Origin of the sequence: Streptomyces sp. NBC_00490 (genome assembly GCF_036013645.1) — a bacterium.
Lineage (GTDB): Bacteria > Actinomycetota > Actinomycetes > Streptomycetales > Streptomycetaceae > Streptomyces > Streptomyces canus_F.
In genome coordinates, this window is the sequence record NZ_CP107869.1 from 115,344 (window position 1) to 173,014 (window position 57,671).

The following is a 57,671-nucleotide window of genomic DNA, read 5'->3' on the forward strand; positions in this document are numbered from 1 at the left end:
CACCACACGGAAGGGGTGAGATGCCGATGCCGCTTGATCCAGCTCGCCTGGAGCGGATCTCCGCTCTCGTCACGGAGTGCGGGCCGCTACTCGGCACGCCTGCAGGGATGGACGCCGTGCAGCAGTTGCTGAGCGACCGCCAGGTGAGCGTGATGGACGCGATCCTCGTCACGCGGGAGCTGCTCGGCGCAGGCCCCACCACCTTGGGTGAGGCGAAGGGCATCGTGCTGTCCAGCCTGTCACGGGGTGTGGAACGTCAGCGTCATGAGGAACTGGTGGACTCGCTGCTCGACGCGGTGGACCAGGTAGCCGACGACGGGTGACCCGCCGCCACTGGTGGGCCCAGCCGCGACAGCCCCGCCCACGAATCGGTTCTGGGGTTCCTGGCCTTCCCCGGCCAGGCGATCGTCGTCGATAACGCGACGCCGCCCCCAGACGTCCTCGAGCATGCACGGACCGTCACCTTCAGCAGCAGCGGAGCCCGCCCCGGTTTCTTCCCCGCGCGCGCCCTACTACCAGCGACTGGACCTGATCCGCACGGTGGCGCCACCTGGGGGCTGCTCCTACTTGGCTATCCGGGCCGTGCGGCCTCCTATACCGCAGTGCCCAACAGCGGAGGCGGAATGCGCTCCGTCTGCCTGCGGGGCGCGTCCGGCTGGTGGAACTGCTCGACGCCGGCGCGATCGAGATCAGCCGCATCCAACTCCCGGCCGACGACCCCACCTACCCGGCCGCCGTGGCCGCCCTGGGGCGCCGGTGGATGCCGGACAACTCACTGCGCCACGCCGCCGCCGTGCGCTACACGGAGGACACCGGCATGTCCCCGCCGTCCGTGTGGGTACAGGGACGGCCACTCGACCACCGCTGCGACCAGTACGGCGCCGTCGCTCTGTGGATCAACCTCGGCTGGCACCACTTCGACCAGCTCGTATTCCGGCTCCGTGAGGGCGCACAGAGTCTGGAGGTCGTCCGCCCCACACGGACACAACCGCTGCACACCCTCCACATCACCGTGCGCGACATCGCAGCGCTGCCCCCGATGTAGCACTCCCACCAGCCGGAATGACGACGAAACGGCGTGGCTCAGGGCACCGAGCAACGCGACGGGGCCCGGCAACCGCCACAGGCTGCCGGGTCTTCCATACATTCGTCAGTCAACGAGGTAGTGGGCTTCGATGTAAGCGACGGTGGAGTCATACGGCTCCCCCACCGGCTTCAACGCGTACCTGCGGAAAACCGCGGCAGTGGCACGGCGGACGCCTCGGTTGCGAGCGTCAGCGTTGTCCCATGCCCGGCCTAGAGTGCGGGTGACTACCTGGTCGATCTCCTCGGCCAAGTTCCGCTCCGTGATGGTGATACCGGCCGGTGCGTGGTCGTGAATGATCCGGGATAGGACGCCTACGTGGTCGTCGTCCAGGACCACGACGGCTTCGTCGGGGTGCTTCTCTGCGTCCACGATGGCGCAGGCAACCCGGAGGGCTTCAGACAGGAAGTCCAGTGCATCTTGGGAGTTCTGAATGATCCGGTCCCTCAGCTGCCTGATCCGCTCCGCCAGGGCGGTGTACTTCGCGGACCCCGGTTCCACGCCCTTCTCGAGGGCGGCCTTGATGTGGTCCAGGATCTCCGCCGCGGACGGCGGCCTCTTGTCCTCGTCGTCGTCCTTGCCGGGCTTGGGGCGGACAAGAGCCAGAAGTTCCTTGAGGATGGAGATGCCTTGGGCGTCCAGGACGAGGGCTTCTTCCTGAGAGGCAGCCACAGAGAAGGAGTGGACGTGGGCGTTGATTATCTCCAGGACCATCGGCCCTAGTTCGCCCAGCCGTTCCTTCCTCTCCTCGTCGGAGGACTTCTTGAACAGGGTCGTGTACACGGACCCGAACAGCCCGAAGCCGTCCTGGTACTTGGTGATCCGCTTGTCGGTGTTGATGAGCGGATACAGGCGGGCCAGGAGCCGGTAGTCCTTGCTGAACGCCTCGGCGGCGACCGGGTTGCCGTCCAGGAAGAGGTTGATGGTCCGCACGGACTCGTATCCGTGGAAGGTGAGGTCCAGGCCGTCCACGTCTGCGAGGAGGTCTTCGATTCGAGCGAAGGTGGTACGGAACTCGGCGACCAGTTCGGTCAGGTCGGTGACGAACCCGCCCCCTTTGCCGGCCTCCTTCGCGGTGGGGTCGACCACGGCCCGCTGGACCTCCTCGGCCAGGCCGATGTAGTCCACGACCACGCCGTCGGTCTTCACGAACCCGGTCGGGGAAACCCAGGTGCGGTTCGGGCGGGTGATCGTCTGGAACAGCGTGTGGGCCTTGAGGGGCTTATCCAGGTAGAGGACGCCCTCGTTGGGGGCGTCGAACCCGGTCATCAGCTTCGCGGTGACCACCAGAAAGCACAGCGGGTCGTCCGGGGTGAGGAACCGCCGCTTCTGCTTCTCCTCGTCGACCTCCGACAGTTGGTATGGCCGCATGGCGGCGTCTTCGTCCTTGGAGTCCTTGACGTGGATGTTCACCTCGGCGGTGATCCGCTCGTGCTTTCCGACCTCAGCAAGCACCTGGGATGCCTCATAGCCGGCCAGCAACTCGTTGATCTTGTCCGTGTACGCCACGGCCAGCTCACGGTTGTAGGCAACGACCTGGGCCTTAAGGCGGTTGCGGTAGGCGCTGGCCAGGTAGTGGTCCACGATGTCCTGGCAGACCGCGTGGATGCGGTGGGGATTGGCGAACACCGAGGTCAGGCGGCCGAACTTGCGGGACAGGGCCTCGCGGTCGGGGTCGTCGAGGTCGAATTCGTCGGCGAACTGGTCGAACTCGGCCTGCAACGCCTGGTCGTCTATCTCGAAGGTGACCGGGCGCGGATCCAGCATGACCGGGACGGTCGCCTCATCCAGCAGAGACCGGGACACCGAGTACCGATGCAACACCCGGCCGGGGTCGCTCTCCTCACCGAAGAGAGCGAAGGTGTCAGTGGCAAGGTTCCTGACGGGGGTGCCGGTCATGCCGAAGAACTTCGCGTGGGGCAATGCCGCGCGCATCTGCCCGGCGAGGGACTTCTCCTTGGCGGACTGGGTGCGGTGTGCCTCATCAACCAGCACGATGATGTTGTCCCGGGTCGACAGGCCCGTGCCGGCATCGGCGAACTTGTGGACGGTGGTGGAGATGACGCCGCGCACGTCATCAGCCAGCAGGGAGCGCAGCTGCTGGCTGGTGGCGGGCTTGTGGAAGTAGGCGTGCCCCATCGCGGAAGTGAACACGCCGGAGGTCTGCCGCACAAGATCGGTCCGGTCCGAGAGCAGGATGATCGTGGGCGACTCGGTGCGCGTGTCGGTCAGGAGCAGCGAGGCGGCGAACACCATCAGCAGCGTCTTCCCGGACCCCTGGTGATGCCAGATCAGGCCCTTCGACCCGCCTGCCAGAACCCGCTCATGGATCAGGTGCGCGGCCTCCATCTGCGGGTAGCGGGGCAGGTACTTCATGTCCGCGCCATCTCCGGAGGTGTCGAAGAGGGCGAAGTTGGCGAGCATGTCCAGGATCGTGAATGGGGTGAGCAGCAACTCGACGGAGCGCCGCACGTCGGCCTGCCCTGACAGGTTCTCGTCGTCGGCGGTGGACCTGAACGGCTGCCACAGGTTCACGGGCGCGCCCGCGGCACCGAACCTCAGCTTCAGTCCGTCGGAAGCGACAGAGAAGACATTGGGGGTGAAGAACCACGGGTACTCGGTGGTGTATACGTCGTTGATCTCGCGGGCCGCGTCCGCCCAACCGGACTTCGCGGTCGGAGACTTCACCTCAACGACAACTAGGGGCAGCCCGTTGACCCAGTACACGAGGTCGAACCGGCGGGAGGTCTTGCCGGGGACGGTGATGGTCACCTCGTCCGACACGACCAGTGTGTTGGCCGTCGGGTGCTCGAAGTCGATGACCTTCAGGGCGTGCCAGACGCCGTCGGCGTCCCGGAACTCCTTGTGCCCGCGCAGCAGGTTCAGCACCAGCTCGTTGGCCCGCACCAGGCCACCCTCGACGGCGTTGACCGTAGCGACGATCTCCGCGACCACCGCATCCACGTCGAACCCGGCGATCACCTCAGAGTTTAACCGGATGATGGCGTCCCGCAGTTGGCCGACAAGAACCGTCTGCGTCGTCTCACGCGGCAGCGACCTACCTGCTGTGAAGCCCCAGCCCATCGGGAGAGACCACTGAATCATTAGGTTCTGGAACTCGCGCTCGCGAATGCCCTTCGCCACGGATCAGACCTCCAACTCGGCGGACTCGATGTCGATGGTGCGGTCGAGTAGCCCCGACAGCAGCCCCGCCCGGACTTCGCGGAGACGGGCGGCCTCCGCGCGGGTTGCCTCCAACGCAGACTCCATCGCGTCAAGTTCGACCACCATCTCGCGTTGGCGGTCGAGCGACGGTAGGCGCACGGCCATGCCCTTCGCCCGCTTGGCGCTGATGTGCTTGATGTTGGTGCCGCCCGCAACGTCGAGGAAGGCCCTGGATTCGTAGGCCCACATGCTCCAGTGGAAGACGAACTCAGGGATGCAGACCCCTTCCAGCGCCCGGAGACGGAGCAGGGTCATCTGGGTACAGACTGGCGCTGGCAGTTCGTCGCGCCACATGGCTGGCATCCCGACCGCATTCGGGCTTGCGCTGCCCTCGGACACCACGACGTCGCCGTATTGGAGGCTGAATTTCTTGCGCTCCGATGGGTCGTAGTTCATCTCAAGCACGTCGGACAGGTCGAGCTTCCCGTAGCCGACGTTCGCGGAACGGAGGTAGGGCGTCATGTATGGGCCAGTCGCCCTGTCGGGTGTCCGGCGCACGCCGGTGGAGAAGTCGAAGGCGTGCTCGGCCCTCACGGCTTCAACCGAGTTGTCGGTGATGAGGTCGGCTCGTCGGCGACGAAGAACCGCTGCCAGCGCCCCCGCTTCGGCGTCGAGTGCAGTGATCTGGTCGTCCACCGAACCGATGACCTCGATGATCCGCCCCTGGACAGGAAGCGGCGGCACGGGAACCACCCATGCCTCGAAGTCAGCTTCCTTCCATCGAGCACGCCCCTCGGAGCCTGCGCGCATGGCACTGATCTGTCGCAAGACTTCTGGCCGCTGGAAGTTGAGGAGCAGGAGACGGGCGTCCACTTCCTCTTCGTTCACTTCATAGAGGGGGAACTCGTTCGTCGCCAGAGCACCATCAAGCTCAGCGGAGACGACATCGAATGAGCCCTTCTGAGTGTCGATCCGGTTGAATGTGAAGTCTCCCTCCCGCGCCCGATAGAGGGATTTGGCCTTGACTGTCTCAGTCGTGACGACGCCCCTGTCGTAGGCGCCTTTGCTGTACCACCTCACACCCATCGTGCGGTATTCGGTACCCGATTCCAGGTGAACGATTTCCCGCCGCTGGCGAGCGATCTTCCCCGCGGGAACATGCTGCCAGTCACTCATCAAAGCCCTCGATCCCTGTGGCGGCGAGCACCTGCAGCATGCGCTGCTCGGTCCTCTGGCGCTCTGCTCGAGCGATGTTGTAGGCGTCGATGAGGATGCCAAGTTCTTCCTGCTCGGCGGCGGCCTGCTTGATGTAACGGCCGATGTTGAGGTCGTACCCGTTCGCCACGATCTCCGTGGTGGGGACGAGGCGCGCCGCGAGTCCGCCTGCTCCGTCGGGGTCCAATGGGCTACCGGCGGCGTCGAATTTCGAGTGGTAGGCGGTCACGATGTCGGCAATGTCGGCGTCGGTGAGGATGTTGCGATTCTTGGCCTTGGTGAACCGCTTGGAGGCGTCGATGAACAGCACGCCTTCCTGCCGCTCCGGGGCCTTGGTGCCGGGTGCCCGGAACACCAGGATCGCTGTGGGGATGCTTGTGTTGTAGAAGAGGTTCGCCGGCAGGCCAATGACCGCTGCAAGCAGATCATCGTCCAGGACCTGCTGGCGGATGGCTGCTTCCTGGCCTCCACGAAAAAGGACACCGTGGGGCAGGACGACACCGGCCCGACCCTTCTTCGGTCCCATGCTGGCAATCATGTGCTGCACGAACGCCCAGTCCGCCGACGACTGAGGAGCGACACCGCCGATGGCGCGCTGGTCGTTGATCCAAGGCTTCCACTTCAGGCTGTAGGGAGGGTTGGCGAGGATCACGTCGAACTGCTGGATGGATCCGTCCGGCTTCTTGAAGCGCGGGTCCTTGAGTGTGTCGCCGACCTCAACCTTGAATTGGGTGAGGTTGTGCATGAAGAGGTTCATGCGGGCCACACCCGCGGTGTCCGGGACGGCCTCCTGCCCGTGCAGTTTGAGCGTGTAGCCACGCCCGCCGTGGGCCTTCAGCAGGTTCGCGGAGGCGATGAGCATGCCGCCTGACCCGCAGGTCGGGTCGTACACCGACTCGTGGCTCTTGGGGTCCAGGATCTCGACGATCAGCTCGACGACCTCGCGCGGGGTGAAGAACTGGCCGGCGCGGGTACCGGACCCGTCGGAGAACCGCTTCAGCAGGTACTCGTACGCCCCACCGAGCACGTCGTGGGACATGTTGCCCTCATGCATCTTCGGGGTGCGGTCCATTGCCTGCATGACCGCCGCCAGCACCTCCCTCGACAGCACCTCTTCCGAGGTCCAGGTCATAGACCCGAAGATTCGGGAGAACTTGTCGGGGTTGGCCGTCTCGATGGCCTGCAGCGAGGCACGGACCCGCTGGCCGAGGCCGGGCTGGGTCACGGTGGCCAGGATGGATGACCAGGAGGCGCGACGCTCCTGGACGGTGCCGGGATGGATATACGGGATCTCGAACGACTGGTGGTCGCGGTACTCGATCTCTCGGGCTTCCTCGTCGGAGAGGCCGTCCCCCTCGTACTCCGCCAGGAACTCCTGATGATGGTGCTCCCAGGTATCCGAGAGGTACTTCCAGAACATCAGCGGGAAGACGACCGAGGCGTATTGCGCTTCGGGCATCGCAACGCGCAGCTCGTCGGCCGCATCCCACAACCGGCTCTCGATCTCCTGCTGGGTCACTGCCATCAGTCGGTGGTGTCCTTGCTCATCAGTGGGGCGGCGACCCGAGGGCCGCCATGATCGTGTTGGCCAACCTATTTTCGCTCAGTCCCCCGCGGCAGAAGGGACTTGTGCGAACAACCTGCAGTCCGCCAACTTACGCGCAGCCACTGACAACGACGCGATGCACGACGGCAACGGCACATAGAGCCTGCTTCGCTGTTGAACCCGCAGCAGCACCACGACTCCGGCCGTGCATGGAGCATCGACTCCACCGGCTTGCTCTGCCCTCCTGCACCGCAGCGTGACAGGCGGCAGCCAGCATCCCAGCGGCGTGGTGCAGCCGACACTCGGGCAGCACATCCAACACCGCAAGCGCGGCAACGTAGCAGCGGATCCCCGGTTACCGAAACCGAGGATCCGCCGAATACTTGTAGCTCCACCGCCACTTCCTGACCGCCCGTCGAAAGGCAGCACCGCGACAGATCCCTAACGTCACCACCACACAGCACGCAATACCTGGTCCGGCCCGTCACGCCGAGGCGTAGCTCAGCCGAAACAGGTCCGGGGCGCGCTCCAGGTCCCGCTCGGTGCGCAGCTGAACCTCCAAGTCTCCCGTGCCGTGGTGGCCGAGTCCGGTCACGTCCCGGGTGAAGCCCGACACCAGGTCCACTGCTGTCGGATCCGCTTTCAGGTAGACCAGCACCTTGGTCTGCTGGGGCGGGATGAGGCAGGCGAAGTTCCGCAGCGCTGATAGGCGCGGTACTGCTTGCGCTGCACCCGGGTGACGCCGTCGCCCAGGCCGACGAGGACCTCGTCGACCGCTGCCGCCGTGTTGCCGAACCGGCTGCGCCCCGGGCGCGCTGCGGCGTATCCGCTTGGCCGGGGCAGAGTGCCCGGTGACCGAGACCACGGTCTCAAGGCCGAAGTGGTCGCTGCCGAAGTACCGGTAGCGGACCAGGTCGATCGAGCGCCGGTGCTCGCGTAAGGCGTGAGCGTCGTAGCGGGTGAAGTCGCCGGCCACGCAGATCAGCCGCGGTGCGCTCCACAGAATCTGGGCCGCGGCCGTTGCCCCGAGCCGGTCGCGGACCAGACTCCGGAAGGCGTCCTTGTGGCTCATCAGCGAGGCCATGTAGAAGAGGCCCTGGTTGATGGCACCGGCGTCCGTGCCGCGCTTGTACTCGACGATCACAGGCGCCCCGTTCTCGTCAAGGCCCAGCGAATCTATCCGCCCGCCATCGACGCAGTCGATGACGTACTCGCTTGCGAGGAACGTCACGCCCAGCATCGTCTCCATGCTCGTCTCGACGAGGTCCTGCACATCCGCCTCGACCGCAGCAAGACGCGGCGTGACCTCAGTCACACCGCTGTTCGTCGTGCGGAACACCTTCAAGCCCGACACCTTCCCCCTCGACTCGGAGATCACCAACGCCGAATGGGGACAAGATTGTTTCCGCGAGAGGCTTCGGACCTGTGAAGACGGTGTGAGAAGACGTCCGAGCCGCGGAGCGCCTCAGTTGGCAAGTTAAGCGTCCGCGGCGCCGGTTCGTGCGGAGTCGCAGGAGTGGTCAGCACTGACAGGATGGTCACGACGAGGCCCCAAGCCCCAGGGGTGGCACCATGCAGCATGACAAAGATCGACGCTACGGTGCTCTACTCAGCTGTCCGCCTTCGGGCAGGATTCTTCGACAGGTCTAACAACAAGAGTACCGGAACCGGTTCCGGCTTCATCATCACTGACAACTCAGAGAACCGATACCTCGTCACGAATCGGCATGTGCTGGATCGCAACTTCGAAAAGTTCGGTGGCTGGTCACTCGAATCCGTGACGGTGGACGGTCAGTATCAGTCTGCCGTGATGGACATTTTGGGCACGGTTCCCCAGCAGATCACCATCATTGATCCCGAGCCGAAGTTCCTGGACAGCGACATGGTCGATCTGACAGTCCTCCCGCTCGATGCGCCGATTGGCCGCGCCCAGACTCTGACCGGAGAAGGAAGATTCAACGGCCTCCCGGTATCCGCGCTGGCCACCGCTACTGACTTCGCGTTCGGTCGGGTAACTGTCGGAGGCAGGGTCATTACGCCGGGATACCCGGGCATCAGGGGCGAGGTCGCCGAGCGCCCCATCCTGGTTGGAGGGGTGATCGCATCAGACCCACGCCACCCGGCGGCTCTGGGAACCGACACCTATCCGAGCGAGGTGCTGACCCACTCATTCAGTTGGAATGGAATGTCGGGTTCTCCCGTGCTCTGCTACGTTCCAAAAGCGCTGACCTGGGGCGACCTCGGAACTGGCGACTTCGAAGAGGTCCTCCTGGTCGGTGTGAACGCGGGACACATCAAGACGAGCGGAGAGACAGCAGGCGTTCTTACGCGCTTCGTCCGAGCTGATGCCCTGGCCGAACTACTGATCGGTGCTGGAGCTCAAGGCATTCCAACGGTGAGCGCATGACGCTCCGGGCAGGGCACGCCTTCCGGCCGCGCACGCCGCCCAGTTCACCTCGGCCGGCAGGGCTACCCGCTCCGGCCGCCAACTCGCATGCTCACTCGCACTGGGTGCGCGGGTCGACCCGCAGGCGGGTGAACATGATGCAGTGGAGGTGAGCGTTCGCCTGACAATTGCCGCCACGCTTGAGACAACGGACTACAGACGGCTCGTCCGCCTCACCACGTAGTACACGGCCCCGGAACTCGTCACGAGATCATGGGCTGGCCTTGCATCGCCACGCCTTCCGTGTCCGGGGCTACCGGAGGCCAACTGCTCGAAGCACCCGCTCGTCCCCTCGGTACGAGTAGAAGTGGCCGTGGTCGAGGCTCGTCTGGAGTAGTTCCCAGTCCTCTTTATCGGCATGAAACAGCGACAGAGCGGCGCAAACCTCACACTTCTCGCACGTGAGGAAAGGGCTCAGAGGGTGGAGTCCTTGGTCGCGGTCAGCCAGGTACAGGATGTGGCCGATCCGATCGGGTCCGTCATGACGCAAGGTCTCGGTGGGAACGATGGGGTGGTCTCCCATCAGCCGCCGAAAGGTGACGGTGTCTGACTGCTCGTGGCGATCCCACACCACGTTGGTCACATGAAGCAGCTGCAGGTCGGCAAGGAACCGTGCTCGGTCGAGGAGAAAACGCAGGCCATCGCGAGCCTCATGCAATTTGGAGGCCGAGACAGCGGGGAGGTCTTCGCGCCCGTGGGCTCTGCTGTTTCGCTTGGTGCCGAGGCTTTGGCATGCAATCTCGGCCTCGTCGTCCGCGAGCAGGACCGCGAGTTCGTGGAGGGGATGCTCAGGGGGAAGGTCGGACATGCCTTCCGCCGATGAAATCTGCTGAAGGATGCGCTGCCAGTCGCCAAAGCCGGGACCACCACGCCCGGTTGCAATCTTCCCCTTGAACGCTTTGATGGCCTTGCAGGTGATGCCCGCCTCATGCGCCAGAGCGGTCGTGAGAAGCGCGCTATATCCGAGCAGGGTTTCTGCGGCTTTCAGTACGGCCTCGTATTCCATCACCTGGGCATCGTCCTGGCCGTCAGCGCTGTTCTGCGCCTCGACGTTCCGCCATCGCAGAGCGATCGGATAGGGATATCGCGTACGGATGATGAACCCCGGATCGTCGAGTTGGGCAGCAGCCACAGACCGGAGCCGGGTGAGCTGGCCAGTAGCGATGATGAGCCGCCTAGCCTCCTCCGGGCTCGCGCTCCTGTCGAAGACCGACTCGGCGAGCGTACCTGCTTCGGCGGCCATTTCACCCAGCCGCTGCCCGGCGGCAGCAAGATCAGCCAGGGCTGCGGACAACGCTTGGTCCTCATTAGGCAGCTCCAGCGCCTTGAGCCGGGAAAGCCTGAGGTGCAGTTGACCAAATGATCCAGCTGCGAGGTGCCCGACGGTGTCTGAACGAAGGAACGCGAGAATCAGACGGACGTGCTCCGCCGACAGGGGCTTAGCCGGGCGGAGCACAAAGAGGCTGCGCACAGCAACGGCCGGTAGATCGGCTTCCTGCACTAGAGCAGCCTTCGGCCGACCGGAGATCACGGAGGACAGCAAGATGTCACCAGCACGAAGATGAAGCCGCTCCGGCGCATCACTGCGCCACTCATCAACTTCCGGATCCGGTTCAGCGATCACACCATCTCGCCCGATATTCTTCAGCCAGATGAGCCGAACAGCGCCAGGGTCGGCGGGACCGCAGACACCGTCTGAGGCCCGGCGGTCAAAAGCCCATCCATTCAGGACCGTATTGAACACCGATTCGAACGGCAGGCGGTCCGACGACGATCCTTCGTGCTGCTTAGTGCTGGGCAAAGCCCCCCCCAGGATTGTGATGCCGAGATCTTACGACGCTGGGCGGATGTGCCGTCAGGCATGTTGGCCAGGTGGTTGGTTGACGGCTTGTTGGCTCACCGCTACGACGTGTTGAGGGTTATCTCCGCACTCCCTACAGTCATTAAGCCTTTTCCAACCTCCCGCGCCGGTTGGGCAGTTGGCCTGACAGGCAGGTGAAGCCCCTGGTAGATGGGTTTTCGACCAAGAGAACCGTCTCCACCAGAGGCTTTCTACCCGTCCGGCGTCGACGTGTCCAGCTCTGCCCTCCGCTTCCTCGCTGCCCGCCTGAGGGAACACCGCCGTGCTCTCGGCAGCCGATGGCGGCGCCTGAGCGCGGGCCGACAGGCCCTGCTCGCTCTCGCGCATCTTCGCAACGGCCAGCCCTATGCCCAGCTCGCAATCGGTTTCCGCATCGGCACCACCACCGCCTACCGCTACATCACGGAGGCGGTCGAGATCCTGGCGGCCCTCGCTCCCACGCTCGCCAAAGCAGTACGGGCCGCGTCGATGAAGGCGTATCTGATCCTGGACGGCACGCTTCTGCCGATCGACCGGGTCGCCGCCGACCGTCCCTTCTACTCGGGAAAACATAAGAAGCACGGCATGAACGTGCAGGTCATAGCCGACCCGAAGGGCCGCCTCCTGTGGGTTTCACCGGCCTTGGCCGGTGCCGTCCATGACGTCCGGGCCGCACGCGAGCACAGCATCATCGACGCTCTCGCCGAAGCCGACATCAACTGCTGGGCGGACAAGGGTTACCAGGGCGCAGGCGGCACAGTCCGACTCCCTTACCGCGGCCGATGGGACCGCCTCTCCGTAGGCCAGCAGGCCGTCAACCGGTCCCACGCGATAGTCCGGGCACTGGTCGAACAAGCCATCGCCACCCTCAAGTCCTGGCGGGTCCTCCGCAAACTCCGCTGCTCAACAACCCGGATCACGAGCCTCGTCCAAGCTGTCCTCACCCTTCATCTGGCCAGCTCAGACTGAGTGGGTGGTTTGTGAGTCTATGAGTGGTTCTGGTGTCGCCTGATGGTGTGGGGGAAGCCGGAATGTGCCGGTCCGGTGCCGGTGGCCTGCTGGGATCGGTGGGGTGAGTGAACGCAAGCCGTACCAGAGCGACTTGTCCGACGAGCAGTGGGCGTTGATCGAGCCAGTGCTCACGGCCTGGAAGAACCGGCACCGTTCCGTGAGCGGCCACCAAGGCCGCTATCCGATGCGGGAGATCGTGAACTCGATCCTCTATCAGTCCCGGACCGGCTGTCAGTGGGCCCTGTTGCCGAACGACCTGCCGCCGAAGAGCGCGACGTACTACTACTTCGCCGCCTGGCGGGACGACGGTACCGACCAGCAGATCCATGAACTCCTGCGCTGCCAGGTGCGGGAGAGGAACCGGCGATTAGAGGACCCGACCCTGGTGATCCTGGACACCCAGAGTGTCCGGGCGGCCGCCGGGGTCCCTGTGGTCACGACGGGGAAAGACGCCGCGAAACGGGTGCCGGGCCGCAAGCGGGCCTGGCCGTAGATGTCCTTGGCCTGGTCATCGCCGTCACCGTGCTAGCCGCGAGTGTCCACGACAACGCCGCCGGCATCGCTCTGCTCGACCAGGTCGCCGTCGCGGCGGGCGGCTCGGTCAGCAAAGCCCTGGTCGATCAGGGCTTCAAGAACCAGGTCGTCACGCACGGGGCCGGACTCGGCATCGACGTCGAGATCGTCCGGCGCAACCCCGAGGAGCGGGGATTCGTTCCGCAGCCGAAACGGTGGCGGGTGGAGCAGACGTTCGGGATCTTGATACTGCACCGGCGCCTGGTCCGCGACTACGAACACCACCCGGCCTCCTCAACCTCCCGCGTCTACTGGGCCATGACCCACGTCATGGCCCGCCGGCTCACCGACGCCAACACGCTCACCTGGCGCGATCCGCAGATGGCCGGCGCGTGAACCTCAACCCCCTCTTCCAGGCTCTTGACCTTCAGGAGGACGCCGCCCGGGCCCTGGCCGACGATCTCCGCACCCAGATCGACACCCTTCAGACCCAACTCCGTCAGGCCGAACTGCGTCTGGAACACCTCGCCATCACCCGCGAGACCATCGCCGGCCTTGCCGACCGAATCCCGGCCCAGACAGCCGGCCCAGCAGGAGGGCTGGAGCTGCCCGAACATCCGGACTACCCGCGCATCCTCGCCGTCTTCAACGACGCCACCGGCCCACTGAGGGCTCGCGACCTCTGCCAGGCCCTCGACTTCGCGCTCCTGCCGAAACACATCGAACGCACCCGCGCCAAGATGAAACGCCTGGTCACACTAGGAATCCTTACCGAGGCCGAGCCCGGCACCTTCAGCATCAAGCAGTGACCAAGTCCGGAACGGACATCAACTCACGAACCGCCCACTGAACAAGTCACCTTTCAGTCACCAATCCGCATCAGGGAAACGTCAACTCCTCTTTCAGGATAAGCATTTGGCCTACAGTCCTGGGGACGAGGGAGCCGCGAGGGGGGAGCCGGACATGGTGGCGGAGAACATCGACGATGTCATCGACGGCCTTGCCGAGATCGTGCGCGAGGCCGTCCGCACCGGAGACCGGATCGGATACTTCGCCGCGCTGTACCGACAGGTGACCGTCGAGGTCCGCAAGACCATCCATGAAGATCTGTTCGACGACGGTCCCCGCATGGATCGCTTCGACACCCACTTCGGCAACCGCTACTTCGAGGCGTACGACGCCTGGCGTCGCGACCGGAGCGGGCCGCGCTGCTGGCGCGAGACGTTCGGACTGCTGGACGACACCGACACCGTCATCGTCCAGCACCTGCTGCTCGGCGTGAACGCGCACATCAACCTCGACCTGGCCGTCGCCGCCGCACGGACCGGCCCGGGCGCGGACATCCACGGGCTGCGGCGCGACTTCCTGCTGATCAACGACATCCTCGCACGCGTGGTGTTGGCCGTGCAGGACTCGGTCGACGCCCTGTCGCCCCTGCTGTCGCTGCTGGACAAGGTCGGCGGCCGCACCGACGAGCAGATCCTTGACTTCAGCATCCGCCAGTCCCGCGAGGAGGCCTGGTACAACGCCGTCCTGCTGGCCGGTCAGAGCGAGCGGGAGCGCGAGGCCACCCTCGAACGCCTCGACGTCCGGGCCGCTGTGCTCGCCAGGCTGATCGCACGGCCGACCGGTATTGTCCGGCCGGCCCTGGAACTGATCCGGCGGACCGAGAGCGGTGACGTGTCGACCGTCATCGCGCATCTGGACAGGGCGATGGAGCGCTCCTCCACCTGATGGTCCGCTGGAGTCCAGCGCCACCAGACGGCAAGGCAAGGCACGGTGGGCCCCCAGATCGTGGCCCGGCGTCAGCGGTTCGCCGACATACGGGTCACCCGGAACCGCCGGGCCGCCTCCCGGTCACTGGCCCCAGCCTCAATCAAGTCAGCTGCCGCGAAACGGACTTGTTCACGCCGATCGCGCTGGTCGGCCGTCAGTCCTCCGCCATCGGGATACCTCACACTTCCGGCAGAGCGCAGCCGACACCAACCGCCACGACCCCACGTAACCCGCACCGTTAAAGATCTCTAGTGCCGCATCAGGCAACGTTCGCCCTGTCCACGACCTCGCGGAGTCGTTCGTCGGCGGCATGCTTGTTCCGCCAGATGATGTAGCGGCGGATCATGCTTCCCTGTTCTTTGTGGCTGGTGTGGTCGGTGCCGTCGAGTGCGAAGTAGCGCAGGGCGGTGAACTGGGCCTCGATCCGGTTGAGCCAGGAGCTGTTGGTCGGGGTGTAGGCGATCTCCACGTTGTTGGCCGCCGCCCACGTCGCGACCCGCTGGCAGCGCTTTGTCGTCAGGTGCGGTGAGTAGTTGTCGCAGATGATCGCCATGCGTATGTCCTGTGGGTGCAGGGAGCGCAGGTAGCGGCAGAACTCCAGGAACTTCGACCTGTTCTTGGTCTTCTTGATGTGCCCGTAGAGCTGGTCCTTGGCCAGGTCGTAGGCGGCGAACAGGTGGCGGACCCCGTGCGGGCGGGTGTAGGTCGCCCGGCGCCGAGGCCGGGGTTCACGGTCGGGATCCTTGTGCCGGCCGCCGCGTTCGGCCCACTGCCGTCCGGGGTGTGGCTGGAGGTTGAGCGGCCCGAACTCGTCCATGCAGAAGACGACTTCGGGCTCGCCGTCCTCGGCTATGACCTCGCCGTCGGCGATCGCGTAGAGATGCTCGACCCGGGCCTTCTTGGCCGCGTAGTCCGGGTCGCGTGAGGCCTTCCAGGTCTTCACGCGTTGAAACGAGACGCCCTCCTCGCGGAGCAGGACCCGAAGGCCCTCGTAGCTGATGTCGTCGACCACCCCCTCGGCGACCAGGAAGTCGGCCAGCTTGGCCAGGCTCCAGGTCGAGAACGGCAGGCCATGCTCGGCCGGCTTGGACTTGGCGATCTTCTTGATCTCCCGGCGCTCGGGGAGGGTGAAGGTTCTGGGCCTGCCGCCCTTGTACTTCGGATAGAGCGAGTTGAATCCGTCCGCGTTGAAGTTGTGGATCACATCCCGGACCCGGTCCTGGCTGGTGAACGTCACCTCGGCGATCTTCGCCACCGGCATGCCCTGCGCGGATAACAGCACCATCTGGGCCCGCCGCCAGGTCACCACCGAACCGGTACCCCTGCGGATGATCCGCAGCAGTCGCCTGCCCTCATCGTCATCAATCTCCCGGACCCGCACACGTTCAGCCACGTGATCATTCTGGCTGTCTGATGCCGCCCGGCGCAGCAACCCAGCGATACGTCATGACAGGGCGAACGTTGCCTGATGCGGCACTAGCTGACGACCGGCGCCGTCGTGACGCTCCCTGACTGGATCGTCGACGTCATTGCACCCTGCACCAGGCCCCACCCAGAGCGACCGCGACCGGCGTCGACGTTGGCCGGACGCGCACAACGCGCGCGTTCATCAGTCCCGGTCCAGGAACTGTCAGCGGCGCTGAACCGCCCCGGCTTTGATCGAGACTCCGGAACGGTTCACTCAGTATCGTCCCGCCCGCGGTGACGACGGCTGCAACGGCCGTGAGGTACGCGGCGACTACGTGATGATGCGCAAGACTCCTACCGGCATCCGACCGAGCAGAAACCGCAGCACGAGTGCGGTTCAGTCGACGGCGCGAGGGCCGGACGGGCACACCCTCCCCCACTGCGGCAGCATCGCGAATCCGTGCGCTCGACGACTCCATCGAGATCCACCCCATCTCTGTCCAGCAGCAAAACGCCTGAGACAGAGCGAACCAGAGCCCGATCAGCAGCAGTTGACAGTTCGCGAATGTGCGACATGACAGGACACGCAGCGACTCGAGCAAAGCTCGAGACTGTGGATCATCTCGGAGAGGACGTACCTTCCCGTGTGGTTGATTGAAGGTCACCGAGCGAGACCGGTGTTCGCAGCACCGGCCTGGAAGGCACGTTCCTGCTCAGCGTGATCAACGACGGACGGCCGCGCCGCCAACCGCTCCTTCCTGATCGATTGATCGCCCGGGAGGGGGCACGAAGGATGCTGGCCGCCGCATTGGAGGCCGAAGCCCATGCCCCATAGCCGCTGGCGGATGAACGTGAGGCGGCGAGGCGGGCACGGATCCACGCCGTCCGCCAGCTCCCGCACCGCCTGTTCCCGCACCGCGCCCATGGACCGCTTGCCCGCCGTGTGCAGCCGCCCACGCCTACGTACATGGAGAGGGATCTTGCCCGTACCCGGCGGTGGATCGCGGATGAGGAACGACGCGAGACCGAACGCCGGCACAGCATCGCGGCCCGGCCCCCGGAGCCGGACTGGCTGACAGAGCAGAGCCTGAACCGGGACGAGGTCCGCAGCCGCCGCTTCAGTGCTCCAAGACCGCTGTCGCCACTGGCACTGCCAGCAGCAGGCTGAGTCCGACCAGGAGGAGGCGGTCCAGCCACAAGATGGCGGCGAATTCGCGCAGTGTCGCGGCCAGCCAGTAGGCGGGGGAGGTCGGCGCGCCCACGACGTGCACGGGCACGCCGACGCGGCGGGCCAGCAGGGTCGTGCGGTAGACGTGGAAGCCGCTGGTGACCACCGTGGCACGGTGGCACCCAGTGGTGACGTCCACAAGCGCCGCGCTGAAGCGGAGGTTCTGCCTGGTGTTGACGGAACGGTCTTCCCGCACTATCCGGTCGGCGGGCACTCCGCGCCCGCGCAGATAGTCCGCCATCGCGCCCGCCTCGGAACGGATCTCGTCGTTGCCTTGGCCGCCCGAGACGACGAACACCACACGAGGCGTGTCTGGTGCGCGGGCGGCGTCGATTGCGAGGGCGCGTTCCAGCCTGCGTGTCAGCAGCGGGCCGGGCCGGTCGCCGTTGAGGCCGGCGCCCAGGACGACGACATGGGTGCTTTCCGGCAGTGGGGTGTTACGGCCCCGGGCGAACACGTAGCCGGCGAAGACGAGGAAGAGCAGAGTGAGATATCCCGCGGCCGCGTTCACCGCGACCACGAGGGCACCGAACGCCTCGCCACCGACCGCCTGGAAGACCGCGTCGAGGCCGAGCACCGCCAGCACCGTGCAGCCGGCGGCACCGGTCGCCAGCAGAGCTGCCTGCGGTCCGTAGCGCCGAACCAGCAGGACGCCGTCGGCCAACAGCAGCAGGCCCAACGCGAGCGCCACGAGCAGGCCGACGACGGCGAGAACGGTGGCAAGGGTCGGATGGCCTGCCGCGCTGCGAGCGGCCACGCCGAGTCCGGCAGAGGTCACCGCGAGGCAGAACAGGACAGCGGTGGAGAACCGGTGCGGTGCCAGCAGGACATTGACGCCGCCGCCCACGGCGAACACGACCGCGGCGAGGTACTCCGGGTACTCCAGCATGTGCCGCACCGCTCCGCTCGCTCTCCCCCGCCTCTCATTGCCCGCAGGTTCCCGGACCCGGTACGGACGGCTGCCATCTTCCCAGACCTGCTGTGGTGTGCCGAACGCGGGCAGGCAGTGGTGCGTTCGGCGGGACTGGCGTGTCGTGCCGGTACTTCTGCGCGAGTCGGGCCGGGGCCGTCGACGCCGCGCTCTAGCTAGGGCGACTCGCGCGCGCGGGGTGGTGGCGGCATCGTTGTTGGCAATCCAAGGGATCCCGTGCCGTCCGTAATGGACACCACTGTCCTCTCCAGGTGAGCCTGCGAGCGGGGCGCCGGGTGAGCTGCTGCTTGTAATTTTCGCTCGTGGCCCGGGGCGACATCACTCGATCGGGCGAGGAATCGACCATTCCGCTGTGCAGAGTGAAGCTCGGGGCATAGCCTCTGGGGCCACGAAGATCACCTGCCGTGGGGACGGCAAGGGATGTCTTCGACTGTCTTTCGGGGGGCTTAGTGATCAATGCGATTGTGGTCGGCGCTGCTGTGGCACTGCTCGGCTGGATCGGCCGGACGCTGGTGCACAACTGGCGCCATCTGTCCTTGTTGCGGTTGCTGTTCACGCCTCGCCGCACCATCCGTATCTCGGTGGCCGCCCTGTTATGCGTTCAGGAAGAGGATCACTACGTCCTCTTCGGTTCCCCCACCCGGCCGGGATCGTTCGGACCGCCGGGCGGAGTTGTGAAATACCACGACTCGGAGCGTCGCGCCCTCGAGAAGCTGCGGTTCGAGCCGGAAGCCCGCACACGTGCCGTGATGAAGCACGACCTGCGGGGCTTCCTTCCTGCTGCCAAGGTGCCCGGTTTCGCACGATGGCTGCACCGCGGCACGGGCCGAGAGCCTTCATCGGACTGCCTGCGCCGCGAGCTCGCGGAGGAATTCGGCGAAGTCGGTCACCCCGAGCTGACTCACCTGCCGCAGGCGGTGGGCTTCTCACCGGTCCGCAAGGTGATCGACGGACCGTGGAATGTCCCGGGCGAGCCGTATCAGCAGATCCGGTTCATCGAGGTGTACGACCTCCTGCTCGACCGGCCCGAGGCCGACGAGCTGCGGACCGCTCTGCTCACCTTGTCCCAGGACCCGGGTGACTCCCAGGTGATCGGCGCCACCCGGCAGGAAATCCTGCGAGGCCGGTCTGGACCTCACCAGATCCTGCCCCAGTCCGCCTTCCTCGTCGGGGTCCAACGCGTGCGCGAGGATATCCAGCCCGTGCGCTGAGAGGCGACACCACGTGAACGACCCCTTGGCCCTGCTGCACGCCGAAGCCACAGCCCTCAAAATCGCGCTGACCCCGGATCTGCTCGGCCGGGTCATGGCCTGCTTCAGCGAGGGCGTCTTCGCCAAGCTGCTAGACCCTAGTAGGGCTTGGTCATCTTCAATTGCGTATGCGTGTCTGATGCTGCGTGTGTGTCGTTGGAGTGGTGTGACACCTGAGGAGATGGCCTCGGTCCGGGGGGACTTGGAGGCGTTCGCGGCGGAGTTGTTCGACGGGTTCTTCCGTGCGGATCAGCGGCGGTGGGGACAGGCGTATGTGCGCGGGCTGCTGCTGGACGGGCAGCGCAAGTCGGTGGAACCGATGGCGGCCCGGCTGGGTGAGGACGGCAACCGGCAGGCGCTGGCGCACTTCATCACCTCCAGCCCGTGGGATCCCGCGCACGTGCGGGCCCGGCTGGCCTGGAGAATGCACGAGGCGATCAGCCCCGAGGCGTTGATCGTCGACGACACCGGCTTCCTCAAAGACGGGGATGCTTCGGCGTGTGTGTCGCGGCAGTACACCGGCACCGCAGGCAAGGTCACCAACTGCCAGGTGGGCGTCTCGCTGCACCTGGCCAACGACCGTGCCTCCGCCGCGATCGACTGGCGGCTGTTCCTGCCCGCGTCCTGGGACCCCGACGCGCCGGATGCCGACCCGGTCAAGGTGGCCCGCCGCGGCCGGTGCCAGATTCCCGCCCAGGTGGGGCATGTGGAGAAGTGGCAGCTGGCCCTGGACATGATCGACGAGACCCGGTCGTGGGGCATCGATGTCCCCCTGGTCGTCGCGGACGCCGGATACGGCGATGCCGCCGCCTTCAGGCTGGGCCTGGAGGAACGCAAGCAGCCCTACGCGGTGGGGATTTCCTCGCGCCATACCGCCCAGCCCGCCGACGCCCGACCCGTCCAGCCCGACTGTGCGGGCACCGGCCGGCCACCCACGATGCAGTACCCCGAGCCTGCACAGACCATGAAAGACCTGGTCATCGCCGCCGGGAGGACGGCGGCACGGCCGGTGTCGTGGCGGGAAGGATCCCGGCCGGGCAAGAGCCACAGCGGCTTCAAGCGCATGTATTCGCGGTTCGTCGCCCTGCGGATCCGTCCGGCCGGCCGCGGCATCCGCCAGGCCACTGGTGAAGGGGAATTGCCCGAGCGGTGGCTGCTGGCGGAATGGCCCGCGACCGAGCCCGAGCCGGTCCAGTTCTGGCTCTCGAACCTGCCCTCCGGCATGCCACTGGCCACACTGGTGCGGCTGGCCAAGCTCCGCTGGCGCATCGAGCACGACTACCGCGAGATGAAACAGGCCCTGGGACTGGCCCACTTCGAAGGCCGCACCTGGAGCGGATGGCACCACCACGTCACCCTCGTCTCCGCCGCCCACGCCTTCTGCACCCTGCAACGACTGGCACCAGACCCAAAAGACGCCACGCAGGCCTGAGCCTCTACCAAGTCGTCCGCGACCTGCAGACCCTCCTCGCCACCTGGACCGGCGCCTGCCCCACCTGCCACCGCGACATACCCACACCACTACGAACCTGACCAAGCCCTACTAGCGCCGGTGCCACAGTCATCGAGGAGGTCTGGAACGCGACGTACAACAAGCTCGAATTCGAGAACGCCGTCATCGTCTGTCTAGCCCTACGCCGCGTGCTTGCACTCGGGCCCTCCCTGCTCCGGCCGCATCTGGGCGCCCTCAAGTGGAAGGCAACCTGGTGTCATGTCCACCTATACCTGGCGGGCGCGCTGTACCAGCGGTCCAAGGAACTGATGGGCACGGGTTCCGGCGACGTCGTCCGCCCGATGCTCACCGAGGCCCTGCGCTGCTGGGACGTCGTCGAACCAAACGACTTATACCTCGTCGAGAAGAGCGCGGACGGCGGCCGGATCTGGCGCGGGAAGCGTGGGGTCACCCGTCTCATTCTTGCCCGCCAGGACGCGTCCCCCCTCGCCCTGCTGCGCGGCGCGAGGACCGACCTGCGCCTCGCCGAACAGCGCGGCGACAACACTGCCGAGCACTTCGCCTTTCACCTGGAGGTCCTCTACCGGCTGGCAGAGGACCGGGCGGAACTCCCCGCCCTGTGGATCGAGGCCGAACAACTCGCCGCCCGGTCCCTGCCCCATGTCTCCGGTTCCTTCACCTGGCTGTGTGCACGCGGCGAACTGTATCTGCGCAAGGCCCAATCAGTGGTAGGCCCTGAGGACGAGCCGCTCCTTCAAGGACCCGACTCACCGATACCCGACGGCGAGGGAGATGTCTCGGACATCTCTGAGGAAGACGCAGCCGTCGCCCGCCGCACGGCCGCACTGGAGGCCTACAAAGAAGCACTTCGAAACTTCCAGGAGGCACAGGACCGGGCCACCAGCCGGGAACACGGCTTCCGGCTCGTCATGCTGCGCCATAACCACGGCGTCGCCAGAGCGGGCATCGCCCGTACCCTCCAGGCGCTCAGGCGCGTCGAAGAGGCTCAGGCGCATTACATCACCGCGATCGAGGACATGCGCTGGGCCGCCTCCCACGATACTCCGGTTCAGGGATCCGCATTCGCCTCGGCACTGAGCGACTACGCCCTGTACCTGTACCGCACGAAGGACTTCGCTGCGACCCACGCGCTCGCGGAGGAAGCCCAACTTCTCTGCGCGGCCAACCCCGGCTCACTCACCGAGTCCCGGCAACGGTTCGTCGTCGAGTTGTGGCGTGCCGCCGCGCTCTCAGCTCTCTGGCCACCAAAGGAGGCACAGTCCGACGAGTTGGCGGACCCTGACGCCAGGTCTACCCCCGACCCGATGGAGGTACGGGCCCGGCTCGACCTGCTCCTGGCCGCCGGGCCGGCCGAGTCGCTGTCGATCCTGCCACTCGTTCTGGCCGCCTGGCTGCTCGTAGCCCAAGCGGACGCGGCTGACCTCGCGCGCGTGCGCGCCACCCTGACGACCCTGCACGCGCTACGGGAGACGGCCCCGGTCGGGACCCGGTCCTGGCTGTGCGCCCAACTTGGCGGGCTGTGCGGCCGTTTGTACCGGCTGTGGCGGGCAGCGGACGACACGGCCACTGGGGGTCTCCAACCACCTCGCTTCGACAACCTGGTCGCACAGGCCTACACCTACTTCGGTGACGCTGTCCGTGAGGCGACCGTCCGCCGTCGGCACTTCGAGTTCGGTCTCGGCAGGGCCGCGTTGCACCATGCCAAGGCGCTCCTTGCGGAGACAGGGGATTCCGAGACCGTCGTCATGCTGCTCCACGAGGCACGTGAAGTCTTGCTGGGGTGCCTCAAGGAAGGGGCCGCGTCGGACGACGCACTTCTTGCGCCGGCTGCCCCGGTGGAGCAGCCGCTCGTCCGCGAGCGCGTGACCAGCTACCTCGGCGAGACCTGTCTGCGCCTGCACACGCTGACCCAGGACGGGGCCCACCTCCTAGAGGCGATCAACTGGTTCGAGCAGACCATCGCGGCGAACGAGGCAGTCGGCAACGTCCGGGGCATGCTGGGCGACGCCTACCTCCGCCGGGCGCGAGCCGGAGGCATGCACGACCTGCGCAACGCACTGAGGCACAAAGCACGGGCTCGCGAGGCGGGGGACCGGTCTCGTGAAAACCACAGCGTGTCGGCCGCCGGTCATCATCGTCTGTGGCGGTCGACCCGGGATCCGCAGGAGTTTGTGACCGCGGTCGATCTGGCGCTGCAGGCCTTCGCGCTCGACCCGGACTGGCCATGGCCCCTGCTGCAACTTGCCGTCATGGCGGGTGAGTCGGCCACTGTGCTGGCACCGCCGGAACAGGCGGATGCCAGCCAGGCCCAGGCCGGGGACGCCGAGACGCGTCGGCTCCGTGCCGCCGTATGGGCCGGCGACCAGGACCTGCTGCACCAGCTGGCGGCGAGGACTGCCGTGCATCATTCGCAGCCCTTTCGCAGGGCGGTGCTCGGTGGGCGGTCGGAGACTTTCGTCCTCGATGACCCGCACCAGCTCCTGTCCACCACTTTGGTACTGAAGCCGACCTACCGCGCCGAAGCGCAGGCCGAGCAGTCCCACCTCGCCTCCTTGAGGCAGTACCTGTGCGATACCGCCGCCCCACACTGGATGCGGCTGCCGGAGGTACTCGCCCTGGTAGACCTGCCGCTCAACTTCGCCAACAACCGAGAAAGGCGCCCGGACACGGCCCTCGCCTCCCGCCGCGCCGTGGGCCGCTGCCTCGCAGGTGTCATCGCCGACGCGTACGAAGGTCGTAGACGGTCACCGCGCGAGCTCGTGGGCGACACTCTGCGATACCTGGCCCGCATTCACGTGTGGTCGAGCCGCATCGCGGACCTCGGCGGCCCCGGTGACGCGGCCCGCGCGCATGCCGCCGTGGCGGCCGAACTGGAGAAGCGCGCCAGCAAACTCGCCCTCCCTGACACCCGCGGACTGGTGGAAAGCTGGAAGGCTGCGGTCCGATGCCCACTGGCGTCGGTACCCGGCCGAGACGCCCACGCGGAGAACTGGCTGATCACCAATGCAGGCGACGTGGTGGCCCTCGATCTGGAGCCGCACGGGCGCTTCCCCCTGCTCTACGAGGTGGTGCAACTGATCGAAGACCATGCCGCACTGAGCCTGAAGGAGAGCGACTGGACGGAGCGTGAGGCCATGTGCCAGGTGTATTTGGACGAGCTCATGGCCCTCGGGCACCCGGACACCGTGGCAGCTTCCGACGTGCTCCCGGCCTATCAGGCGTTCGCACTGGTCAGAGGGGTGTTCCTGGTGGAGCACCTGACGGTTGGTCGATTCGGCCCCGCACCGACGAAGCGCGCGCCAGAATCGACCGGCTCCCGCCGCTGGGCCGACCGCCGTCTCGATCACGCCCACGCCCTCATCGAACACTGCGCCAGCACCATGGCCGACACCCGGCTGCGAGACATGGCGCTGCGCCTTCAGGCACTGCTGCCCAGGTGATCGTCAGTCGAAGCGGGCTGTGGCAGCGAACTCGGTCTGGCGACGGTAGCTGACCAATCTCCCCCAGGCGTCCCCCAGGGGGAACAATGGCCGGAGGATTGGCTGCTCAGAGGGCGCAGATTCAGCCCGCTGTAAATCTGCCAACTCAGCCTTCCCAGGCTCGAATCCTGGCGCCGCCACACTGAGGGAGACCCTCACCCAACTGCGGAAACGCAATTCGGAGAGGGTCTCTTCATGTCGGCATTGGTTCTCAGAAAGCTCCGTCTGATCGCTTACCAATTGTGCCCCGTCGAAGAGGCTGTGAGGTGGCCGGCCGCCCGCTCCCGCGGTGGCCAGCTGTGGACGACCACGAAATAGGCGAGGCTCTCCAACAGCTCCTCACCAGCCGCCGAGTCAAGCCCGGCACTCCGGGACTTCGCTGTTCGAGAATCGCGCATGAGCGTGGTGGAGTTGGCCGGACTAGAACTACTCGTTCTCGCCCTGTACGAGCTTCACCAGCAGTTCCGCGTCGCGCAGATCCGACAGCACCACCTCGGCACCGGCGTTTCGAAGTACCGCTTCGTCGCTGCGTCCAGATGCCACGGCGATGACCCGTACACCGTTGGCGTGGGCGCCTTCCACATCGGCCGGTGTGTCTCCGATCAAGACCGCGTCCTTGGCCATTGTGTCCGCGCGGCGTAGGGCGAGTTTGACGAGCTCGGCGCGGCTGTCGTTGTCCTCGCCGTATGCGCCGAGTTCCCACCGGATGTGTCGGTCGAGTCCGAAGACTTGAAGTTTGATTTCGGAGACCGGTCGGATGTTGCCGGAGACCACCGTCTGCCGGATCTCAACGGCGTCGAGGGCGTCGAGGGCGGCGGCCGCACCGGGCAGAGCGTGGCCGTGCTCGCGCAGGTGCGCGGTTTGCTTGAGGTGTTCTTCCGTCAGCGCATGAGCGAAGCGCTCGAAGTCGGTTCGGTCGGTGGTCAGCCCGTGCAGTTTTGCGGTCTCGCGGAAGATGACTGGCTCCGTGATTCCGTCGATCTTGGCCTGCTCGCGCATGACCTGCCCTGTGGTCTGCAGGAACGCGGCTGCCGACAGTTCGCGGCCCACGCCGCGGGTGTCGATCAGCGTATGGTCGATGTCCCACAAGATCAGTCGCTGCATGGCGCCTCCCGAACTACCCACCCATCACTGGGCTCTTACCGGTCACCTGAATGTGCGCGGACCCCGCGCCCGCTGAAGCACTCCGTTCTACGCTGACGGTACGAGACGCGAGTGGGGAAGGGGGCAAAACGGTGATCGCACCGAGACTGCCCGTGGGCCAGAAGGTCAAGTATTACCGCCGCAACAACGGCAACCGTACCCAGGCGGCCATCGCTGGCCTGTGCGGCATCACCGAACGCTACCTCCAGCAGATCGAAGCCGGGCAGAAGGTGCCCTCCGCCGACGTGCTGTCCCGTCTCGCCGCCGAACTCGGTGTACCGCTGGCCGCCTTGCTCTGCGAAGACGGCAGCGAGGAGTCGACCGTCCCCCACACCGCCGCGCCCGCAGTAGCTCGCGCCCTCATGGGCTACGACCGTCCCCGCAGCGCGGATCCCACGAGCCCGTCGGAGTTGCGGGAACGGGTAGAGCAGGTGTGGCGGACCTGGCAGTCGTCGAAGGACCGGTTCACGGCCGCGGCCCTCGTCCTTCCCGATCTGATCGGTGATGTCGAGCATGCCGTGCGAGTGCACCGCAGCGGAACCGATGCCCAGGCGCGGCGCGAAGTCCTGCGCGTGGCAGCGGATTTGTACGGGCTTTTACGGTCGTACTGTCGCCGCGCCGGGCGCCTCGATCTGTCGCTCATGGTCGCCGACCGGGCGATCCGGGCCGCCGAAGACGCCGATGACCCGGTGCGTATCGCCGCAGCCCAGTGGAATCTGGGCCACGTCCTGCTGTCCCACGACGAGCCGGGCGCCGTCGAGGAAGCCAAGGAGGTTGCGCTGCGCGCCGTCGAGCAACTGCGACAGGCGCCGGTGACCGATGAGGCCAAGGCCGTCGAAGGGGCCCTCGAACTGGTCGCCGTGGTCTCCGATGCCCACCGCCGTCGTTGGTGGCAGGCCCGTGACCGGCTCGAGCAGCGCGCTGTCCCGCTCGCCCGGCACGTCGGTGAGGGAAACGTTCAGTGGACGGTGTTCGGGCCGACCAACTGTGCTTTGCACGCGATGAGCATCGAGATGCTTGCCGGCGAGGCGTCCGAAGGACTGCGCCTCGCCGACCGGATCGATACAGGTGGCCTGCCCAGCCGTGAGCGGCGCTTCACCTTCGGCCTGGAACTGGCCAGGTGCCACGACCTTCGTCGCGAGAATGCAGCCGTCCTTGTCCACCTGCTGGACCTGGAGGACATCGCTCCTGAGGATCTGGCGCGCAGCCCTCTTGCGCGCCACATGATCCTGGACCTCCAGCAGCGGGTCCGCCCCACCTTCCGCCGCCAGGTCAACGAACTGGTTCAGCGACTCGCGCTCGTCTGATCACGAACTCGCGGTTCACCCGAACTCTCAGTTCGGGTAGCCGTGTTGCGTCAGTCGTAGGTTCGCTGCACAGCGCAGCGAAAGACGGGACGACAGATGATCAGCGATGCGGAACTGATGTTGACCGCGGCCGGGCTGCGGCTGGTGGCCGCTGGTGTCGCATGGGACGCCGTGAAGGTGCAACGGCATCGAGGCGTACGTGCGATCGAGCTACTCGAGGAACCCGGCGCCGTGGCCGTAGATCCGGCTCACCCCGAACCCTTGCTGTACTTCTTCGTCCCAGCAGGCAGCGCCGCCCAGTGGGACGTTCCGGACACGCAAGCATTGGGCTCGAACTCATACGTGGTCCTGCCACCGGACCATGCCGAGGCGCCGCCCGGCCCCTACTGGCTCATTCCTCTCCAGCACGGGCTTACAGCGGCCGCGGCGCTGCGTCAGGCGCTCGAGGCAGCTCAATGACTCCCGCTCACCCCGCGGTCCGCAGCAGCGCAGGTTTCATCCATGCCACGGCCAGAACAGGCGCGGCACACCGTGAACGAGTACTTAGCCGAGGTGCGGCAGAGCGGGCTCGTCTTGGTCGACCAGCACGACCGCAGCCGTCATCTCCGGGAGCTCCCGTGAACCCTTCGCCCCAACCCACCGAGCCCCCTGCACTCATCGCGATCGGCGGTCAGCCCGCGTACCGGTGGGAGGACCGGTTGAAGGGGGATGAGTTCGTCGGATGCAACGTGCGGTTGCGGGTGCGGCCGCGGCTGACGGTGGCTCGCTGGCCGGGCAACATCGACATCGCCACACGGGTCTGCGGCCACCTCATGGACAACGTCGTGCGGCACGCGAAGCTCTTCCCGGACCGCATGGTTCCCATCCGGCTTATCTGCCCGAGCCGACACAGCGAGCTGATCATCGAGGTCGACGACGCCCTCCCGGACTTCCCGAACTTTGACGAGATCGTCAGCCAAGGCACCGACGGCTACCCGCCGGTGACGGGTCTGTGGTGGATCGCCCACGCTAAGGGGCGCTTGACGTGGGATCTGCTGCGCAGCGACGACGGCGAGGTCATCGGCAAGACCGTGCAGGCCGTACTCCCGCCGTCCCCCTGACCGCGCCGAAACGCCTTCCGCACCGCCCTCTCGCCATTCATCCACACCCGTTGCTGAGGATTGTCATGTCTGACGGCGTATCCCCCGCCACCACCGCAACCCCCCGCCGGCACAGGAGGAGACGGGGCGCCCCGATGCACCGCGGCCTGCACGATCAGATCCGCGCCGCGGTCTTACCGCCACGATTGGTGGACGGCGCCCTACTCGGCTCCGCCGCACTGGCCTCGTGGACCTTGCCCATACCGGCCGGGACCATCTTCGGCGCGATGGCCTGCGGCCTGTGCGTGAACGGCCTGATCGCTTGGGGCCGTACGAGGACAGCATCACGGGCCGTCCAACACCACTTCGACAACCAGTTGGCGAGCGTGCAGGACGCCATCGCTGACGTGGAGAAGGCCACGCAGGCGGCAGTCGATGCGCTGCTGCGCGGGGAAGGGATCCCCTCCCCGGTCGTGTTCGTGCCGGCGATGGGCGATGAGCCTGCGACGTCGGAGGTGAAGCGGCTGCTGGGCGAGCTTCAGGAGCGGGTGGTGTGCTCGCTGGCCGAGGTGCATGCCAGTCGGCAGTCGGCGGTGCTGCTGGAGGTCCTGCGCCGCCTGGCACAACGTGAACATGCGCTGGTGGAGAAAGCACTGGCCGCGCTGTCGGAACTGGAGGGCGCGACCGACGACGCCGAACTCCTGCACCGCATCTACCAGCTGGACCACCTGGTGACCCGGATTCGGCGGCAGGTGGAAAGCACGGGCGTGCTGGGAGGCCAGTCGCTGCGCGCCACCCGGCGGCCGGTGTCGGTATCGGTGGTGCTGCGCGGCGCGGTCTCCGAGGTGGTGGCCTACCCCCGCGTCGACGTGGTGGCCGGCCAAGCCGGGGCTGCGATCGGGCTGGCGCAGCAGGTGGGGCCGGACCTGTCGCACCTGCTGGCCGAGCTGATCGAGAACGGATGCCGCTTCTCCGCCCCCGAGACCCGGGTGATCGTGCGGGCGCAGCCGGTTCCGGTGGGGCTGGCCATCGAGGTGGAGGACCGCGCGCTGCGTATGCAGCCACCGGTGCGCGCGCAGCTCAACCAGCTGCTGGCCGCGCCGGACACGATCGACGTCAGCGACCAGGTACGCCGCGGCCACTTCGGCCTGCTCACCGCAGCCAAGATCGCACAACGGCACGGCCTGACCGTCACCCTGTCCGAAAACGTCCTCGGGGGCACCACCGCCCTGGTCGTCATCCCCCGCCGCCTCCTCGTCCCCATCCAGGACGACGACGCCGAGGAACTGCCAGCCCCCAACGCGCCCGCCCCCGTGCCACCGGCAGCGTCAGGACCCGCGCGGGTTCCCACTCCACGCCGTTCCGACCTGGCTCCAGCTCCGGCTGCGGCCGCAGGTCCCACCGGGCTGCCGCAGCGGAGGAAGGGGGCCGGCCTGCCGCCACCGGCGGCCTCCGCGCCCATTCCCACGGGGGCGGCAACGGCGGGCCTGGCGGGTGCGTTCCGCAGCGCCTACCGCGCCGCCAGCCCCACCACCCCCGCGCCGCCGCACCAGCCCCCGGCGTCCCACTAACCCTTCCCCCACCCAGCTCTTCTCTTCTTGGAGTCCTCCGCATGCTTTCGCACAGCGATCCCGTATCCACCTCTGACGGCACCGGGGAGCACCGGGAGTCGATGGCCTGGCTGTTGCGCGAGTTCGTGAACGAGGTTGCCGGTGCCACTCATGCGGTGCTGGCCTCGCGTGACGGCGTGGCCTTACTGGACAGTGACATCGACAGAGACTGGGCCGATGAACTGGCTGCGGCCGTGTGCGGGCTGGCGTCTCTGGGCGGCAGCATCACCGGGCCACGGCACGAGAAGCACCTGCCGCGGCAGATCATCATCGAGCGTCCGGACTCGCTGATCTTCATTCAGTTCGCTGGCCGCAGCGCCGCCTTCGGCAGTCACAACGGTATCGGGCAGCAGTTCGTGGACACCGTGCTGTGCGTGGTGACCACGCCAGAGGCCGACGCCGGCACCGTGGGCTTCGAAATGGGACGCCTGGTCACCGCCTTCGAGCCCCACATGCTGACCCCGGCCCGTACTCTCCCGGCCGACACCACACGATGACACCGCCCCCGCGGCGCCCTTCGGTGGCGGCCGATCCGGACACGGCGGCCTTCGTCAGACCGTACGCACTCACCCGGGGCCGTACCCGGCCGCAATACCGGCTGCACCTGGAGTCCGTGATGCACCCCGGCACCGGACGCCCAGGGCCCAGGCTGCCCGAGGAATGCGGGCGGATCACGGCCCTGTGCCGGGCCCGACCGCGCTCCGTCGCCGAACTGGCCGGCACCCTGGGCTGCGGCCTGACCCCCGCCAAGATCCTCATCAGCGACCTCCTGGCCGCCCACGTCCTCATCCCCGCCACCGCCAGCGCGTCCGATCCCGACCAAGACCTGCTCCTGCGGCTGCGCGCCGCCCTGACGATGAAGTGGCTCGATGAATAGCCCACAGACGCGAACTGAGGATTTCGCCGGGGACGGACACGCCGAGACCGGTGCAGGCCGCACCGTGTTCAAGGTGGTGATCGCGGGTGGGTTCGGGGCCGGGAAGACCACCGCGGTCGGCGCCATCAGCGACATTCCGCCGCTGACCACCGAAGAACGCCTCACCGAAGCGAGCCTCCCGGTCGACAGCCTCGACCACGTGGCGTCCAAGACGACCACGACGGTGGCGTTCGACTTCGGCCGCGTCGGCTTCACCGAACCGCATCCTTTTGAGCTGCTGTTGTTCGGCACGCCCGGCCAACAGCGGTTCTCCCACCTCTGGTACGACGTCTGCAGCGCAGCCATCGGCGCCATCGTCCTCGTCGACACCCGCCGCTTCGAGGACAGCTTTCTGGCGGTGTCGTTCTTCGAACAGATCCGGCTGCCGTTCATCATCGCGATCAATCCGTTCGACGGCGCCGTCCGCTTCCCTCACAAGGATGTCCGCCAGGCCCTCGACATCGCCCCCGACATCCCGATGGTGCGCTGCGACGCCCGCGAGGCCACCCAGGTCGCGGCCGCCCTGGTCACCCTCGTCGACCACGCCCTCACCTGCCTCACCACCCCCACCCCCTTGGACATGTGATGACCCACCAGCATCCCCTCATGCCCTCCCCCGCTGCCATCGGCCTCACCGGTGCACGCCCGCTGTCTTCCGCCGGGGAGGCGGTCATCGCGCCGCCCGGCCTGCTGCCCCACCAACCGGCCTCGATCAGCGCCGCCACCGCGCAGCTGCTCGCCGTGGAGCAGGCGCGGCAGGAGGTCATCGCACGCCTCGGCATCGCCCCGGCGGCTGACGATCTCATGGACCGTCTCGCGCGGGAGATGGCCGAACGCACCGGGCTCGCCTATGGCTTCGTCAATATCTTCTGGTCCCAGCAGACGTTCATCGGTCTGCACCAGCCGCCCCCGGACAGCGGGCTGATCCCGGTGGGCCGCAGTATGAGCCGCCGGCACGGCTGGTGCCCGGAAGTCATCGCCCGCCAAAAGGCCCTGCCGTTACCTGACGTGTACGCCAACCCCCGCTTCGCCGGCAACCACGTCACCGACGCCCTCGGCATCCGCGCCTACTTCGGGGCGCCCCTCATCGATACGGAATCTGGAGTCGCCTGGGGGACGGTGTGTGTCATCGACCCCGAGCCCCGCCCCCTCCGCCAGGCCCAGCATCTCCTCGACATCGTCAAGGACACCGGCAACACGGTGGTGCAGGCCCTGGCTGCCAGAACGCCCGCGCACTGAGCCTGCGTCAACCCCTCCTCAGCCTCATCCTCACGCCCCACCGGCCGCCTGGGGGCCGGGGCGCACCGCACTCGGCGACCTCAATCAGGGACAGGGAGACCACATGCCCACCACCCCACCCCCCTCACTGGCCCCCTTCCTGACGGATGCCCACCTGCCGCTGTGGGAGCAGGCCGACGCGTTCGCCACCGACGAGGCCGCCGCACGCATGAAGCGTATGGAGGCGGCCCCGCACCAGGTGGAGCGCACGCTGCCCCAGATCATGGCCAAGCTCGGCTGGTTCGGCATCACCATCCCGCCCGAATACAGCGGTATGGGTGCCGGGCATGTCGCGCGGACGGTTCTGATCCACCGCTTGGCCGTGGTCTCCGCGGCCGCGGCCGCCGTCCTGCAAGCTGGCCTGATCCCCATCGGCGCCCTATCCCACTGGGGCACCCCCGAACAGAAAGCCCTGTGGCTCCCCCGAGCTGCCGAGGGCTCGGTGCTTCTGTCGATCGCGGTCACCGAGCCGCACGTCGGCGGGCACATCGGCGGCATCGAGACGGTTGCCGTCCCCGCGGGAAACGGCCAGTGGGTGATCAGCGGCGAGAAACTGCACATCGGCAACAGTCATCTCGCCGGCCTGCACGTCGTCGTCGCCCGCACCGCGCCGGCCGACACCACCGCCTCGAGGGCGCTGACCGCGTTTCTCATCGAGCACGACCGCAAAGGGGTGAGCCTGGCCCCGCACCGGGCCCGCCTGGGCTTGCACGGCTTCAGCGCCGGCCGCCTCATCTTGGACCGGGTACGCGTGCCCGCTACGGCGATGCTCGGCGAACTGGGCCAGGGCCTGCACGTCGCGCAGAGCAGCAGCATCGTCTACGGGCGCCCCAACCTCACCGCTCTCAGCCTCGGCCTGCACGAAGCCTTCGTTGCCACCACCGCGAGATGGCTGAGCGCCCGGCCCCGCTACGGCGCCCACCTCGCCGACCTCCCCGTCGTCCGCGACCGCCTCGGCGCCATGCAAGCACGGCTCCAGCAAGCCTCCTGCACCGCCTACCACGCCGTACACCTCCTGGACCAAGGCCTGCCGTGCGACAGCGTGTTGATCGGCGCGAAGCACACCGGGCATGAGCTCGCCGCCGCCAGCGGACGCGACGCTATGGAACTGCACGGGGCCCACGCACTTGACGGCGACTATGCGCTGCAACGCCTCTTCCGGGACGTCCAGCACACCTATGCCCCCGCCGGAACCGGCGAGTTCCAGCGCATCCACCTCGCCAACACCGCCCTCGGCACCCCCACCACCAACTGGTCCCAGCAGCTGACAGCCGTCCCCAGCCCAGCGGCGAGAGGCCAGCCCACCGCCGCATGAACTCCCGTGCGCGGCAACCCCGTTGCCACTCCCCTTCCGCGCGCGGGCCCAGCACCCCTGGCGTCGATCCCGTTCCCCCACGGCCGGCGCCAGGGGCCCACCCCCTTGTTCCCCGGTAGGACGGTGACCGGGGGACAAGGGCCACCACCGGCCGCTGGATGGCCCGTATCCCGTCCAGCTTTCCTTGGTCACCGGAGTGTCGGCCGCGGTGCCGGGCCGCTTAGAACTCCTAACGAAATGAGGCGGGGGGATAACCTGCTTGTGCCCGTTGATCTGGTTCAGAGACCCTGAGCTCTGACAGATGTGAGCGGGCAGGGCAGAGGGGTGCAGGGTGGAACTGATCAGCCTCTTGGATGGCGACAACAGCTTCCGGGTGCGTGTGCTGGGGCGTAGGTCGCCGGGCGTGTTGCATCTTCACGACCAGCTCGACGCAGAGGCCATTGTGACCAGCAGCTTCGTCAGCGGTCGGTTGGCCATGCCCCTGTTCCCTTCCGACCTGGAGAAGTGGTCCCGTGCTCTGGACCTACTTGCTGCCGGTCAGGACATCTGTTGGAGGGACGACGACCACAGTCCCGAGATCAAGATCCAGCCGTACAACGAGGAGCATGAGACTGTCGCTGTCCGTGTAGAAGATCTGGGCAGTTCATGCGTCTCCGTGTTCCTTCCCATGAGTCTTGAAGAGGGCTGGATCGACGAGCAGCGAAAGCTGCTCGGGCAGGTGCTGCAGGAGTGGCCGAGCGAAGTGCTGGAGTCTTCACCGGGCGCCTATGAGTGGCGGCGCTGAACTGCGGCCAGGCGCCGCCAGCAGATGAGTGCGCATCCAAGGGTGCGGAAGGCTTCGTGGATGTCGTCGCGGATCTCCCAAGTCATGCGCAGTCGGCGGAACCAGTGCAGCAGGGCAAAGCTCTGCTCGACCACCCAGCGGTGCACGCCCAGCCCGGAACCGTGTTCGACGCCGCGCCGCGCGATGACCGGGTTGATCCCGAGAGCCCGCACCTGCTTGCGGTACTTGTCGTGGTCGTAGCCGCGGTCGGCGTAGAGCGCGACCGGTCGTCGTCGGAGCCGACCGCGCCGTCCGCGTATGGGCGGGACGGCCTGCGGCAGAGGGATGAGATGGGTGACGTCGTTACGGTTTCCGCCGGTCAGCGAGACCGCCAGCGGGATGCCGTGCCCTTCGGTGATCAGATGGGTGCTTGGAGCCTGTTCGGGCACGGTCGACCGGGCTCGGTCCTGTTTTGGGCCGCCTTGAGCGCCCGGACGTGCGAGCCGTCGATCACCGCCCTCGACCAGTTCAGCGCGCCAGTGGCGTTCAGCTCGGCCAGAAGCGATTCGTGCAACCGCTGCCAGACGCCCGCGTCGTTCCAGTCACGCAGGCGCCGCGCCGCCAGCAGGTCATACCGGAGCCGAAGCCCAACTCCTGGGGCAGGAACTCCCACGGAATGCCGGTGTACAGCACGAACAGGATGCCCGACAGCACCTTCCGGTCGTCCAGACGCTTGCGACCGGGGTGACCCGTGCGGCGCGGCACAACCGGCAGCAACAGCTCGATCCGCTCCCACAGCCCATCCGGCACGATCCACGGCGGCTGCTTACCCCTCCTCATATCCAGGCTAACAACCCATCAGACACCAGCATTCCAAAGCAAGTTGCAGCATTCTGTTAGGAGTTCTTAGCCGAGGCGCTCCGCCATCTGCGATTATCTACCCATCACTGCCGAATTCGGTAACCCAGGATTCAAAGTCCTCCTTCCCATGCAGATATTGACCAGGCCCCTCCATGAGGTCCGCACCGGACAGCCGGTCCAGCGCGGTCCAGATCCGCTCGTCCTGCAGCTCTGGCGCATCAGAGTCCATCACACGCAAGGCCCATTCCGAAGCCTCCTCGGGACTGATGGCGCCGGAAGCAAGTGAAAACAGGTGGGAGCGAGTCGACGCTTCCAGATCTTCGTTTCCCATCAGAACGTCCCCGTGAAATTGCCGTTCCTGTCGAACTGGTAGTGTATCTTCTTCCCGCCGGTCACACTGACGTCCGGGCGCACGATCCTCACCTTTCCGTTCGCGTCCAACGTTTCGTGCCAAATACGCTTGGCGCCGGTTACCGGATCCCACTCCCGTACCAGACGCCTACCTATCATCTCGCCCGGATTCCGGGCTGGGGTGATCTCTCCGTAGAACCGGAACCGACCAGTGGCCAGTTCCTTGTAGCCGCCCTTGCCGTACTTCTGTGCCTGAGAGTAAAAGTCCTGCAGCTGCGCCGCGTTCGCCGTTCTCGGACATCCCGAAAGGCCGAGTGGATCGATCCAGAAGAGCGGGTTCTCGACGTAAGCGTACGAATTATCTGCGGGTTCGAGACCGAGAGGGTCAGGAGAGCTGTATCTAGCAGTATCAGGAACGTAGTGCCGAAAGTAGTTGTAGTGGTGACCGGTTTCCTTGTCGTAGTACTGTCCAGGGAATCGCAGAGGCGTGTAAGCGTGACTGTCCGCCGCCCATGCTGTGGCACCCCAGAGTGTCGCACGGGCCCGCCAGGCAACGTGTCCCTGCTCATCTACCAGTTCAGCGGGCGCCCCGACAAGGTCTGTAACGATAGAGAAGAATCGTCCGTCGATTTCCTGCTGTGGAGCATCTACCGCGGTGATGCGCTCGGACTGCGATACTGGGTGCAGGTCGTCATGGTCCCAGGTGAGGGTGACAAAGTGGGGAAGTCCCGCGCTCCATGAGGTCTCTTCGCAGAGCGTTGCACCGTCCCAGGTGAAGTCAATCTGCTCGACCACCGCCTCACTACCGGGAGCAGCCATGCGTATTTTCGCGATACGCCGCCCCAGCGGGTCGTACTTGTACCTCCATTCGCTCCCGTCCGGTGTCCTGACCGCTGTCAGGTGGTTCTCGGCGTCCCACTCGAACCGCCAGGTGTCGGGCTTTCGTGAGAGACGGGTCTGTTGACTCAGGATCAAGCGACCCGCCGCGTCGTGCTCGTAGCGCACGGTTCCCGCTCTTGTGATCCGGGTTCCCGCGTAGTCGCGCGTCCCCCGGGTGTCCTGGCTGGGGTGCTGCTCGGGCCAAGATGCCTGGGTCTGGTTGCCCGCGGCGTCATAGGCGTACGACTCCCGCCACTCCTCCGCCTGGACAGCCGTGACCCGGCCGATCGGATCCAGGACGTAGCGACGAGAGCCGTTCAACTGGTCCTCGACGCTTGTGACATGGCCGTCCCGGCGGTAGACGTAGGCCCGTTTCTGTATCGCGTGCCCGTCCACACCGATCACCGACTGCGTGCGCAGCCGGCCGAGTTCGTCGAAGTCGTGGAGCAGACGGGTATGCGTTCCCATCCGACGTTCGACCTCACGGCCTGAGGCGTTGCGCGTGAACGCCAGAGTCCTTCCCGACGTCGTGAGTTCGGCGCGGTTGCCCACCGCGTCGTACGTCCATCTGCTGACGGCGCCCGACGGGGTGGTGCGTCCGACTGTGCGCCCCAATGCGTCGTACGTGTAGCTGAGTTCCCTCCTGTTGACGATTTCCGACAGCACCTGGCCGGTCGCATCGCGCCGGACGTCCAGTACCGCGTCCGGCCCGACAGCATGGATCAGCCGACCTGCAGGGTCATAGGTGAAGTCGGTTGTGCGTCCCGCCGCGTCCTTGCGCAGTACTTGGCCCAGAGCGTTCCGTTCGAAACGGATCACCTCGACGAGCGGCGTGATCTGCTCGGCGAGCTGTCCTGCCGCGTCGTGGTGGTATCGCTGCACGCGTCCGTCGAAGTCGGACTCCGCTACCAGGCGACCCGCCGCATCGTACTCGTAGTCCCAGGTCAGACCCTGTGGATTGAGAACCTGGACGAGACGGAGCTCGCTGTCGTGGGTGAACTCGTAGCGGACGCCGTCGGCACCGATACGGGCTGACACGATGTCGAAGTACGTGTACTCGAATCGTGAGACGCCGCCGTTGGCGTCCTTGTGATGGGTGCAGTTGCCCTCACCGTCGTAGAGCCAGGTCTCCTCGGAGCCGTCGGCAGCGGTGCGACAGGCGGGTCGGCCTTCGACAGTCCATTCCATGCGGGTCCGTGCGCCCAACGGGTCGGTCACAAGTACGGGGCGCCCGAACGCGTCTCGCACATACGTGGTGACAGCCCCCAGAGCGTCCGTGACTTCGACGGGCAGTCCTGCTTTGTCGTTGCGGATGCGGGTGCTGTGACCGAGCGCGTCGGTGACGCTCGCGAGACCGCCGGTCCTGTCGTAGCCGTAGCGTGTCGTGTGACCAGCCGGGTCAGTGACGGCCACGAGGCTGCCGGCCTTGTCGTACTCCTGAACCCACCTCGTGCCGTCCGGGTTCACCACCAACGTCGGGAGGCCCGCCTCACCGTATTCGGCCGAGCTCTGTGCACCGTCCGGGCGCTCCACACATTCCGTACGACCTTGGTCGTCGTACGTGTACCTCGTTCGCCGCCCCAACGGATCTGTCACGGCGACGAGTTGGTGGCTCTCGTCCCACTCCTGTTCGGTGGCATGCCCGAATGGGTCGGTCTCGCGGATGAGGCGCAGGGCCTCGTTGTGTTCGTAAATGCGGGTGTGGCCGAGGGAGTCGGTGACGCGGGTGGTGCGCGTGGCCTCGTCGTAGCTGAGGGCGGAGGCGAGGGCGTTGCCGGTGCCGCCCGTGGCGATGACGCGGCCCTGCTCGTCGTAGGTGTACCAGTAGGTGGTGTTGTTGCGGTCGGTCCAGGAGGTGATGCGGCCGTCGGCGTCGTAGGTGTAACGCATCGGCAGGCCCGTGGAGTTGACCTCCTCGGCCAGATGGCCCATCTCGTCGTAGCCGAGGGTGAGGAGGGTGGTGCCTGCGCCATCCGGGCGAGTGGGGTCGAGCAGGCGCAGGCCTGTGATGCGAGACCGGGACGGCTCGTGGTCGATCGCGATGTGGTAGCCGCCGGAGTGAACCACCGAGGTGGGGATGTCGCCGCCGTCGCCGTAGACGATGGTGATGCGGTTGCCGTTGCGGTCCTGGACGTGCTGCAGGGGCAGGTCGACCGCGGTGTCGTCGGCAGCCGGGACCAGGCTGTGGAAAACCTGTATCAGGCCGGTGTCAGAATCGGTGATGCGGACCGCTCCGTCTGTCTCGTCATCCCAGGACAGCAGCAAGCGGGAGCCGGGCGTCTCCGGGTGAACCGGTTCGTCGCTCTCCGGGTCCAGAAGGGGGAAGCACAGTCGGGCGCCGTCCGCCGCCGCGTACACGAAACCGTCGTCGTCAGCCTGCACGCGCTGGTCCAGCGTCGAGGCCCAGGACGGGCCGAACCAGCCGCCCCAGCGGTAGGACGATATGTGGGTGCGTTCCAGGATCAGCGGCAGTACGCCCGGCAACTGGACGTCGACGCGGGGCAGGGCCATGTCGCCAGTGGCCACGTCGATCGGGTCCCGGACGAACTTCTTGGCTATGTTCTGTATCGAGGCGGGCAGCTTGTTGAAGCCCGGGTTCAGCTTCAGCCGTTCGAAGGCGGCGCAGTCCAGCTTGAGGCCCTTGCTCAGCTTGGCCAGGTCGGCCGGCTTGAGGGCCTTGAGCCCCTTACCCAGAGCCTTGCCGAGCACCCCGAAGCCGATCCCCAGCAGGGCGCCCTCGGTGAGGAGACCGGCCAGCTTCTCCGGGTCCTTGAACGCGGCTGGATCCCTCAGCAGCGCGTCGAAGGCGGCGAACTTCGCGCCGCCCTTGGCCATCTTGGCTGCCGCCGCGACGCCGCGGATCTCCTTGAGGGCCTTCAACGCCCGCTCCACCGCCCGGATGACCTCCATCACCCCACGGATCGCGGACGCGAGTGCGGTGCCCTCCTTCTCGATCCGGGCGACCAGCGCGACCACCTTGACCGCCCGTGAGCCGGCCATGAGGGAGGAGGCGACCGCGGAGGCGCCGCCGGTCAGGACGGACAGGGCCAGGCCGGCGATCTCGAACTCGGCTATCTCCGCTACCAGTACGCCCATCTCGGTGAGCAACTCGTGCGCCGTGTCGGCGAAGTCGTCCAGCGCCTTGGCGCCGTCGCGCAGCGCGTCCGCCATGTCGGTGGCCTGCTTGCGGGCCGCCTTGGAGCGTTTCTGGAACGCCTTGGCGGCCTCGCCCTCCCACTCCACGTCCGCGAGTGCCTTGCGGGCCGCTTCCGCCGCGTCGTCCAGGCCGGTCGCCAGATGCCGCCACTTCTTGGCGATCTCGCGTATGCCGTCCGGGTCGACGGCGGGGTCGGTGATGCCGAGGAACTCCAGGCCGCTGGCGAGGTTGTCGCCGAACATGTGGTTGAACTTGTTGACGTAGTGCAGGGGGTTGAGGTCGACCACGCCCGGCTCAGCCCTTCTCGGCGCGGGCCGCGGCCGCCAGCAGGATGTCCAGCAGCGTGAAGGCGTCGGAGACGTCGCCCACGAACGTGGCCTCCGTCTCCCACTCCTCCTCCAGGCCCCGGGTGAGCTTGGCCAGGGTGGTCATGCCCTCGCGTATCTCCTCCGTGGCGCTCAGCAGGGAGCCGAGCGCGCCCAGCGCCGACAGATCGTGAGACTCGGCCTTGAACTCCTGCAACGGCTTCGCCGTGTGATGCCCCACCGCCCGCAGCCCCGTGGCCGCCTTGTGCAGTGACGTTGCTTCCTTCTTCAGGTCCGACACGCGAACCGACCCCCGTACTTCACCCTGTGCACATGCCAACCTTGTGACCTTAGCCAGGAAGGTTCATCGGAAAGCAAGGCGCACACCAAGGATCGACAAAGCGGACCCGGTCGGCCGACGCGCGTCACCGGCCTTGCCGTTACGGCCCCACCGGGCAGCGTCTACCAGCGTCCGCCCCGACCGGGAGCGGCGCGCGATGTCAGTGAACCAGTCCCCGGGCAGATCTAGCGGGATGACGCGGCCCCAGTCGTAGGAACCGGGCAGTGGCACGTCGTAGTTGATGCTGGCGGCCTTGCCATGTGGCTACTGATCTCCGGTGCCGGGCGGGCCACCGGTGGTGACTCCGGGGGGAAAGCCCGGTGACCAGCAACGACTTCACGTCGATCGATGTGTTCTGCGCCCTGGACGTGGGCAAGTCCGCCCATCACGGCACGGCTGTGCTGGCCGATGGCCGTACGGTCTTCGACACCGATGCCACCGCGAGCCCTGGAGGCCCGGACTCGGGTATCGATGTCCGGGCCGGGCGCGCCCTTGGACAGGTCAAGTACCAGGCCGCCCAGGTCGGGCGTCCGGAGCTGCAACGCTTCGCCGGCGCGCGCCCCCACGGGTCGACCGCGCAGCTGATCTTCTTCAACGGCAGCGACTACACGACCACCGCCGTGGCCTACGCCAGGGAGCGGGACATCGCGCTCTTCACGTACCGCCTGGACGGCACGATGACGCCGGTCAACGACACCGCTCGTCGTATCCACCGAGCCACCCCGTCTCCCGCACCCGCACCCGCACCCGCCACGGTCCACGACCCCGAAACGGCGGGGGCGCCCACGTTCTGGCGGCGGAACTGGGGCGTGGTCGTGGGCGTTTCCCTACTCATGGCTCCGCTGGGATCGATCGGGGACGACAAGACCTACACCGGGCCGCTCGCCCTGGACATCGTGAAGTTCATCGGCATCCTCCTCGGATGCTGGTCGGTCGGCGCGCTCCTGCTGGCCGCGCGGTTCGGGGTCCGGCTCTCCCTTCGGGCCAGGCCCTTGCGAGTGGCCGTCGTACCCCGGCCGCGAACGGACCCGGCAGTCGGCGCGATGGGGGCGCGTGTGCCGCGCCCCGCGCGCGACCGGTTCGTGACAGTCTCTGGGGCCTCGCGTGAGGAGCAGGTTGCCGAGGCCACGCGGCTTCTCCGCTCCGGCAGCAAGCCGCATCACGTCGACCGCATCCTCAAGGACCGCGGTGTGGGCTTGCTGGACCGAGGCCACATCCTCAACGAAGCAAAGAAGCACAACAGGCGTTCCTGAGGACCGGCCCGCGGCAGCGTGGACAACGCGGCTGGGCCGCCCGTGTGCATGTGGCTGCTTCCCCGGCCGCCGGCGGCTTCGCACAGCGGAAGACCCCGGCCGTGTTCACGGGCCGGGGTCTTAGCAGTCGAGGGTCGTCCGCGGTCGTGTCCCTCCCCCACGCTGCCTCGGCTGCCGATCCCCGCGAACCGCCCCGCCGCCCGACCTCTCGCCGGGCTGCTGCGGGACATCGAGGCGATCCTCACCGAGTGGCGAGCCGACGGCTCGACCAGCGCGATCGTCTGTCGCTTCGCTCACTTGGCGACGTCGACGCCGTAGCCGCGAGCGAGGTCGGCCAGTCCATGGTCGTAGCCCTGCCCGACGGCCCGCAGCCGCCACCCGTCGCCCCTGCGGTAGAGCTCGGCGAGGATCATGGTGCGCTCGGTGGTGGCGGCGTCGAGAGTGGCCCGGGCGGTCGGGGCCGCGCCGATCCCGCAGGTGACGGTGATCTCGACGGCCCCGACGTCGGCGAAGGTCGCAACGCCGACGATCGCGGCGGCGATCACAACCCGGTGGATCTCCAGGGGCAACCGCTCCAGGTCCGCGGTGACGGCCTGCTCCGTCGGGCCATCTGTGGCCAGCCGTACGGTGCCGTCCGGGTGCTCGGGTGCGCCGTAGAAGACGAAGTCCTCGTCTCCCGGAACCTGTTCCTGCGCGTCGACCGCGAAAGCGACGACGTCCACGTCGCAGGCGGTCTGCTGGCGCCAGGCGGCGGCCACGGTCCAGGCCGTGCCAGTGTCGGGCAGGTCGATGACAGCACCTCGGACCAGTACGTCAGCAGTGTCCGGCCGGTGCCCGACCGTGCTCTGCGTCGGCGCGGGGGTGGGTGCGCGGAGCCAGTCGGCGTCGTGCACGCGGAGAGCGAGCGCGGTGATGCGGCCCATGCGCCGGTCCGCTTCGCCGCCGGGCAGCACGACGACATCGGAGACGCTGGCCGAGAGGTTGACCGCTGCGGAGGCGCCGAGGGCGACAGCCCGAGCGCGCGCCTCGACGGCCTCACCGTGGGTGCCGCCCAGGACCAGGACACGGCGTCCGGAGAGCGTCTGGCCCGCCGTGACGGTGGCCGCGGTCGGCGTGACAGGGCTCTGAGCCGGGACGTTCGGCGCGGACGCGGCCGGTGCGGCAGGACGCTGAGCCGGCACACTCGGAGTGGAGGCGGTGAGCGCCGCAGGACGCTGGGCCGGGACGTCCCGCGCCAGCGCCGCAGATGCAGTGGTCGAGCTCCCGAGCGTCTGCGCCGCGGGACGCTGCCGGGCGGTGCCCTTGGCCTGACCTGGCCGCACACTCTCCAGCAGTCGCAGGTAGCTGAGCTCGTCCACGAGGGGCACGCCCTCGTCCGCCGCACGACGCAACTTGGCGGATGCGGCGCTGGATTCGTTGGTGACGACGACGCTGGTCTGGCCGCTGACCGAGGTCATCATGTTCAGACCGGCCGCCACCGAGCGGGCAACCAGTTCCTCGCGGGAGACCTGGGTGTCTCCGGTGATGGCGACCTTCATGCCTTGCACCAGCGGCCCGCCCGACTCCAGACGGCCCGGATTGCGGTACGCGCAGGGCGTCTTGGGGACATACGGCTTGCAGTCCTGTCGGGGCGGGCACTCCAACAGCGGCAGGGAAAGCCCCAGCTGCTCGGCCGCGCCCAGCGAAGCGCGCAGGATGCCGGAGAGCACCCGTACGTCGTCCTGCGCGTCGTGGGCCTTCTCCTGACGCACGCCGTAGTGAGCTGCCAGCGTGCCCAGCTTGAGATCAGGGGTCGCGGGGCCGACCAGGCGGTTGAGAGCCAGCGTGCACAGGCGTCTACTGACCGGCACCCAGGAACGGACATGGGCGAACTCGTGGGCGAGGAAGTCGTAGTCGAACTGCGCGTTGTGGGCGACCAGGACCCGGCTGCTGAGCAGCGCCCCCACCTGCGGCGCGATCTCCTCGAAGGCGGGAGCGTCGGCGAGACGGTCGGGCGTGAGGCCGTGGATGTGGACCGGGCCGGGATCGCAGCCCGGATTGAGGAGAGTGGAGAACTCCCCGGTCTGGTTGCCGTGTGCGTCCAGCGTCAGGATCGCGAGGGACAGGACGCGGTCCCGTCCGGGCCTCAACCCTGAGGTCTCCACATCCACCAGCGCCCAGTCGTGGACGTAGTCGGGCAGGGTAGGCCACTTCGGGCTCGACGACAGCAGGACCATATGGGGCTCCCCTCCCCTGGGCGCAGCGGGCAGCACGCCCTCTCCGCGCCGGTGATCAACTGATGGGATCTTCGCACGCGCCGGGTCCAGCCCGTGGCTTATCCGCAGCGGAGAACCCACCTGAAGGCGGGCAAGCCAGCGTGCTGCGCCTGAAATCACCGGCTTAAATCTGTCGCTAGTCATTGCTGCCTGCAGGGGTCACCTTGGCGAGGTAGCCAGCGAGAAGAACACGGTGATCGCGAAAGAACTGCGGGCCAGTACCCGGTCGGTGGAGCGGTGGCGCCGCTCCTGGCGCGAGGGAGGGCGGCAGGCCCTGCGTCCTTCAGTGCCTGCAAAACGGCCGAAGATCAGCGACAGCGACTTCGCCGTGCTCGAGCCGCTGTTACTGACAGGCGCGATGGCTCAGGGCTGGACGGACGAGCGGTGGACGCTCTCGCGGGTGCAACTCCTGATCGCGGATCACCTGGGATGTCGTTGTCGATCCGCGGAGTGTGGGAGTTGCTGCGGCGGCACGGTCATGTCAGGCGCCTGCGCGACGGGCCATCGAGCGGGACGAAGCGGCGGTGGCCGGCTGGGTGAAGGAGACCTGGCCCCCAAGGTGCTAGCCGTAGCAGCAGGTGCCGGCGTACCAGGTGCCGATGTCGCTGGTGGAGCCCAGGTGAGTCTCGCCCGGATGCACGCACGCAGAGCAGACGAACGGGGACCAGTCGTAGTCAACCTGCCAGAATTCCGTCATGCCCCGAAAGCCTGGGTGGTGTCCCGCCACGTGGTGTAGCCGATCAAGGTGCCGAACGCCCAGGTCGCGGCCCCGATCGATTTTGCCGCACGGCATATTGGGTTTGCGCCGCTGCGACCGGCGAGAACTGCCGGGCACCCCATGGCGGAACACACCTGGCGGGCCGGAGACCGGAGACAGCGGGTCGTGATCGGGTACACCACGGCCGGGGACGCGACCAAAGCCTGCGCGTTTGTGGATTCTTATGCGGGAATTCGCTGGCGCCGCGCTGACCTGGCAGCAAGAGCCTGCGAGATGTCACAGGAACCGGCGGATGGGCTGGACGGCCACTTCACGAGCCCGCTGGAGGACAGAGCGTCTCTTCCACCGGCCCGCCCGGATCAGTTCACTGGCCGCCGCGTCAGCGTCGAAGTGCTCGTCCAGGGTCGCGGTGAACTCCGGGTCCAGGACGGCGAGCATGACCTCCTCGTCGTGGTCGAGGGAGCGACGGTTGAAGTTCGTCGAGCCGATGAGGGCGGCGACGCGGTCGACGGTGATGACCTTGGTGTGCATCATCGTCGGCTGGTACTGGTAGATCTTCACCCCGCACGCGGTGAGGTTCTCGTAAAAGTGCTGCCCGGCGAGCTGGCAGACCCGCTTGTCAGTGTGCGGCCCGGGCAGCACGATCTCCACCTCGACGCCGCGTCGCGCGGCGGCGCACAGCAGCTCGATGAAGTACGAGTCCGGGGAGAAGTAGGCGGTGGCCAGGCGGAAGCGTTCCTCGGCCGATGCCAGCATCACGTGTATGAGGGTCTGCATGTCCTGCCAGCCGAAGCTGGCCGAGCCGCGCACCACCTGCACGATCGCGTCCCCCTGCGGGCGGTGGCCGATGAACCGGTCCCTCTCGTTGAAGAGTTCGTCGTGGCACTCGGCCCAGTTCTGCGCGAACGCGGCGGCGATGCCGTCCACCGCCGGCCCGCGGACCTCGACGTGGGTGTCGCGCCACTCGTGCGGGTTGCGGGCGTTTCCGCACCACTCCTGCGCGATCCCCACCCCGCCGGTGAAGGCGGTCTCCTCGTCGACGACGAGGACCTTGCGGTGGCAGCGGTGGTTCTGCTTGAGCGGGGAGAGGTAGAGCGGCTTGCGGAACCACGCCACCTGCACCCCCGCCCGCTCCATCGCCTCAAGCTGATCCGTCTCGATCAGCCGGCTGCCGAATCCGTCCAGCAGCAGTCGCACCCTGAGCCCGGCACGGGCGCGCTCAGCGAGGGTCTGGGCGAACTCGCGAGCGATGTCGCCCTTCCAGTAGACGAAGGTCATCATGTCGACCGTGTGCTCGGCGGACCGGATCGCGGTCAGCATCGCTGGGAATATCTCGTCCCCGTTGCGCAGCACAGTCAACGCATTGCCCTCGGTCGCGGCGATCCCGATCAGCCGCTCCAGACGTCTCCGTATCCGCGCCACGCGGTCCTCGGCGGAGGCTTCGCCTGGTGCTCCGGTGAGGGGCACGGCCGACTCGGGCGGTTCCTGGACACTGGTCATGGCATTCCCTTGCCGGAACACGACGAGGAAGCCTTCGGACCGCGATGCCCGGTCCGGCGCGGGCTGAGCAGCGAGCCGACTGTACCCGGGGCCCCTGGCACCGGACCTGGCGCATGCGCCGTGACTGGCGGGGCAGGCGGGGCAGGCAATCGGCGAGCCAGTCCGCCTGCGCCGCACGACTGCCGCCCCCATCGCCGTCCACCACGTAGGCCAACGCCTCCATGAAGTTAGAACCCAGAGGCCAGAAGCACTTCGGCCCCACGGCGATGACGCGACCGCTGGCTGAGATGTACGCAAGGAACTGGCTCGACCACATGCCCAGAGGGCTGCAATTCTCTCCGTGGTGACCAGGGACACGGCTCGAGGAAACCCTGATCATCAGTTCGCCGAACTCGGCCCAGACCGCTACCGCCACGTCGTTCAGTTCGAACCCGACACCCGTCAGTTGCCGCGTCCAGCCCGCAATGGCGATCTTGCGATCTGCTCTCCACCCAGCAGCACCAAGCGCGTCCAGCACCGACGGACTGCAAGCCGCCATCCACTCACTGATGTGTTCTATGCGCCCTCCCACTCGACACCTCGCTATCAGCCGGTCAGGTCCGAGCGACCCCGACCTCGCTCACATTCGCCAGGGCTGAGCGTCACGCCGACGGCCGGGTGAGCTGGGCGGCCACGGCGTCGAGGACCCACTCCAGGCCGGTCGCGAAGGATGTCTCGGCGTCCACGTCCGTGCCGTCGTACACGGCCTTGGCCAGCGCCGGGAAGCGGCCCGTGGCCAACACTCTCGTCAAGTGCGGGCCACGGGCGCGTTGCCAGTCGTGCTTGGACATGCCCGTGGAACGCTCGGCCCGCAGATTCGTGATCTCGCGCCTGATCGCGCCCGTGAAGTAGGCGCTGACAGTCTCCACGGCGCGCATGACAGTGTCGATGTCGGCAAGGCCGTCGAGGGCCGACAGGGTGGACTCGGCCACGGCGAGGCCGTTCGGACCCAGGGCCGGGCGGCCGCCGAGCAGGTCGGCCAGCCATTCATGACGGAGGGCGGCCTGCCTGGTGCGGTGGGCGAGGACGCGCAGCGCCTCCCGCCAGTCGCCGGGCTGCTCCTCGGGGAGGATCTCGGCCTGGACCTTGTCCACCATGAGGTCGAACAGCTCCTCCTTGGTGGAGATGTATCCGTACAGCCGCATCGGGCCGGCCTCCAACCGGGCGGCGACCTTACGCAACGACACCGCCGCAAGGCCGCCCTCGTCGGCCAGCGCGATGGCGGCGGCGACGATCCGCTCCCGGTCGAGCGGCACGGGGCGAGTCGGCGGCTCCGGCCGGTCCCACACGGTCATGATCACTCCGAACTATTGCGATGTATCGACTGTTGCGATGCATCGTAGCGAGCAAATACAGTGTATCGACATGAGACATCGTATCGCTGTGGTCGGGAGCGGCCCCGCCGGCCTTACCTTCGCCCGCGTCCTGCACCGTCATGGTCACGCCGCCACCGTCCTTGAACGCGATCCCGCCCCCGACGCCCGCCCCCCGGGCGGCACGCTGGACCTGCACGAAGGGCTGGGCCAGCTGGCGCTGGACAAGGCAGGGCTGCTGTCGGAGTTCCAGGCGCTGTCCCGTCCCGAGGGGCAGGCCATGCGCATCCTGGACACGGACGGGACCGTGCTTCGCGACTGGCAACCCCGTCCAGATGTCCGGGCCAATCCCGAGATCGACCGCGGGCAACTCCGTGACCTGCTGCTCGGCCCTCTCGACGTCCAGTGGGGCCGGGGTGTGACGGAGGTAGTGCCGGGAAGCCGGGATGGCGTGCTGGTCCATTTCGCGGACGGGCGCCAGGAGACGTTCAACCTCGTGGTCGGCGCGGACGGCGCCTGGTCCCGGGTCCGCCCGGCGGTCTCGTCCGTGACGCCGCAGTACACCGGCGTCACCTATGTCGAGACCTCCCTGGACGACATCGACACCCGCCGCCCCGACCTCGCCCGGTTGATCGGCGACGGTTCCCTGGCTGTGTACGGCGTGAACCGAAGCCTCGTCGCCCAGCGCAACAGCGGCGGCCACGTCAAGGTGTACGCCAAGTTCCGCGCGCCGCTGGACTGGCACAAGAACCTGGACCTGGCCGTCGAGGCCGTGCGATCGAGCCTGCTGGCGCTGTTCGACGGCTGGGCTGCTCCCGTCCTCGACCTGCTCCACTACGGCACCGCTTTCGTCCACCGCCCCCTTTACGTCCTGCCCGTGTCCCACACCTGGACCCACGTCCCCGGGGTGACGCTACTGGGCGATGCCGCCCATCTGATGCCCCCATTGGGGGCGGGCGCGAACCTCGCGATGCTGGAAGGCGCCGAACTCGCCGAGTCCATCGCCACCGGCCCTTCAGATCTGGACGAGGCCCTCCGCGCCTTCGAGGAACAGATGTGGGCACGGGCCAGCAGGTGGGCGAAGATCACGACGGCCGGTCTGGAACGCCTCGTGAGCCCGGACCCCGCCGAAGCCCTCGCCCTCTTCGACCAGGTCCAGCCATCCTGACTGCCAAGCGCGAGAGCACCAGAACTGCAAAACCACCGTTAGACGAACGCACGGATGCCTGCACCGAACACAGCCCTCAGCCCGCTACTGCCCAAAGCCGGTCCGATCCTCCTCGCGGGCCTGTTCGAGAAGTCGGGCTTCGAGATCGGCGATGCGCTTCTCGGCGATCGGCGCCCGCTCCAACCTGCGGCTTCGAGTCGCTCCTGGAGTGAACGGTGTTGTCGGTGCCGGGAGTGTCCGGGCCGGCCGGTCGCGGCCCGTCCGGCTCGGCCGGGCCGGACACCGCGGCTGACAGCCAAGTACTGGCTGCACGTGTTCACCGAGCTGAAGAACCGCGGCCTGGACGACGTGCTCATGCTTGTCTGCGACGGGCTCAAAGGACTCCCCGAGGCCGTGGAGACCATCTGGCCACGCACAATCGTCCAGACGTGCGTCGTTCACCTGCTGCGCAATTCGTTCCGATACGCCGCCCGCCAGGACTGGGACAAGGTCGCAGGAGCTCTCAAACGCGTCTACACCGCACCCAGCGAGGACGCCGCGACGGAGCGGTTCCTGGAGTTCCAGGAATCCTGGGGCCGGAAGTATCCGGCGATCGTGAAGCTGTGGTCGGATGCCTGGGCCGAGTTCGTGCCCTTCCTCCTTCGACGTCGAGATACGCAAGGTCGTCTGCAGCACGAACGCGATCGAGAGCGTCAACGCACGCATCCGCAGGTCCGTCCGCGCCCGCGGGCACTTCCCCCACGAGGCCGCGCCCTCAAGTGCATCTACATGGCCTGATGAGCCTGGATCCGACGGGCAAGGGCCGCAAGCGGTGGACCATGCGCTGGAAAGCACCTCTCAACGCGTTCCAGATCGCTTTCGAGTGCCGCCTGATCCCGAGCAACAACTGACCACCGAACAACCAAGATCAGCCGTTAAAGTTAAATTGACACACCCCACCCCTGGACGAAGTCATCGTCCAACTGGTCGCGCAGTTGCGGGGGTTCCGGCCCGTCATCGTGGTCTTCCCTGTCAAGTTCTTCTGTTCAGCTTCTGGACGCCCGTGGCTTCACGTAGCTTTTCGCCGCTGCGAAGATCACTGCCATGACCATCTCGTTCCGCATCCATCGAATCCTCGGTGACCGGCCCTTCGCCGAGGTCGGTGATCCAGTCCTCGCCGTCGACGACGAGCGCCGCGGCTTGTTGGCAGTGGCAGGCACACACGTGGCGGTGGCGGGCGTCCCCGACTTCGGCAGCATCGCGCCTGTCGGTGTCTACGAGACCGGCAATCTGGCTTGCCGGGCCCTTCTCCGTGCGCGGTATCCGGTACATGCTATGGCTTTCCATCCCCGGCTCCCCCTGCTTGCCGTCGGTACAGGCGGCTACGACGGCGGTTTCTTCTTCGAAGGGGAACTGCTCCTTCTGGACCTGGAAACAGGCAGGAGCACATCGCTCATAGAGCACGAACTCGGCCGCCAGGTCCTGGGCCTGGAGTGGCTCAGCGAGCAGGAACTACGCGTACTGATGGCGCCGTATGACGACTGGCAGGACGAAGACGCGCGGAATGAGGGGCACGTTGCGGTAGTGCGCCGGCCCGACTGGAGGGCCGTACCGCCCCGGTCGCTCACCGAGCACGACTTGACCGGACCACGAATAGCGGCCCCGCGCACCGATCGTCGAGAAGAAGCACGTCAGGCGGTCTCCATCCTGAGTAGCGAATGGGACCCGCGTCGCAACGTCCGCGCAGTCGAGGAGCTGTCCGACGGCAGGATCGTGGCGACCCTCGACGGGATCCAGTTGGAAGCCTGGTTGCCCTCAGGACAGCGACAATGGGCTGTTCAGGACGACGGTGGCGGCCGCGACCTTGTCGTAGCCGCAGATGAGCGATCGGCCTGGGTCGGCCTGATGCGGCCCCCATGGCAGGAACACGCTCAGGCCGTGGTTCGACTGGCGCTCCAGGACGGGGCGCGGCTCGACCGCTTCACTCCGACCGGCGGCGCGGTGTCCCTGGTGCGATGTGCTGACGGCCTACCCGCCCTTGCACCCGCCGGCAGGAACGGAGCGCGAAGCAGATTGCGTATCCGGCGTGGCAGCCGGGTCTACTTCCGGGAAAGTGTCCCCAGGAAAAACGGACAGAAAGCCGGATCAGGTGAAACCTGGCTCGCGGCAGTGGAACCGAAGAGCAAACCGGTCGCCGAACGTCCGCGTGAGCCCAGTAAGGCGGAGATCCGTCGCCTGTCTCCCTACTCCTGGAATCCTGGCGAGACACATTTCGCAGGTCCCGGCGTGGAGACCGCAGACGGCGACCTGATCCATGCCGGCACTGTCTACCACGCCCACGGATTGCAGCCAGGTGGATCGTTCGTCGTACGGCGCACAGTGGCCGCAGAGAAGCCGCCATGGGTATTCCGGACAGACCGGAAAGCCACGGACCTCGACTGCGACACGGAATCCGTCTACGTCACATACGACGACGGCGAGCTCGTCATACTCGATCTCCATGACGGCAACGTCCGCTGGCGCCAACACCTGGTTGTGGCCGAAGTGCCCGTCGTGGCGACCGCGCTGACCGTCACCGAACCCGGCCGCCTGCTCATCGGTACCACTGACGGACGACTCCTGGACTGCTCGACCTTCTAAGCGGTCTGGGTGATGTCGGCTGCGGTGTGTGGGCAGGCGTCCTGCGGGAGGGACGCGATGCCGAAGAACCTCCATGTCGAGCTGACCGATGATCAGCGTCGTGACCTGCGTGAGCTATTGGGCCGACGCGGCCTGGCCCGGCATACCCGGCTGCGTGCGGACTGCGTCCGGCTGCTCGACTGGGGAAGGACGGTGACCGAGGTCGACGACCTGCTGGAGTGCAACCCGGTCACTGTCCGTGGCGCTGTCCACCGCTTCGAGAAGGGCGGGCTGGACGCGCTGCCGGACGCGCCCCGGCCCGGTCGGCACGCCAGGATCCTGAATCCCGAGGACCGCGCCGAGCTGGTCGACCCGCTGGACGGATCGGCCGCCGCAGGGGTCGTCACCTGGACCACCCCGCCCTGCGTGACTGGCTCCGCGACGAGCAGGGTGTGGAAACCTCCGCGGCCAAGGAGGCTTGCTGAGGTGGCCCAGCCCGCTGGAATCAGGCTTGCCCAAGGAGCGTGGGCGACGCGCTGACCCGCCGTCAGTGGTCCCGGTCGCCTGCCACCGCATCGACCGCGAATCCGACGACGAAGCTGGTGACGGCGAACAGCACCAGCATGATCACCCACAAACCGGCAGCGAGCACGCCCACGCCCATCGGCAGGGACCGCAGCAGAATCCTCCGCGTGCTCGTACGTGCCTGCTCATCTCTGCTCTCGGAACGAGCCCATCATCCTGACGACCTTGATCTTGCGCCAGTTTCGGGTCGTTCTACCCAGCCCAGTGCCGACGAGGCAGTAACGGGCGGCGACCCGCAAGACACGTGAGAACGCCGCACGCCGCGCAAACGGGGAGACTGGCGTCTCCTATGCCGGGGAGCTGTCCGAGAGCCGCATGGAGGCACTCAACGAGATCGACTCCGGGTGGGCGCCGGAGGGGTGGGAGATCAGCTGGCAGCGCAGCTACCGGTTGTTGCTCGCGCACATGCAGGCAGGCGGGCCGCGTCCGGCCGGGCCATCGTCGTCCGGAGCAAGGACCTCGGAGTGTGGCTCGCCGGCCAAACGGCTGGATGGGACAAGCTGACACCGGCCCAGCACTACCTCCTCGAGAGTCCCGGTGTCGACCCCGAGCATGGACCAAAGCTCCGGCCGGTGAGGAAGTCCCAGGATGAGCTGTGGGAACGCGCCATGACCGCCGCACAACAGTTCCACGCCCGCGAAGGACACCTCCGCGTACCCCGCCAGCACCGGGAGGACGTCGACGGCGAGCTGCTCGGGCTGGGGTCGTTCGTCGCCAACGCCGGCCCCCGGGCCGCCAAACTGAGTGCGGAACGCCGTGAGGCTCTCAGCGCGTTGGACATGCGCTGGTAGACGGTGCAGGGCGGCAGAACACAGGACTGATTTCATTCACCCGCTCATGGCTCTCCCCGCCCCTTCACCAACCTCTGCACCCAGGCAGCAGTACGGCGGGTCTCAGGGTGATCCTCACCTAGCACCCGCCGCCGACGCTCAAGCGTTTCCTCGCCCAGAGCACGCGCCTCTTCCACGCGACCCACGTCCCGCAGATACACGGCCAGATTGTTCGCGGTGTTCAGTGTGTCCGGGTGCTCCGATCCCAACACCCGACGCTGCACCTCCAACGCCTCCTCGCCCAACGCCACCGCATCCTCCACCCGACCCACAGACGCCAACCAGATGGCCAGGTTCGACGCCGTGTGCAGCGTGGCCCGGTGCTCCAACCCCAACACCCGACGCTGCGCCGCCAACGTCTCCTCCCCCAACACCATCGCATCCTCCACCCGACCCACAGACGCCAACCAGATGGCCAGGTTCGACGCCGTGCGCAGTGTGTCCGGATGCTCCAACCCCAACACCCGACGCCGCGCCGCCAACGTCTCCTCCCCCAATACCATCGCATCCTCCACCCGACCCACAGACGCCAGATCGGCGGCCAGGTTGGACGCCGTGCGCAGCGTGGCCGGATGCTCCAACCCCAACACCCGACGCTGCACCTCCAACGTCTCCTCCCCCAACACCACCGCGTCCTCCACCCGACCCACAGACGTCAACTGGATGGCCAGTGCGGTCGCCATGAGCAGTGTGTGCGGATGCTCCGACCCCGACACCTGACGGCGCGTCTGCAGCGTCTTCTCGTCCAGCGCGAGGGCTTCCTCATACCGTCCCAGCTCCCACAGCCGAACGGCATAGCTGTGAGCGCTGGCCAGGGTCACGGGGTGGTCGTCACCATGAAGGCGTCGGTACCGGACGAGGGTGTCTTCGTCCAGGGCGCGGGCGCGTTCGTGATCCTGGGTGCCGCTGTAGGCGAAGGCGAGGTTGTGGGCGGCCCGCAGGGTGTCCTCGTGGTCCGGGCCCAGCTGCTCAAGGCACGTGTCATACAGCCGTTGCAGCCGTTCCCGGGCCGGACGGGCCTGAGCGCGGTCCATCAGATACCAGCACGCCTCCCCCACCACAAACCGCCCCCGGCTGCTAGTGAGCCGGGCAGGGTCGAGGGCCAGGGCGTGCGGGAGCAGAACCTGCCAAGCCGGCCAGAACCGCGGCTCACCGGCCCGACCGGGGTTGGCCGCCGTCAGGAGCGCTTCGGCATCGGCCACCGCCTGGTCGTGCTCTTGGCTGGTCATCTGACCCGCGAGCATCTCCTGGGTGAGGCGGTGCAGCTGCAGGGTGCCGCCCTGGACGCGGGCCAGACCGTGCCGGGCGACCGCCTCCACCGCCCCCACCGCCGCCAGCCGCGAACCCACCGTCTCCTTCAGGAGCGGGGAAGTCTGGTCGGGGAGGTGACCGGCGCAGGTGGTGAGGGCGAAAGGTTCCGGTGCCAGCAGGGCCAGCGCCTCCACCACCGCAGCGGCCCCGGGGTGGTCGGTCGCCAGGCGGGTGCGGGTCAGGCGGACCTGCGCGGCCAACGCGGTCGGGTAGCCGGGCGGATGGGCTTGCGCCATCACCTGGACCAGGTTCGCCGCCAGCTCCTCCTTCAGGTCCGCCGCCGACAGACCCCGGGTCAGCAGCGCGGCCGCCTGCGCGAGGGCGAGCGGAAGGTCGTCCAGGACAGCGGCGATGTTGTCGGCGTCCGCGTCAGCCAGGACCGCGCCCTGGGCGCGCAGCAACGCCACCGACTCGGCGCGGGAGAGTGTGTCGACGTCGAGAGGGACTGCGTAGCTGTTCCAGTGCGGGTTGCGGGAGGTGATCAGCACGTGTCCGGGGCCGCCCGGCAGGAACGCAGCGAGCGCGTTGGGGTCTTCGGCGTTGTCGAACACCAGCAGCCAGCGCGAGCGTGTCCGCAGTTCGGCAAGCAGCGCGGAGACCGCGTCGGCGGACGGTGTGCCCGCGGGCGCGGCACCCGTGTGCAGGGCCAGCGCGGCCAGCTGGTCGGGGATGAGCGCGGGGTCTTCCGAGGCCACCCACCACACCAGCTCGTACTCGCCCGCAAACCGGTAGGCGTACTCGATCGCGAGTTGCGTCTTACCCACCCCGCCACGGCCGTGCAGGGCCTGCACTGCCACCCGGCTGTCCGCCGCCAGGGCCTGGCGTAACTGGACCAGGAGGGTGTCGCGGCCAGTGAAGGACGCGTTGCGGGCAGGCAGGTTCCACACCCGCGGCAGACTCCCCGGCAGACGCGGGCTACTGGCGCCCACCTGCCGCAACACCCCGCCACGGTCCGGGGCGGGCCCGGGGAAGGGCGGCTCGACGGTCGGCCGGGACGGGCCGTCGACCGCCTCCAGCAACACCCTGCGCGCCTCCACCGGGCTCAGGCCGAACAGGTCCCGGCACAGCAGCTGGCGCAGGATCGCCGGCGGCTCCACCGCGGAAAGGCGGACCGGGGTGATCTTCTCCCGCATCGCCACCATCGCCGTCCACTCCGGCGTCGTGAACCGCTCCGGCTCGAAATACGCAGGAGAGAACAACGCCAGCAGCCGCCCCCGCTCGAGGGCAGCGTTCATCTTCACCACGAAGTTGTCGCCCGCACCCCAGTCCCAGTAGTCCAGCTCCACCTGGTGCCCGGCGTCGAGCAGCTGCCAGCCGACCCACTCCGCCCACGCCCGATCCGCACCCGCATGACTGATGAACCACACCTGGTCCGACGTGCTGTCAGACGCCCCCGTATCAGTCATCCGTGCCCCCGCACCGTGCCGCTGTACGTCACCAACCACCCTATGACCAGCGGCCCTTGACCGGCCCCGCGTTCACCAGCATCCATCCCCGGCATCGGGGGGCCGGGTGGCGGGGTCACTACGGGGTCCCTACCCGGCCCCGGACGCTCCGGTTCTTCGCCCAACGACTCCAGCCACCTGGCTGTCGTCTGGGTATCGGGGTGGCCTTCTCCCAGCACCCGACGCCGCGCTGCCAGCGTCTCCTCCGCCAACACCACCGCCTCCTCCACCCGACCCATATCCGCCAACCAGATCGCCGGGTTCGACGCCGTGCCCAGCGTGTCCGGATTCTCCAACCCCAACACCCGACGCCGCGTCTGTAGTGTCTTCTCGTCCAGGGCGAGCGCTTCCTCGTGCCGATCCCTGCCCGGTGCCGTGAAGTGCCACAATGGCCCCGGCAGGCAGGCAGGCCGCTCCTAGGCCGGGCCTGTCGGGCAAGGGCGGCGGTCGTGGACGCACCGGTGTGAACCAGGAGGCGAATGTGACGGACAAAGGCGAGGGCGAGGACCTGGCCGCTCCGGGCGACACTCGGAGGTCCATCACGATCGCCTGCATGACCGATCCCGCCGACCTCCCGGCTCCGACCCCGGCCCCGCAGCCGCCGACGCCGACACCGTCGGACGACCACCACGCCCTGCCGGAGCGCACCCGCGCCTGCGTGGAGGAACTGCTGCGGCACCACGGCGCCGACCGGCCGGGTGACAACAGCGAGCTCGTCGAGCTGGTTTTTCACGAGCTGACGAACATGTGGAGCGAGGAGATCCTGCAGGGTATCGAAGCCGTCGCGCGGGAGCAGCGGGTCGGGCTCGTGGTGAGCGGATTCGCGGCCCGTTCCGGTGAGCTGCTGCCCCTGCGCGCCGGAGCCCCCTGCCTGTCGGTGCGGCCCCTCCCGGCCTCGGCGCTCGAGCAGCTGACGGCGCAGGGCATCCCCTTCGTCGTCTACGACCCGATCACCGAGCTGTCGCAGGGCACTCCCTATATCGGCTCCACGAACTTCCGCGGCGGCCAAGCGGCGACGCGGCACCTGCTGGGGCTCGGGCACCGCCGCATCGCCATGATCAACGGTCCTGACCACCCCTACTGCGTGGCCCGGCAGGCCGGCCACCTCGCCGCGCTGGCCGAGGCCGGCCTGTCCCCGGAGCCCGGGCTGACGCCTTGGACGCCCATCACCTTCGAGGACGGCCATGCGACCGCACGGCAGCTGCTCTCGCTCCCCGACCCGCCGACCGCGATCTTCGCCGCTTCCGACATGCAGGCGCTCGGCGTCTACCAGGCCGCCAGGGAGCTGGGGCTGTCCATTCCCGGCGATCTGAGCGTCGTAGGCTTTGACGATCTGCCGGTCGCGGCGCTGCTCGATCCTCCGCTGACCACGGTGTACCAGCCGCTGCGGGAGATGGCAGCCACCGCCGCCGGCCTGGCGCTCGCGCTGGGCCGGGGCGGGGAACTGCCCCAGACCGGGGTGGAGATCGCCACCGCACTGGTGGTCCGCCAGAGCACCGCGCCTCCGCGGCAGCACGGCGCCACGACGAACGGGACGGCATGAAGGCGACGGACGACCGGGCGGAAGCGGGCGCGGAAGCGGGCGCCGTCACGATCGCGTACATCGCAGAATCGGCGGGCGTCTCCATTCCGACCGTGTCCAAGGTGCTCAACCGGCGCGGCGGCGTCTCGGACCAGACCCGCGCGCGCGTCGAGGAACTCATCACCCTCCACGGCTACCGCAAGCCGGTCGGCAACCGCAGCAACGTCGTGGAGCTGGTCTTCCGTGAGCTCGACAGCCTGTGGGCGGTTGAGGTCATCCGCGGGGTGGAGCGGGCAGCGCGCAAGCACCGGGCCGTGGTGATGGTCTCCGAGGTCCGCAGTGACGGCCCACCGGGGCGCTCGATCGAGGACACAGCCGGCCGCAGGCCGAACTGCGTCCTGGCGGTGAACCGGCTCTCGCCGGAGGAACGCGAGCAGCTGACCGCGGCGGGCATTCCCTTCGTCATCATCGATCCGCTCGACGACCTCCCCGACGAGGTGCCGTTCGTGGGTTCCACCGGCTTCCGCGGCGGGCAGGCCGCGATGCGGCACCTGCTGGACCTGGGGCACCGCCGCATCGCCATGATCAGCGGCACCGGCCAGCCCGTCATCGTGCCCCGGCAGTCGGGCTTCCTCGCGGCGCTCGCCCAGGACGGACTGGCGCACGATCCCGAGCTGCTGGCCGTTTCCCCCTTCACTCGCGAGGGCGGCCGGGCCGCCGCGCTCGAGCTGCTCGCCCTCCCCGAGCGGCCCACCGCCTTCGTCACCGTCTCCGACCCGCAGGCGCTCGGCGTCTACCAGGCCGCCGGAGAACTCGGGCTGTCCGTCCCCCGCGACCTGAGCGTGGTCGGCTTCGACGACCTGCCGATCGCCTCATGGGCCGAGCCGCCGCTGACCACGGTGCACCAGCCCCTCAACGAGATGGCAGCCGCCGCGACCGAACTGGCGCTCGCCCTCGGCCGTCGCGAGGAGGTCCAGCAGGGCGGCACCGAGATCGCCACGACCCTCACCGTCCGCGGCAGCACGGCCCGGCCGAAGCGCTGAGCATGTCGTAGTGGTCCTCCCAGCCAAACCTGATGGCCGGTCAGCAGCTCTGTGTCGGGCGGGCGGCTGCCGGGTCAGCCGCTGGTCGACTCCCGTACCACCAGGGAGAAGTGGCTGACGAACTCCTCCCGGTCCTGCGGGAGCTCGGCCTGGCCGATCCTCCGGGCGAGGAGCGCGACCGCCCGCTCGGCCATGGCGCCGTGATCCGGATCGATGGTGGACAGTGAGGGGACGAGGAACTCGCTGCTCTCGACGTTGTCGAAGCCGATCACCTCGACCTGCTCGGGGACCTGCACCTCGACGTCGGCGAGACTGCGCAGCACGCCCATCGCCAGGGTGTCCGTCACGCAGACGCACCGTCGAAGCCGAGCCCGCTCTCCACCATCTCCCGGGCGCGCTGTGCACCCGCCCGCATCGTGAAC

The 57,671-nt window shown here is 67.5% G+C and carries 45 protein-coding genes and 7 pseudogenes (1 of these 52 only partly in view); 30 read left to right on the forward strand and 22 right to left on the reverse strand.

Annotated features, from left to right (window positions below):
• Positions 1-26 precede the first annotated feature (26 nt).
• Positions 27-323, forward strand: coding sequence for a hypothetical protein (locus OG381_RS00555; RefSeq protein ID WP_327714076.1), 297 nt, complete (start codon positions 27-29; stop codon positions 321-323).
• Positions 324-658: 335 nt separating this feature from the next.
• Complete coding sequence (locus OG381_RS00560) at positions 659-1,045, forward strand: hypothetical protein (protein WP_327714077.1); 387 nt, start codon at positions 659-661, stop codon at positions 1,043-1,045.
• A gap of 105 nt (positions 1,046-1,150) precedes the next feature.
• On the opposite strand, the gene OG381_RS00565 is transcribed toward OG381_RS00560, so the two are convergent.
• From OG381_RS00565 to OG381_RS00580, 4 genes and pseudogenes are all read right to left on the reverse strand, one after another.
• The gene (locus OG381_RS00565; protein ID WP_327714078.1) at positions 1,151-4,228 is read right to left on the reverse strand and encodes a type I restriction endonuclease subunit R; all 3,078 of its coding nucleotides are present in this window, start codon (positions 4,226-4,228) and stop codon (positions 1,151-1,153) included.
• A 3-nt stretch (positions 4,229-4,231) separates the two neighbouring features.
• On the reverse strand, positions 4,232-5,425 hold the full coding sequence (locus tag OG381_RS00570; RefSeq protein WP_327714079.1) for a hypothetical protein: 1,194 nt from the start codon (positions 5,423-5,425) through the stop codon (positions 4,232-4,234).
• A complete protein-coding gene (locus OG381_RS00575) occupies positions 5,418-6,989 on the reverse strand; it encodes a type I restriction-modification system subunit M (protein ID WP_327714080.1) in 1,572 nt (523 codons plus the stop codon). The genes OG381_RS00570 and OG381_RS00575 overlap by 8 nt, the downstream gene beginning before the upstream one ends.
• A gap of 505 nt (positions 6,990-7,494) precedes the next feature.
• Positions 7,495-8,364 (reverse strand): annotated as a pseudogene (locus tag OG381_RS00580) (transporter).
• Positions 8,365-8,589: 225 nt separating this feature from the next.
• Here OG381_RS00580 and OG381_RS00585 point away from each other — a divergent pair.
• Positions 8,590-9,417 carry a trypsin-like peptidase domain-containing protein gene (locus OG381_RS00585; RefSeq protein WP_327714081.1) on the forward strand — a complete coding sequence of 276 codons (828 nt, stop codon included), beginning with the start codon at positions 8,590-8,592 and terminating at the stop codon, positions 9,415-9,417.
• A 292-nt stretch (positions 9,418-9,709) separates the two neighbouring features.
• Here the strand turns inward: OG381_RS00585 and OG381_RS00590 are convergent, their stop codons facing one another.
• Positions 9,710-11,257, reverse strand: a complete 1,548-nt coding sequence (locus OG381_RS00590; RefSeq protein ID WP_327714082.1) for a restriction endonuclease — start codon at positions 11,255-11,257, stop codon at positions 9,710-9,712.
• Between the two features lie 210 nt (positions 11,258-11,467).
• Here OG381_RS00590 and OG381_RS00595 point away from each other — a divergent pair, with 210 nt between their 5' ends.
• From OG381_RS00595 to OG381_RS00615, 5 genes and pseudogenes are all read left to right on the forward strand, one after another.
• Positions 11,468-12,265, forward strand: coding sequence for an IS5 family transposase (locus OG381_RS00595; protein ID WP_327714083.1), 798 nt, complete (start codon positions 11,468-11,470; stop codon positions 12,263-12,265).
• Between the two features lie 166 nt (positions 12,266-12,431).
• Positions 12,432-12,575 (forward strand): annotated as a pseudogene (locus OG381_RS00600) (transposase); the annotation flags it as partial.
• 98 nt (positions 12,576-12,673) lie between these two features.
• Positions 12,674-13,216 (forward strand): transposase, encoded by a 543-nt coding sequence (locus OG381_RS00605; protein ID WP_327722352.1) that lies wholly within the window; start codon positions 12,674-12,676, stop codon positions 13,214-13,216.
• Positions 13,213-13,629 (forward strand): hypothetical protein, encoded by a 417-nt coding sequence (locus OG381_RS00610; protein ID WP_327714084.1) that lies wholly within the window; start codon positions 13,213-13,215, stop codon positions 13,627-13,629. Before OG381_RS00605 ends, OG381_RS00610 begins: the two co-directional genes overlap by 4 nt.
• 154 nt (positions 13,630-13,783) lie before the next feature.
• Complete coding sequence (locus OG381_RS00615; protein ID WP_327714085.1) at positions 13,784-14,554, forward strand: DUF5995 family protein; 771 nt, start codon at positions 13,784-13,786, stop codon at positions 14,552-14,554.
• A 74-nt stretch (positions 14,555-14,628) separates the two neighbouring features.
• On the opposite strand, the pseudogene OG381_RS49425 reads toward OG381_RS00615, so the two are convergent.
• From OG381_RS49425 to OG381_RS00625, 3 genes and pseudogenes are all read right to left on the reverse strand, one after another.
• Positions 14,629-14,778: pseudogene (locus tag OG381_RS49425) on the reverse strand (IS630 family transposase); the annotation flags it as partial.
• Between the two features lie 77 nt (positions 14,779-14,855).
• Positions 14,856-15,989 carry an IS630 family transposase gene (locus tag OG381_RS00620; protein WP_327714086.1) on the reverse strand — a complete coding sequence of 378 codons (1,134 nt, stop codon included), beginning with the start codon at positions 15,987-15,989 and terminating at the stop codon, positions 14,856-14,858.
• A 1,132-nt stretch (positions 15,990-17,121) separates the two neighbouring features.
• Entirely contained in the window at positions 17,122-18,120 is a 999-nt protein-coding gene (locus OG381_RS00625) for a YdcF family protein (RefSeq protein WP_327714087.1), read from the reverse strand.
• 491 nt (positions 18,121-18,611) lie between these two features.
• On the opposite strand from OG381_RS00625, the gene OG381_RS00630 reads away from it, so the two are divergent.
• The 3 genes from OG381_RS00630 (at position 18,612) to OG381_RS00640 (ending at position 24,326) form a co-directional block, all read left to right on the forward strand.
• Complete coding sequence (locus OG381_RS00630; RefSeq protein WP_327714088.1) at positions 18,612-19,373, forward strand: SMODS-associated NUDIX domain-containing protein; 762 nt, start codon at positions 18,612-18,614, stop codon at positions 19,371-19,373.
• 205 nt (positions 19,374-19,578) lie between these two features.
• The gene (locus OG381_RS00635) at positions 19,579-20,844 is read left to right on the forward strand and encodes an IS701 family transposase (protein ID WP_443061846.1); all 1,266 of its coding nucleotides are present in this window, start codon (positions 19,579-19,581) and stop codon (positions 20,842-20,844) included.
• A 209-nt stretch (positions 20,845-21,053) separates the two neighbouring features.
• A complete protein-coding gene (locus OG381_RS00640) occupies positions 21,054-24,326 on the forward strand; it encodes a hypothetical protein (protein WP_327714089.1) in 3,273 nt (1,090 codons plus the stop codon).
• A 465-nt stretch (positions 24,327-24,791) separates the two neighbouring features.
• On the opposite strand, the gene OG381_RS00645 is transcribed toward OG381_RS00640, so the two are convergent.
• On the reverse strand, positions 24,792-25,469 hold the full coding sequence (locus OG381_RS00645; protein WP_327714090.1) for an HAD family hydrolase: 678 nt from the start codon (positions 25,467-25,469) through the stop codon (positions 24,792-24,794).
• Between the two features lie 131 nt (positions 25,470-25,600).
• On the opposite strand from OG381_RS00645, the gene OG381_RS00650 reads away from it, so the two are divergent.
• The 10 genes from OG381_RS00650 to OG381_RS00695 all read left to right on the forward strand — a co-directional run bounded on the left by OG381_RS00650 (position 25,601) and on the right by OG381_RS00695 (position 33,797).
• Complete coding sequence (locus OG381_RS00650; RefSeq protein ID WP_327714091.1) at positions 25,601-26,815, forward strand: helix-turn-helix transcriptional regulator; 1,215 nt, start codon at positions 25,601-25,603, stop codon at positions 26,813-26,815.
• A gap of 96 nt (positions 26,816-26,911) precedes the next feature.
• Entirely contained in the window at positions 26,912-27,274 is a 363-nt protein-coding gene (locus OG381_RS00655) for a hypothetical protein (RefSeq protein ID WP_327714092.1), read from the forward strand.
• Between the two features lie 158 nt (positions 27,275-27,432).
• The gene (locus OG381_RS00660; RefSeq protein ID WP_327714093.1) at positions 27,433-27,915 is read left to right on the forward strand and encodes a hypothetical protein; all 483 of its coding nucleotides are present in this window, start codon (positions 27,433-27,435) and stop codon (positions 27,913-27,915) included.
• A gap of 134 nt (positions 27,916-28,049) precedes the next feature.
• The gene (locus tag OG381_RS00665; protein ID WP_327714094.1) at positions 28,050-29,465 is read left to right on the forward strand and encodes an ATP-binding protein; all 1,416 of its coding nucleotides are present in this window, start codon (positions 28,050-28,052) and stop codon (positions 29,463-29,465) included.
• Between the two features lie 41 nt (positions 29,466-29,506).
• Positions 29,507-30,001: a roadblock/LC7 domain-containing protein gene (locus OG381_RS00670; protein ID WP_327714095.1), complete on the forward strand. Its 495-nt coding sequence runs from the start codon at positions 29,507-29,509 to the stop codon at positions 29,999-30,001.
• On the forward strand, positions 29,998-30,381 hold the full coding sequence (locus OG381_RS00675) for a DUF742 domain-containing protein (RefSeq protein WP_327714096.1): 384 nt from the start codon (positions 29,998-30,000) through the stop codon (positions 30,379-30,381). Before OG381_RS00670 ends, OG381_RS00675 begins: the two co-directional genes overlap by 4 nt.
• A 76-nt stretch (positions 30,382-30,457) precedes the next feature.
• Positions 30,458-31,006 (forward strand): GTP-binding protein, encoded by a 549-nt coding sequence (locus OG381_RS00680; protein ID WP_327722354.1) that lies wholly within the window; start codon positions 30,458-30,460, stop codon positions 31,004-31,006.
• 20 nt (positions 31,007-31,026) lie between these two features.
• Entirely contained in the window at positions 31,027-31,659 is a 633-nt protein-coding gene (locus tag OG381_RS00685) for a GAF domain-containing protein (RefSeq protein WP_327714097.1), read from the forward strand.
• 103 nt (positions 31,660-31,762) lie between these two features.
• A complete protein-coding gene (locus OG381_RS00690; RefSeq protein WP_327714098.1) occupies positions 31,763-33,013 on the forward strand; it encodes an acyl-CoA dehydrogenase family protein in 1,251 nt (416 codons plus the stop codon).
• A gap of 331 nt (positions 33,014-33,344) precedes the next feature.
• Complete coding sequence (locus tag OG381_RS00695; RefSeq protein ID WP_327714099.1) at positions 33,345-33,797, forward strand: DUF5959 family protein; 453 nt, start codon at positions 33,345-33,347, stop codon at positions 33,795-33,797.
• On the opposite strand, the pseudogene OG381_RS00700 reads toward OG381_RS00695, so the two are convergent.
• From OG381_RS00700 to OG381_RS00715, 4 genes and pseudogenes are all read right to left on the reverse strand, one after another.
• A pseudogene (locus OG381_RS00700) lies at positions 33,779-34,616 on the reverse strand (IS5 family transposase). The gene OG381_RS00695 and the pseudogene OG381_RS00700 overlap by 19 nt on opposite strands.
• A 97-nt stretch (positions 34,617-34,713) precedes the next feature.
• Positions 34,714-34,968: a DNA-binding protein gene (locus OG381_RS00705; protein WP_327714100.1), complete on the reverse strand. Its 255-nt coding sequence runs from the start codon at positions 34,966-34,968 to the stop codon at positions 34,714-34,716.
• The gene (locus OG381_RS00710; RefSeq protein ID WP_327714101.1) at positions 34,968-39,311 is read right to left on the reverse strand and encodes a DUF6531 domain-containing protein; all 4,344 of its coding nucleotides are present in this window, start codon (positions 39,309-39,311) and stop codon (positions 34,968-34,970) included. The genes OG381_RS00705 and OG381_RS00710 overlap by 1 nt, the downstream gene beginning before the upstream one ends.
• A gap of 7 nt (positions 39,312-39,318) precedes the next feature.
• Positions 39,319-39,630, reverse strand: a complete 312-nt coding sequence (locus OG381_RS00715) for a hypothetical protein (RefSeq protein WP_327714102.1) — start codon at positions 39,628-39,630, stop codon at positions 39,319-39,321.
• A 359-nt stretch (positions 39,631-39,989) separates the two neighbouring features.
• Here OG381_RS00715 and OG381_RS00720 point away from each other — a divergent pair, with 359 nt between their 5' ends.
• A complete protein-coding gene (locus tag OG381_RS00720) occupies positions 39,990-40,922 on the forward strand; it encodes a restriction endonuclease (RefSeq protein WP_327714103.1) in 933 nt (310 codons plus the stop codon).
• Between the two features lie 293 nt (positions 40,923-41,215).
• On the opposite strand, the gene OG381_RS00725 is transcribed toward OG381_RS00720, so the two are convergent.
• A complete protein-coding gene (locus OG381_RS00725) occupies positions 41,216-43,138 on the reverse strand; it encodes a TerD family protein (protein WP_327714104.1) in 1,923 nt (640 codons plus the stop codon).
• Positions 43,139-43,370: 232 nt separating this feature from the next.
• Between OG381_RS00725 and OG381_RS49430 the strand changes: the two are divergent.
• Positions 43,371-43,472, forward strand: a pseudogene (locus OG381_RS49430) (helix-turn-helix domain-containing protein); the annotation flags it as partial.
• Between the two features lie 267 nt (positions 43,473-43,739).
• Here the strand turns inward: OG381_RS49430 and OG381_RS00730 are convergent.
• From OG381_RS00730 to OG381_RS00740, 4 genes and pseudogenes are all read right to left on the reverse strand, one after another.
• Entirely contained in the window at positions 43,740-43,874 is a 135-nt protein-coding gene (locus OG381_RS00730) for a hypothetical protein (RefSeq protein WP_327722767.1), read from the reverse strand.
• A gap of 297 nt (positions 43,875-44,171) precedes the next feature.
• On the reverse strand, positions 44,172-45,395 hold the full coding sequence (locus OG381_RS00735; protein WP_327714105.1) for a phospholipase D-like domain-containing protein: 1,224 nt from the start codon (positions 45,393-45,395) through the stop codon (positions 44,172-44,174).
• Positions 45,396-45,747: 352 nt separating this feature from the next.
• Positions 45,748-45,933 (reverse strand): annotated as a pseudogene (locus tag OG381_RS49435) (SUKH-3 domain-containing protein); the annotation flags it as partial.
• A 103-nt stretch (positions 45,934-46,036) separates the two neighbouring features.
• Positions 46,037-46,729 carry a TetR/AcrR family transcriptional regulator gene (locus tag OG381_RS00740; RefSeq protein WP_327714106.1) on the reverse strand — a complete coding sequence of 231 codons (693 nt, stop codon included), beginning with the start codon at positions 46,727-46,729 and terminating at the stop codon, positions 46,037-46,039.
• 70 nt (positions 46,730-46,799) lie between these two features.
• Between OG381_RS00740 and OG381_RS00745 the strand changes: the two genes are divergently transcribed.
• From OG381_RS00745 to OG381_RS00765, 5 genes and pseudogenes are all read left to right on the forward strand, one after another.
• Positions 46,800-47,915 carry an FAD-dependent oxidoreductase gene (locus OG381_RS00745; RefSeq protein WP_327714107.1) on the forward strand — a complete coding sequence of 372 codons (1,116 nt, stop codon included), beginning with the start codon at positions 46,800-46,802 and terminating at the stop codon, positions 47,913-47,915.
• Positions 47,916-48,170: 255 nt separating this feature from the next.
• Positions 48,171-48,805: pseudogene (locus OG381_RS00750) on the forward strand (IS256 family transposase); the annotation flags it as partial.
• 193 nt (positions 48,806-48,998) lie between these two features.
• Positions 48,999-50,534 (forward strand): hypothetical protein, encoded by a 1,536-nt coding sequence (locus tag OG381_RS00755; RefSeq protein ID WP_327714108.1) that lies wholly within the window; start codon positions 48,999-49,001, stop codon positions 50,532-50,534.
• 57 nt (positions 50,535-50,591) lie between these two features.
• Positions 50,592-51,053, forward strand: coding sequence for a helix-turn-helix domain-containing protein (locus tag OG381_RS00760; RefSeq protein ID WP_327714109.1), 462 nt, complete (start codon positions 50,592-50,594; stop codon positions 51,051-51,053).
• Positions 51,054-51,670: 617 nt separating this feature from the next.
• Positions 51,671-51,889, forward strand: a complete 219-nt coding sequence (locus tag OG381_RS00765; RefSeq protein WP_443061847.1) for a helicase associated domain-containing protein — start codon at positions 51,671-51,673, stop codon at positions 51,887-51,889.
• Between the two features lie 44 nt (positions 51,890-51,933).
• Here the strand turns inward: OG381_RS00765 and fxsT are convergent, their stop codons facing one another.
• Both fxsT and OG381_RS49440 read right to left on the reverse strand, forming a co-directional pair.
• Positions 51,934-54,645: an FxSxx-COOH system tetratricopeptide repeat protein gene (gene fxsT, locus OG381_RS00770; RefSeq protein ID WP_327714111.1), complete on the reverse strand. Its 2,712-nt coding sequence runs from the start codon at positions 54,643-54,645 to the stop codon at positions 51,934-51,936.
• The gene (locus OG381_RS49440; RefSeq protein ID WP_443061848.1) at positions 54,642-55,073 is read right to left on the reverse strand and encodes a tetratricopeptide repeat protein; all 432 of its coding nucleotides are present in this window, start codon (positions 55,071-55,073) and stop codon (positions 54,642-54,644) included. The genes fxsT and OG381_RS49440 overlap by 4 nt, the downstream gene beginning before the upstream one ends.
• A 92-nt stretch (positions 55,074-55,165) precedes the next feature.
• On the opposite strand from OG381_RS49440, the gene OG381_RS00775 reads away from it, so the two are divergent.
• The gene (locus tag OG381_RS00775) at positions 55,166-56,227 is read left to right on the forward strand and encodes a substrate-binding domain-containing protein (RefSeq protein ID WP_327714112.1); all 1,062 of its coding nucleotides are present in this window, start codon (positions 55,166-55,168) and stop codon (positions 56,225-56,227) included.
• Entirely contained in the window at positions 56,224-57,249 is a 1,026-nt protein-coding gene (locus OG381_RS00780; protein ID WP_327714113.1) for a LacI family DNA-binding transcriptional regulator, read from the forward strand. The genes OG381_RS00775 and OG381_RS00780 overlap by 4 nt, the downstream gene beginning before the upstream one ends.
• Before the next feature lie 74 nt (positions 57,250-57,323).
• On the opposite strand, the gene OG381_RS00785 is transcribed toward OG381_RS00780, so the two are convergent.
• Together OG381_RS00785 and OG381_RS00790 are read right to left on the reverse strand one after the other, a co-directional pair.
• A complete protein-coding gene (locus OG381_RS00785) occupies positions 57,324-57,596 on the reverse strand; it encodes a substrate-binding domain-containing protein (RefSeq protein ID WP_327714114.1) in 273 nt (90 codons plus the stop codon).
• On the reverse strand, positions 57,593-57,671 hold the 3' end of the coding sequence (locus OG381_RS00790) for a LacI family DNA-binding transcriptional regulator (RefSeq protein ID WP_327714115.1). 419 nt of this gene lie beyond the right edge of the window; only the last 79 of its 498 coding nucleotides appear in the window; the start codon falls outside the window, past its right edge; the stop codon is at positions 57,593-57,595. The genes OG381_RS00785 and OG381_RS00790 overlap by 4 nt, the downstream gene beginning before the upstream one ends.

Bases quoted from the DNA above. Each gene is read 5' to 3' on its own strand.
- OG381_RS00555 (WP_327714076.1), top strand. From the start codon at position 27: ATGCCGCTTGATCCAGCTCGCCTGGAGCGGATCTCCGCTCTCGTCACG.
- OG381_RS00570 (WP_327714079.1), bottom strand. From the start codon at position 5,425: ATGAGTGACTGGCAGCATGTTCCCGCGGGGAAGATCGCTCGCCAGCGG.
- OG381_RS00575 (WP_327714080.1), bottom strand. From the start codon at position 6,989: ATGGCAGTGACCCAGCAGGAGATCGAGAGCCGGTTGTGGGATGCGGCC.
- OG381_RS00585 (WP_327714081.1), top strand. From the start codon at position 8,590: ATGACAAAGATCGACGCTACGGTGCTCTACTCAGCTGTCCGCCTTCGG.
- OG381_RS00595 (WP_327714083.1), top strand. From the start codon at position 11,468: ATGGGTTTTCGACCAAGAGAACCGTCTCCACCAGAGGCTTTCTACCCG.
- OG381_RS00615 (WP_327714085.1), top strand. From the start codon at position 13,784: ATGGTGGCGGAGAACATCGACGATGTCATCGACGGCCTTGCCGAGATC.
- OG381_RS00625 (WP_327714087.1), bottom strand. From the start codon at position 18,120: ATGCTGGAGTACCCGGAGTACCTCGCCGCGGTCGTGTTCGCCGTGGGC.
- OG381_RS00645 (WP_327714090.1), bottom strand. From the start codon at position 25,469: ATGCAGCGACTGATCTTGTGGGACATCGACCATACGCTGATCGACACC.
- OG381_RS00655 (WP_327714092.1), top strand. From the start codon at position 26,912: ATGATCAGCGATGCGGAACTGATGTTGACCGCGGCCGGGCTGCGGCTG.
- OG381_RS00665 (WP_327714094.1), top strand. From the start codon at position 28,050: ATGCACCGCGGCCTGCACGATCAGATCCGCGCCGCGGTCTTACCGCCA.
- OG381_RS00670 (WP_327714095.1), top strand. From the start codon at position 29,507: ATGCTTTCGCACAGCGATCCCGTATCCACCTCTGACGGCACCGGGGAG.
- OG381_RS00675 (WP_327714096.1), top strand. From the start codon at position 29,998: ATGACACCGCCCCCGCGGCGCCCTTCGGTGGCGGCCGATCCGGACACG.
- OG381_RS00685 (WP_327714097.1), top strand. From the start codon at position 31,027: ATGCCCTCCCCCGCTGCCATCGGCCTCACCGGTGCACGCCCGCTGTCT.
- OG381_RS00690 (WP_327714098.1), top strand. From the start codon at position 31,763: ATGCCCACCACCCCACCCCCCTCACTGGCCCCCTTCCTGACGGATGCC.
- OG381_RS00705 (WP_327714100.1), bottom strand. From the start codon at position 34,968: ATGGGAAACGAAGATCTGGAAGCGTCGACTCGCTCCCACCTGTTTTCA.
- OG381_RS00725 (WP_327714104.1), bottom strand. From the start codon at position 43,138: ATGGTCCTGCTGTCGTCGAGCCCGAAGTGGCCTACCCTGCCCGACTAC.
- OG381_RS00730 (WP_327722767.1), bottom strand. From the start codon at position 43,874: ATGACGGAATTCTGGCAGGTTGACTACGACTGGTCCCCGTTCGTCTGC.
- OG381_RS00735 (WP_327714105.1), bottom strand. From the start codon at position 45,395: ATGACCAGTGTCCAGGAACCGCCCGAGTCGGCCGTGCCCCTCACCGGA.
- OG381_RS00740 (WP_327714106.1), bottom strand. From the start codon at position 46,729: ATGACCGTGTGGGACCGGCCGGAGCCGCCGACTCGCCCCGTGCCGCTC.
- OG381_RS00745 (WP_327714107.1), top strand. From the start codon at position 46,800: ATGAGACATCGTATCGCTGTGGTCGGGAGCGGCCCCGCCGGCCTTACC.
- OG381_RS00755 (WP_327714108.1), top strand. From the start codon at position 48,999: ATGACCATCTCGTTCCGCATCCATCGAATCCTCGGTGACCGGCCCTTC.
- OG381_RS00760 (WP_327714109.1), top strand. From the start codon at position 50,592: ATGCCGAAGAACCTCCATGTCGAGCTGACCGATGATCAGCGTCGTGAC.
- fxsT (WP_327714111.1), bottom strand. From the start codon at position 54,645: ATGACTGATACGGGGGCGTCTGACAGCACGTCGGACCAGGTGTGGTTC.
- OG381_RS00780 (WP_327714113.1), top strand. From the start codon at position 56,224: ATGAAGGCGACGGACGACCGGGCGGAAGCGGGCGCGGAAGCGGGCGCC.